Origin of the sequence: Actinopolymorpha sp. NPDC004070 (assembly GCF_040610475.1) — a bacterium.
Taxonomy (GTDB): Bacteria; Actinomycetota; Actinomycetes; order Propionibacteriales; family Actinopolymorphaceae; genus Actinopolymorpha.
On record NZ_JBEXMJ010000024.1, the window covers coordinates 1 to 47312 of the forward strand.

General features: G+C 71.0%; 37 protein-coding genes and 1 tRNA gene. 20 read left to right on the forward strand and 18 right to left on the reverse strand.

Translation table 11 applies throughout. The features are described from left to right. Window positions 1–303 precede the first annotated feature (303 nt). Window positions 304–900 (forward strand): chloramphenicol phosphotransferase CPT, encoded by a 597-nt coding sequence (gene cpt / locus ABZV93_RS28405; protein ID WP_354941952.1) that lies wholly within the window; start codon window positions 304–306, stop codon window positions 898–900. Here cpt and ABZV93_RS28410 read toward each other — a convergent pair. Beyond that, a complete protein-coding gene (locus ABZV93_RS28410; protein WP_354941954.1) occupies window positions 873–1523 on the reverse strand; it encodes a DNA methyltransferase in 651 nt (216 codons plus the stop codon). The two genes, cpt and ABZV93_RS28410, sit on opposite strands and share 28 nt — an antisense overlap. Window positions 1524–1636: 113 nt before the next feature. Here ABZV93_RS28410 and ABZV93_RS28415 point away from each other — a divergent pair, with 113 nt between their 5' ends. Next, window positions 1637–2476: an RNA methyltransferase gene (locus tag ABZV93_RS28415; protein WP_354941956.1), complete on the forward strand. Its 840-nt coding sequence runs from the start codon at window positions 1637–1639 to the stop codon at window positions 2474–2476. Between the two features lie 6 nt (window positions 2477–2482). Here the strand turns inward: ABZV93_RS28415 and ABZV93_RS28420 are convergent, their stop codons facing one another. From ABZV93_RS28420 to ABZV93_RS28430, 3 genes are all read right to left on the reverse strand, one after another. Next, a complete protein-coding gene (locus tag ABZV93_RS28420) occupies window positions 2483–3316 on the reverse strand; it encodes a hydrolase (RefSeq protein WP_354941958.1) in 834 nt (277 codons plus the stop codon). A gap of 71 nt (window positions 3317–3387) precedes the next feature. Further along, the gene (locus ABZV93_RS28425) at window positions 3388–4458 is read right to left on the reverse strand and encodes an acyl-CoA desaturase (protein ID WP_354941960.1); all 1071 of its coding nucleotides are present in this window, start codon (window positions 4456–4458) and stop codon (window positions 3388–3390) included. 136 nt (window positions 4459–4594) lie between these two features. Then, window positions 4595–5440 (reverse strand): (2Fe-2S)-binding protein, encoded by an 846-nt coding sequence (locus tag ABZV93_RS28430; protein WP_354941962.1) that lies wholly within the window; start codon window positions 5438–5440, stop codon window positions 4595–4597. Between the two features lie 101 nt (window positions 5441–5541). On the opposite strand from ABZV93_RS28430, the gene ABZV93_RS28435 reads away from it, so the two are divergent. Beyond that, window positions 5542–6630, forward strand: a complete 1089-nt coding sequence (locus ABZV93_RS28435; RefSeq protein ID WP_354941964.1) for a zinc-dependent alcohol dehydrogenase family protein — start codon at window positions 5542–5544, stop codon at window positions 6628–6630. A gap of 15 nt (window positions 6631–6645) precedes the next feature. On the opposite strand, the gene treY is transcribed toward ABZV93_RS28435, so the two are convergent. After that, on the reverse strand, window positions 6646–9156 hold the full coding sequence (treY, locus tag ABZV93_RS28440) for a malto-oligosyltrehalose synthase (protein WP_354941966.1): 2511 nt from the start codon (window positions 9154–9156) through the stop codon (window positions 6646–6648). Then, entirely contained in the window at window positions 9153–10988 is a 1836-nt protein-coding gene (treZ, locus tag ABZV93_RS28445) for a malto-oligosyltrehalose trehalohydrolase (RefSeq protein WP_354941968.1), read from the reverse strand. Before treZ ends, treY begins: the two co-directional genes overlap by 4 nt. Before the next feature lie 182 nt (window positions 10989–11170). Between treZ and ABZV93_RS28450 the strand changes: the two genes are divergently transcribed. Then, window positions 11171–12391: an FAD-dependent oxidoreductase gene (locus ABZV93_RS28450; protein WP_354941970.1), complete on the forward strand. Its 1221-nt coding sequence runs from the start codon at window positions 11171–11173 to the stop codon at window positions 12389–12391. Window positions 12392–12418: 27 nt separating this feature from the next. On the opposite strand, the gene ABZV93_RS28455 is transcribed toward ABZV93_RS28450, so the two are convergent. Together ABZV93_RS28455 and ABZV93_RS28460 are read right to left on the reverse strand one after the other, a co-directional pair. Continuing rightward, window positions 12419–13483: a ribonucleotide-diphosphate reductase subunit beta gene (locus ABZV93_RS28455; protein ID WP_354941972.1), complete on the reverse strand. Its 1065-nt coding sequence runs from the start codon at window positions 13481–13483 to the stop codon at window positions 12419–12421. 23 nt (window positions 13484–13506) lie between these two features. Further along, window positions 13507–16563: a ribonucleoside-diphosphate reductase subunit alpha gene (locus ABZV93_RS28460; protein ID WP_354941974.1), complete on the reverse strand. Its 3057-nt coding sequence runs from the start codon at window positions 16561–16563 to the stop codon at window positions 13507–13509. A gap of 457 nt (window positions 16564–17020) precedes the next feature. Between ABZV93_RS28460 and ABZV93_RS28465 the strand changes: the two genes are divergently transcribed. The 7 genes from ABZV93_RS28465 to ABZV93_RS28495 all read left to right on the forward strand — a co-directional run bounded on the left by ABZV93_RS28465 (window position 17021) and on the right by ABZV93_RS28495 (window position 29917). Further along, a complete protein-coding gene (locus ABZV93_RS28465) occupies window positions 17021–18727 on the forward strand; it encodes a hypothetical protein (RefSeq protein WP_354941976.1) in 1707 nt (568 codons plus the stop codon). 216 nt (window positions 18728–18943) lie between these two features. Then, the gene (locus tag ABZV93_RS28470; RefSeq protein ID WP_354941978.1) at window positions 18944–19675 is read left to right on the forward strand and encodes a GntR family transcriptional regulator; all 732 of its coding nucleotides are present in this window, start codon (window positions 18944–18946) and stop codon (window positions 19673–19675) included. Window positions 19676–19969: 294 nt separating this feature from the next. Continuing rightward, window positions 19970–21769 (forward strand): hypothetical protein, encoded by a 1800-nt coding sequence (locus tag ABZV93_RS28475; protein ID WP_354941980.1) that lies wholly within the window; start codon window positions 19970–19972, stop codon window positions 21767–21769. Window positions 21770–21887: 118 nt separating this feature from the next. Continuing rightward, the gene (locus ABZV93_RS28480) at window positions 21888–22784 is read left to right on the forward strand and encodes a carbohydrate ABC transporter permease (RefSeq protein ID WP_354941982.1); all 897 of its coding nucleotides are present in this window, start codon (window positions 21888–21890) and stop codon (window positions 22782–22784) included. A gap of 31 nt (window positions 22785–22815) precedes the next feature. Next, window positions 22816–23808: an ABC transporter permease subunit gene (locus tag ABZV93_RS28485; protein WP_354941984.1), complete on the forward strand. Its 993-nt coding sequence runs from the start codon at window positions 22816–22818 to the stop codon at window positions 23806–23808. Between the two features lie 172 nt (window positions 23809–23980). Further along, window positions 23981–25375 carry a glutamate decarboxylase gene (locus ABZV93_RS28490; RefSeq protein ID WP_354941986.1) on the forward strand — a complete coding sequence of 465 codons (1395 nt, stop codon included), beginning with the start codon at window positions 23981–23983 and terminating at the stop codon, window positions 25373–25375. Between the two features lie 9 nt (window positions 25376–25384). Then, window positions 25385–29917 (forward strand): cation-transporting P-type ATPase, encoded by a 4533-nt coding sequence (locus ABZV93_RS28495; RefSeq protein WP_354941988.1) that lies wholly within the window; start codon window positions 25385–25387, stop codon window positions 29915–29917. A gap of 22 nt (window positions 29918–29939) precedes the next feature. On the opposite strand, the gene ABZV93_RS28500 is transcribed toward ABZV93_RS28495, so the two are convergent. Next, a complete protein-coding gene (locus tag ABZV93_RS28500) occupies window positions 29940–30200 on the reverse strand; it encodes a hypothetical protein (RefSeq protein ID WP_354941990.1) in 261 nt (86 codons plus the stop codon). 31 nt (window positions 30201–30231) lie between these two features. On the opposite strand from ABZV93_RS28500, the gene ABZV93_RS28505 reads away from it, so the two are divergent. Further along, window positions 30232–30474, forward strand: coding sequence for a hypothetical protein (locus ABZV93_RS28505; protein WP_354941992.1), 243 nt, complete (start codon window positions 30232–30234; stop codon window positions 30472–30474). A 37-nt stretch (window positions 30475–30511) separates the two neighbouring features. On the opposite strand, the gene ABZV93_RS28510 is transcribed toward ABZV93_RS28505, so the two are convergent. The 4 genes from ABZV93_RS28510 to ABZV93_RS28525 all read right to left on the reverse strand — a co-directional run bounded on the left by ABZV93_RS28510 (window position 30512) and on the right by ABZV93_RS28525 (window position 36162). Next, on the reverse strand, window positions 30512–32575 hold the full coding sequence (locus ABZV93_RS28510) for an HNH endonuclease (protein WP_354941994.1): 2064 nt from the start codon (window positions 32573–32575) through the stop codon (window positions 30512–30514). Window positions 32576–32824: 249 nt separating this feature from the next. Then, window positions 32825–34168 carry a phosphopyruvate hydratase gene (gene eno, locus ABZV93_RS28515; protein ID WP_354941995.1) on the reverse strand — a complete coding sequence of 448 codons (1344 nt, stop codon included), beginning with the start codon at window positions 34166–34168 and terminating at the stop codon, window positions 32825–32827. A 132-nt stretch (window positions 34169–34300) separates the two neighbouring features. Continuing rightward, window positions 34301–34921, reverse strand: a complete 621-nt coding sequence (locus ABZV93_RS28520) for a hypothetical protein (RefSeq protein ID WP_354941997.1) — start codon at window positions 34919–34921, stop codon at window positions 34301–34303. A gap of 401 nt (window positions 34922–35322) precedes the next feature. Continuing rightward, window positions 35323–36162 carry a helix-turn-helix domain-containing protein gene (locus ABZV93_RS28525; RefSeq protein WP_354941999.1) on the reverse strand — a complete coding sequence of 280 codons (840 nt, stop codon included), beginning with the start codon at window positions 36160–36162 and terminating at the stop codon, window positions 35323–35325. Between the two features lie 115 nt (window positions 36163–36277). Here ABZV93_RS28525 and ABZV93_RS28530 point away from each other — a divergent pair, with 115 nt between their 5' ends. Then, a complete protein-coding gene (locus ABZV93_RS28530) occupies window positions 36278–36994 on the forward strand; it encodes an SDR family NAD(P)-dependent oxidoreductase (protein WP_354942001.1) in 717 nt (238 codons plus the stop codon). A gap of 47 nt (window positions 36995–37041) precedes the next feature. Here ABZV93_RS28530 and ABZV93_RS28535 read toward each other — a convergent pair. Continuing rightward, window positions 37042–37125 (reverse strand) — tRNA-Leu (locus tag ABZV93_RS28535). Window positions 37126–37237: 112 nt separating this feature from the next. Between ABZV93_RS28535 and ABZV93_RS28540 the strand changes: the two genes are divergently transcribed. Then, window positions 37238–38602 carry a M20/M25/M40 family metallo-hydrolase gene (locus ABZV93_RS28540; RefSeq protein ID WP_354942003.1) on the forward strand — a complete coding sequence of 455 codons (1365 nt, stop codon included), beginning with the start codon at window positions 37238–37240 and terminating at the stop codon, window positions 38600–38602. 77 nt (window positions 38603–38679) lie between these two features. Here the strand turns inward: ABZV93_RS28540 and ABZV93_RS28545 are convergent, their stop codons facing one another. Together ABZV93_RS28545 and ABZV93_RS28550 are read right to left on the reverse strand one after the other, a co-directional pair. Then, a complete protein-coding gene (locus ABZV93_RS28545) occupies window positions 38680–38889 on the reverse strand; it encodes a DUF5703 family protein (protein ID WP_092889989.1) in 210 nt (69 codons plus the stop codon). A gap of 79 nt (window positions 38890–38968) precedes the next feature. After that, window positions 38969–39940, reverse strand: coding sequence for an aldo/keto reductase (locus ABZV93_RS28550; protein ID WP_354942006.1), 972 nt, complete (start codon window positions 39938–39940; stop codon window positions 38969–38971). 207 nt (window positions 39941–40147) lie between these two features. Here ABZV93_RS28550 and ABZV93_RS28555 point away from each other — a divergent pair, with 207 nt between their 5' ends. Together ABZV93_RS28555 and ABZV93_RS28560 are read left to right on the forward strand one after the other, a co-directional pair. Next, window positions 40148–41248: an LLM class F420-dependent oxidoreductase gene (locus ABZV93_RS28555; RefSeq protein WP_354942008.1), complete on the forward strand. Its 1101-nt coding sequence runs from the start codon at window positions 40148–40150 to the stop codon at window positions 41246–41248. 6 nt (window positions 41249–41254) lie between these two features. Beyond that, entirely contained in the window at window positions 41255–42094 is an 840-nt protein-coding gene (locus ABZV93_RS28560) for an undecaprenyl-diphosphate phosphatase (protein WP_354942010.1), read from the forward strand. Between the two features lie 24 nt (window positions 42095–42118). Here ABZV93_RS28560 and ABZV93_RS28565 read toward each other — a convergent pair whose 3' ends face one another. Beyond that, the gene (locus ABZV93_RS28565; RefSeq protein WP_354942012.1) at window positions 42119–43096 is read right to left on the reverse strand and encodes a magnesium and cobalt transport protein CorA; all 978 of its coding nucleotides are present in this window, start codon (window positions 43094–43096) and stop codon (window positions 42119–42121) included. Between the two features lie 113 nt (window positions 43097–43209). Between ABZV93_RS28565 and ABZV93_RS28570 the strand changes: the two genes are divergently transcribed. Genes ABZV93_RS28570 through mshC form a run of 4 tightly spaced genes read left to right on the forward strand, consistent with a single transcriptional unit; the run spans window position 43210 to window position 46729 of the window. After that, the gene (locus ABZV93_RS28570) at window positions 43210–43998 is read left to right on the forward strand and encodes a histidine phosphatase family protein (protein WP_354942014.1); all 789 of its coding nucleotides are present in this window, start codon (window positions 43210–43212) and stop codon (window positions 43996–43998) included. A gap of 18 nt (window positions 43999–44016) precedes the next feature. Next, window positions 44017–44589, forward strand: a complete 573-nt coding sequence (locus tag ABZV93_RS28575; RefSeq protein ID WP_354942016.1) for a DUF3090 family protein — start codon at window positions 44017–44019, stop codon at window positions 44587–44589. 30 nt (window positions 44590–44619) lie between these two features. Beyond that, a complete protein-coding gene (locus tag ABZV93_RS28580) occupies window positions 44620–45474 on the forward strand; it encodes an SCO1664 family protein (RefSeq protein WP_354942018.1) in 855 nt (284 codons plus the stop codon). Window positions 45475–45502: 28 nt separating this feature from the next. Continuing rightward, the gene (gene mshC / locus ABZV93_RS28585; protein ID WP_354942020.1) at window positions 45503–46729 is read left to right on the forward strand and encodes a cysteine--1-D-myo-inosityl 2-amino-2-deoxy-alpha-D-glucopyranoside ligase; all 1227 of its coding nucleotides are present in this window, start codon (window positions 45503–45505) and stop codon (window positions 46727–46729) included. A 25-nt stretch (window positions 46730–46754) separates the two neighbouring features. Here mshC and ABZV93_RS28590 read toward each other — a convergent pair whose 3' ends face one another. Continuing rightward, window positions 46755–47216, reverse strand: a complete 462-nt coding sequence (locus ABZV93_RS28590; RefSeq protein ID WP_354942022.1) for an alpha/beta fold hydrolase — start codon at window positions 47214–47216, stop codon at window positions 46755–46757. Between the last annotated feature and the right edge of the window lie 96 nt (window positions 47217–47312).

A 47312-nucleotide genomic window follows, 5' to 3' on the forward strand; every position in this document is an offset into this window, starting at 1 on the left:
GCCCCCATCTGGGCGGCTTCCACCGAGGTGGTCGGGGTGGACAGGGCCTCGTCGAGTCCGGCGCGGATGGTGGCGATCGCAGCCCTCAACCGGGCGACGGCGCCATTGCCGCCTGCGCCGGGAAGCCCCTGCGTCGAATACATGTTCGAACTCTACAGGCTGCCACCGACAGCTCACCCGTTGTCCACAACGCGACCCCGAAAACACGCCGATCCGCCACCTGTGGACAAAAACCTGGCACGCGTTCACGCGCGCGCTAAAGGTCGGGAGGCACATCCACAGGAGTTGCCCTAGCATGCCGGGATGTCCTTCCAGGTCGTTGTCCTGAACGGCGGGTCGAGCACCGGCAAGTCGTCAATCGCAGCGTGCCTGCAGTCGATCCTGCCCACGCCGTGGCTGACCTTCGGAGCCGACACCCTGGTGGACGCGATGCCTCCGTCCCTGACGAACGCGGACGGCGGGATCGGGTTCGGAGCCGACGGGGAGGTCACCACCGGAGAGGTGTTCAGAGCACTCGACGGCGCGTGGAGCCTGGGGATCGCGGCGATGGTGCGTGCCGGCGCGCACGTGATCGTCGACGAGGTGTTCCTCGGCGGTGCGGCGTCCCAGGAACGCTGGCGTACCGCGCTGGACGGCCTTCCCGTGCTGTGGGTCGGCGTCCGCTGCGACCCCGACGTCGCTGCGGCCCGGGAGGCCGCCCGCGGTGACCGCATCGCCGGGATGGCCGCGTCCCAGGCGCTGCTCGTGCACGAGGGAGTGACCTACGACCTCGAGGTCGACACGTCCACGGACAGCGCGCTGGAGTGCGCCCGGGTCATCGCCGCAAGGGTCGCCGAGGCCGAAGCTGAAGCTGAAGCCGAGACCGGCGAGGCTCAGGACCGACGGAACACCAGGCAGTAGTCGTTGGTGTACCACTCCTCGGGGTCGTCCCAGTCCAGGACGACCTCCTGGTCGAACGCGAGCACGCGCGACAGAGCGGCACCCACGTCCCAGGCCAGCGGCGAGACGCCCGTGTCGGTGCGCAGGTTGGACACGTTGACCACCGCGCGCGACTCGGGTCCGCGCAGGAGCCGGCCGATCACCGCGTACACCTCGGTCAGCTCGTCGAGGTAGCGGCCGTAGTCGCCGTCGTCGGTGCGGTACCCGTTGAGCGGGTTCTCCGGGTGGTCCGACCTTGTCATGTACGGCGGGGAGGTCATGGTGAAGTCGACCGGCGGCAGGTCGAGCTCTCCGAGCGCCCGGGCATCCGCCTCGATGATCGCCGACGGGTCACGCAGGCGTTCTCGTACGTACGCGACCCGGCCCGGCAGGATCTCCAGCCCGACCGGCCGCCGGCCCAGCTTCTCCGCGACGACCAGAGTGGTCCCGAACCCGGCGAACGGGTCGAGAACGACATCGCCGGGCGAGGTGTACGCGGTGAGGAACGCCTCGACCAGTTCCTCGGAGAAGCGGTCGTCGTCGTCCTCGTCGGAGGCGCTGTCGGTCCGGCGAACCCTGGCGGACAGCGGCAGGACGGGCTGCATGCGCTCACATTCTCACAGCGCCGATCGCCCCTGCATCTCCTGCTGCCGTGTCCCGGTGCCCGCCGCGCAACCCGCCCGGGTCCGGCCCGCGCGGCCTGCGGCAGACTGAGGCCGTGTCGGCGATCGTACGGCTGGAGTCGGCCGAAGACCCTCGGCTGGGCGACTACGCCAACCTCAAGGACGTCACCCTGCGGCGGAGCCTGGAGGCAGAGCACGGCCTGTTCCTCGCCGAGGGGGCGAAGGTCATCCGCCGGGCGGTGGCCGCCGGCTATCCCGTCCGGTCGTTCCTGCTGAGCGAACGCTGGCTGGACGGCCTGACCGACCTCGTGTCCGCCGGCGGCGCCCCCTGCTACGTCCTGCCGCCGGACCGCCTGGAGGAGGTCACCGGCTTCGCCGTCCACCGCGGCGCGATCGCGTCCATGGAACGCCGCCCGCTGCCCTCGGTGGCCGAGGTGACCGCGCACGCGCGCCGGATCCTGGTGCTCGAGGACGTGGTGGACCACACCAACGTGGGGGCGATCTTTCGCGGTGCGGCGGCATTCGGAGTGGACGCGATCGTGCTCGCGCCGCGGTGCGCGGACCCGCTGTACCGCCGGTCGGTGAAGGTGTCGATGGGCACCGTCTTCAGCATCCCGTACGCCCGGATGACCAACTGGTACGACGGTCTGGAGGAGTTGCGTGCCGCCGGCTTCCGGCTGGTGGCGCTCACCCCGGCCGACGACGCCGTGGACCTCGACACCCTCGCGACGGGAGGCGGGAGCGGCGATGGGGCCGAGCGGCTGGCCCTGCTGCTCGGCACCGAGGGCGACGGGTTGTCGGCGCGGTGGCAGGGCCAGGCCGACGTGCGCGCCCGGATCCCGATCAGCGCGGCCGTCGACTCGCTCAACGTCGCGGCCGCCGCGGCGGTCGCCTGCTACGTGCTCACCAGGGACGTCCCGCCGCGGTCCGCGTGACCCGGCTCAGGTGTCGGCGTCGAAGTCGCCGCTGACCCAGCCGACGTACCGGTCGGCGGACCGGCGTACGGCACCCTTCGCGTCCTCCTCCACGACCGCGCCGAAGTTGCCGTACAGCCGCTCGAAGTCGTACGGCTCCACCCGCTCGACGATCCGGCGCACGGCAGCGGCGGACAACGGGATGGTGTTGGGGTAGCTGCGCATGAACGTCACCCACCGGCGGTCGGTGACCGGGGCGATCGTGTCACCGCTGAGCAGGATTCCCCGACCGCCCGCGCCGGCCGCCCAGATCACGACCGAGCTGCCCGGGAAGTGCCCGCCGGCCTGGACGAGCGTGACGCCGGGCAGCGGTTCGTGCGTGCCCGACCACAGGCGTACCACCTCGTCGGTACGTCCGAGCCAGCGCTGGTCGGCCTCGTTGACGTACACGGGTACGCCGCCGAACGCGTGACTCCACTCCACCTGCACGCCGAACATGTGCGGGTGGCTGGCGGCGATCGCTGCCACCCCGCCGAGCGCGGAGATGGCGTCCACCGCGTCCTGGTCGACGAAACCGGTGGGGTCCCACAACAGGTTGCCCGCCTCGGTCTGCACCAGCAGGGAGACCTGGCCGATGCCGACGGTCGGTTCCACGCTCACCCGGTGCAGACCCGGCTCGTGCGGGCCGACCGGCTCGACGTGGGTGCGGTGGCCCGCGGCCACCCGCTGCTTCGTGGTCGTCCACGTCTGCCCGCTCGGTGGGACGTACTGCCGCTCGTCGGTGCAGATCGGACAGGACGGCGGGGGCTCGGGGGTGTCGGCGTACTCCACCGAACAGGTGCCACAGATCCAGTGCGTCATGGGCTCCACCTTAGGAACGCGACCGGCCCGCGGCATCGGTCCGCGGGTCGTGCGTGTCTACGTCGCAGGTCCTACGACTGCCTCCGGCCGGCGCGCAACGGAGCGCCGACGCTGTGCAGGTGCCGCAGCGCCTGGGCGTAGGAGTCGACCAGGCCGGGCTCCTGGTAGGCGATGCCGCGTTCGGCGCAGTAGGCCCGCACGATCGGCTGTGCCCGGCGCAGGTGTGGCGACGGCATGCTCGGGAAGAGGTGGTGCTCGATCTGGTAGTTGAGCCCGCCGAGCGCCACGTCGACCAGGCGGCCGCCGCGGACGTTGCGGGAGGTGAGCACCTGCCGGCGCAGGAAGTCCTTCTGCTGTTCCGGGGTCGGTGCCGGCATCCCCTTGTGGTTCGGGGCGAACGTCGAACCGAGGTAGAGCCCGAAAACCGCCTGGTGCACCAGGCAGAACGCGAACGCGAGGCCGGGGGAAAGGGTGAGGAACAACGCTGCGACGTACGCCACGGTGTGGGCGGTGAGCAGGACCGCCTCCCACCGCCGGGTCCGCAGTCCGGGCCGGGCAAGAGCGCGCACGGCGGACACGTGCAGGTTGAAGCCCTCCAGGGTGAGCAGCGGGAAGAACCAGAACGTCTGCCGGCGGCCGATCATCCGGGTCACGCCGCGACTGGCCCGCGCCTGCTCGGCCGACCACACCAGGATGCCCGGCCCCACGTCCGGGTCGAGGTCCTCGTGGTTGGGGTTGGCGTGGTGGCGGGTGTGCTTGTCCATCCACCAGCCGTAGCTCATGCCGATGCCCAGGTTGCCCGCGATCAGGCCGGCGAACTCACTGGGGCGGCGGGTGCGAAAGATCTGCCGGTGCGCCAGGTCGTGTGCGACCAGGGCGACCTGGGCGAAGACGACGCCGAGGAACGCCGCAACCAGCAGTTGCGCCCAGGTGTCGCCCAGGAGACCGAACACCACCCAGGCACCGGCGTAGCAGGCGGTCACCACGGCGGTCCGGGCGGCGTAGTAACCGGGCCGCCGGGCGAAGAGCCCGGCCTCGCTCACCCGGCGGCGGAGCTCGGCGAACTCGCTGCCAGGATTGGGGTTTCGGCTCGCGCGGGCGGTGGCGGCGTCGTCTCGTTCGAAGGCGATGTCTGTGCTCACCTCGCCGAGTCTGTACGGCGGCACGGTCGAGGAGCAGCCCGTGCGCCCCCGGGTCTGCGGTGAGGCCAGCCCTACCCTGGGACGCGCCTGGGGGCCTGTCTGAGGGTCTGCCCCGGCCCTGACCCTGGACGCAGGGTCAGGGCCGGTGGGCGAGCGCGCAGTCGCCGCACAGCCCGCCGCCGGGTACGCGGTAGTAGAGGCAGCAGCTGCGGCGCCGGAACTCCGGCATCCCTGTGCCCGCGCCCGAAGACGTTACGAGGTTGAGGATTCCGGCGTCCGCAAGCGGAGGTTGACGCAGAGCCCCCTCGGTGAACCCGGACACCTCGTGGACGAGGCCGGGTCGTGCCCGGGCAAGGACACCGAGCGATCCCACGAGCGCGGACGCGGCGTTGCCCCACAGCAGCGCTTCGGGCAGCGAGACCTCGGCCTGCACGGCATCCACCAACGGTGTCAGGTGAGTATTGACGACCGTACGGACGACCAGTAGTGCAAGGCGGTCCGCGTCGGGTTCGTCCACCTGCGGGTGAAACTGCTGGTCCGGGTCGTGGTGCCGATCCGGATCGAGCAGGGCAACGCGTGCCGGGTCGGTGCGCCACGCCGCGGACGAGTCGTCGAGCCGCGCCCACGTCGAGCCGGGAGCGAGCACCGGCACCCGTCGATGCAGCAGCGCCACCGCGACCACCGGTGACCACAGGCGCGCCGCCATTCCCTGGAACAGGATCGAGGCGCCGACCCGGACCTCGGTGGTGCCGAGCCGGTCCGTCGTGTGCGTGATCGCCCCACCCAGTGCCGCGTGGCCGGCGTACAACTGCTCCAGCGACACCGGTGCGCAGCCACGGGAAGGCCCAGGCGGAAGGCCGCGGGGGAGGTCGGTGGCCACGGTGAAGTACGCCCCGACCGTGCCGGCGTCGGCCAGCAGGTCCTCTGTCTCCTCGCCGCCGATCAACGCGAGCCTCTCGTCGTACGTCTCACCGCGTACCACCTCATCATGCGCACCTCGTCGCGTACGCCCGATCCCGTACACCTCGGCACGATTCCATCAGGCCGGCGGTGCGATCCCGGCCGCCGGGGGAGAATCGGTCCATGACGGATCCGAGGTCCCCGGCCGCTCCCGGCGGCCTGCCCGCGACCATGCGGGCGTGGGTGGTCAGCGAGCCGGGCCGGCTGGAACCGGTCGAGCTGCCCGTCCCCGAGCCCGCGCCGGAGGAGTTGCTCGTGCGGGTACTTGCATGCGGGGTGTGCCGGACCGACCTGCACGTGCGCGACGGCGACCTGCCGCCGCACCGCTCGCCGGTGGTGCCCGGCCACGAGATCGTCGGGGAGGTGGTCGCGACCGGCGCCGAGGCGGCCGCGGCGGGCGCCGGCCCCGGGAATCTCGGTCCGCGCATCGCCGAGGTCGCCCGGATCGGAGGCCGGGTCGGCATTCCCTGGCTGCGCCACACCTGCGGGAAGTGCAGGTACTGCCTGCGCGGCCAGGAGAACCTCTGCCCCAACTCCCGTTACACCGGCTGGGACGCCGACGGCGGGTACGCGGAGTACGCCACCGTCCCGGCCGCCTACGCCTATCCGCTGCCGGGTGACCGGTTCGCCGCGTACGCCGAGCAGGAGCTCGCGCCGCTGCTGTGCGCAGGAATCATCGGCTACCGCGCCCTGCGCCGAGCCGACCTGCCCGCGGGCGGCCGGCTCGGCGTGTACGGCTTCGGCGGCTCGGCCCACCTCACCGCCCAGGTGGCCGAGGCGGAAGGGGCGAGGGTGCACGTCCTCACCCGGTCCGCGGCCGCCCGCGAACTCGCCCTCGAGCTCGGTGCCGCCTCCGCGCGAGACGCCTACGGCGCGCCACCGGAACTGCTCGACGCGGCCATCCTCTTCGCCCCCGTGGGCGATCTCGTCCCCACGGCGCTGAGTGCCCTCGACCGGGGCGGGACACTCAGCATCGCCGGGATCTACCTCACCGCCGTACCCTCCCTGGACTACGAGCGGCATCTGTTCCAGGAACGCACGGTCCGCAGCGTCACCGCCAACACCCGCGAGGACGGCCACGCGTTCCTCGCGGCCGCGGCCACGCACCGGCTGCGGATCGCCACCACCACCTACCCGCTGGACCGGGCCGACGAGGCACTGGACGACCTGGCTGCGGACCGGGTGAACGGCGTCGCCGTCCTGGTTCCCTGACCGGTCCCCGCGGACTCAGACCGCCGGCTCCTCCTCGCGTACGAGCAACGCCACCGGACGCTGCGCGAGCAGCTGGTCCAGCCGGACCTTCCCGCCCTCGACCCGCTGGCCGGTGAACTGGTCGGTCCAGGTGCCCGCGGGCAGGTCCACGGTGGCCGAACCCCAGCCGCCGGCCGCGGCGAGCCCCGCCGATAGCCGGGTCACCACGGTGGCGACCGCACCGCCGCGCAGGAACCCCAGCGCGTGCGGGCTGGTGGTCTCCAACGGCGTGTAGCTCGCCCGCGGACCGACGAACCGGTCCGGATGCGCGGCCCGGCACCGCAGCGTCACCGCGGTGACCAGCAGCTTCTCCGCGTCCAGGGACCCCTCGTCGGCTCCGGCCTCGGTCACGGGCACAGGCTCGCCCGCGTCCAGCCGGTCCAGCAGCCGGACCCGCTCGGTGAAGTCGACCGGGCGCCGGTTGTCCGGGTCCACCAACGTCAGCGAGCGCAGTTCGGTGCCCTGGTAGACGTCGGGCACCCCGGTGCAGGTGAGCTGGACGAGCTTCTGGCCGAGCACGTTGGCCCGGTCGTACGGCGCGATCGTGTCCACGAACGTGCGGACCAGGCGTTCGACCTTCTCGTCGGCCACCACCGCGCGGGTGAATCCGGTGACCGCCTCGTCGTACGCCTCGTTGGGCTCGGTCCAGGTGGTGTGCCGCTTGGCCTCGCGGGTGGCCTTGGTGACGAACTCCACCAGGCGGTCCGCCTCGATCGGCCAGGCGCCGACGAGGATCTGCCACAGGAGGTACTCCGTCGCCACGTCCAGCGGCTCGGGGCGGTAGCCCGCGGTCGCCTCGCGCAGCGCGGACACCGTGTGCTCCCAGACCGCGGGCAGCTCCGACAGCACCCCGAGCCGGGCGCGGACGTCCTCGGTGCGCTTGGTGTCGTGGGTGGACAGGGTCGTCATCGCGGACGGGTGCCGGGCGGTCGCCCCCGCGGCCCACTCGTGGAAGGTGTCCTCCGGGATCCCGAACCGGTCGGCCGGCGCACCCACCTCGCACAGCGAGACCAGCGGGAACCAGCGGTAGAACGCGGTGTCCTCGATGCCCTTGGCCATCACCGGCCCGGTGGTCTGCTGGAACCGTACGGAGAATTCGTTCTGCAGCTCCCGGGCGCCCACGCTCCGGTGGCTGCCGAGCGCTGCCCCCACGAGGAAGTCGATCTCCTCGGCCAGGTCGGGCGCGGCGCTGGTCGCCCGGGCCGCCGCGGCCCGCACCGTCTCCTCCGCCTCCGGTGCGAGTGGCTCGCCCGGGTGGACGTAGGCGCGGTAGACGTCGAAAGCCACCAGGAGTTCGCCCAGCGCGCGGGTCAGCCGCCGCCGGGTGAAGTCACGCAGGTTGATGTCGTGCTCGCCCATGGCCATCACGAGCTCGACCAGGCGCACCACCTCCGCGGCCAGCACCTGGTCGACGATGTAGCGCTTGGCCTCGTCCACGACCGGCTGGAGGGTCTCCGGCTCGCCGGTGAGGGAGGTCCACAGCCGCAGCAGCGGAGCGGCGCCGTCGGGGTCGACGAACAGCGACTGCACCCGCCACAGCGCGTCGTACCCGGTGGTGCCCGCGCACGGCCAGTCGGCGGGCAGCGGCTCCTCGGCCTCGAGGATCTTCTCCGCCGCCACCCAGGCGTCGCCGGTGGCCTCGGCCAGCCGGCGGAGGTAGCCGCGCGGGTCGGCCAGCCCGTCAGGGTGGTCGATGCGGTAGCCGTCGATCTTGCCCGCCCGGTGCAGCCTCACCAGCAGGTCGTGACTGGCGGCGAACACCGTCGGGTCCTCCACCCGGATCGCCGCGAGGGTGTCGATGTCGAAGAACCTGCGGTAGTTGAGCTCCTCGTCGGCGATCCGCCAGAACGCCAGCCGGTAGAACTGCTTGTCGAGGAGCTCGTCCAGCGGCAGGTGCTCGGTGCCCGGGCGGACGGGGAAAACGTGGTCGAAGTAGCGCAGGATCGGCGCGCCGTCGTGCTGGTCGAGCCGGATCTCACCGCGCTCCAGGCACGGGCCGATCCGGTCGCCGAGCACCGGCATCAGGATCGCTCCGTGCCCGGTGCCCGACTGCAGCGACCAGTCGACGTCGAACCAGCGGGCGTACGGCGAACTCGGCCCGTCGCGCAGCACCGCCCACAGTTTGGCGTTCAGGTGCAGGGGAGTCGGCACGGCCATGTGGTTGGGCACGACGTCGACGACGACACCAAGCCCGGCCTGGTGGGCCGCCTCCACCAGCCGGTCGAACGCCGGCTGTCCGCCGAGGTCGGCCGACAGCCGGGTGTGGTCCACCACGTCGTAGCCGTGGGTGGAGCCGGGGGTGGCCTGCAGGATCGGTGAGAGGTAGAGGTGGGTCACGCCGAGCCGGGCGAGGTACGGCACGACGGCCGCCGCCGCGTCGAAGTCGAAGTCCGGCTGGAGTTGCAGGCGGTATGTCGAGACGACGTTCGCGCGCGAGCGCCCGGGCGCGGGGGCGTACGGCTCGAGGTCGTGCTCGGCGGCGCTCAAGGCCGCAACCCGACGATCGCGAGGGAGTGGCCGGGCAGCTGGATCTGGGTCACGTCGTCCTTGTCCGCGGAGTTGGAGCTGGAGTTGGGGCTGGATTCTGCGTGGGGTTTCGAGCCGGGGACGGTGTGGGTGTCGTCGGGGTGCCAGGCGAGTACGACGCCGTCGCGCCCGACCGCCTCGTCCACCACGGCGCCGAGCGGCACCGTCGCCGGAGCGCCGGCGAGGTTGGCGACCACGCCGAGGTCGCCGCGGCGGATCATCACCCAGCGCGCGTCCTCGTCGTAGGTCACCTCGACACGGTACAGGCGGGGGTCGGCGAGGCCGGGCAGCTCACGGCGCAGGCGGATCAGGGTGGTGTACCAGTCCAGCAGCCGGGCGCCGGCCTCCTTCTCCTGCTCGTTCCAGTCCAGCCGGGAGGCGAGGAATGTCCCCTCGTCCTGCGGGTCGGGCACGTCCTCGGGGTCCCAGCCGTGGTCGGCGAACTCGTTGCGGCGGCCGTTGCGGACGGCCTCGGCGAGGTCGGGATCCTCGAAGTCGGTGAAGTACTGCCACGGCGTACGGGCGCCCCACTCCTCGCCCATGAACAGCATCGGGGTGTACGGCGAGGTCAGCAGCAGCCCGGCGGCCACGGCGAGCTGGTCGTCGGTGAGGGTGGCCGACAGCCGGTCACCGGCTGCCCGGTTGCCGATCTGGTCGTGATTTTGCAGTGCGGCGACAAACCGCCAGCCGGCCGTGTGCTCGACGTCGACCGGCCGGCCGTGCACCCGGCCGCGGAACGACGACCAGGTGCCGTCGTGGAAGAACGCCCGGGTCATGGTCTTGGCCAGGCACGGCAGGCTGCCGAAGTCGCCGTAGTAGCCGTCGCGTTCGCCGGTGAGCAGCGCGTGCAGGGCGTGGTGGACGTCGTCGTCCCACTGGGCGTGGACGCCGAGACCACCGCTCTCGCGCGGCGTCACCGTGCGCGCGTCGTTGCGGTCGCTCTCGGCGATCAGCCACAGCGGCCGGCCGAGGCTCGCGGCGGCCGCGTCCACCTCGTGCGACAACTCCTCCAGGATCGGGACGGCGCGCTCGTCGTGCAGGGCGTGCACGGCGTCCAGGCGCAGGGCGTCCACGTGGAAGTCGCGGAACCAGCCGAGCGCGTTGTCGACGATGAAGGCGCGCACCTCGTCCGAGCCGGGGTCGTCGAGGTTGACCGCCATTCCCCACGGGGTGGCGTACTTGTCGGTGAAGTACGGCCCGAACTCGCTGAGGTAGTTGTGGGCCGGGCCGAGGTGGTTGTAGACCACGTCCAGGCAGACCCCGATGCCGCGCGCGTGGCAGGCGTCGACGAACGTCTTCAGCCCGTCGGGTCCGCCGTAGGCCTGGTGCACGGCGTACAACCCGACCCCGTCGTAGCCCCAGCCGTGCTGCCCGGGAAAGGCGGCGAGCGGCAGCAGTTCGACCAACGTCACACCGAGGGCCGCGAGGTGGTCCAGCCGGCCGACGGCCGCCTCGAGCGTGCCTTCCGGGGTGAACGTGCCGACGTGGAGCTCATAGATCACGCCGCCGGGCAGCGGCGTGCCCCGCCATCCCTGGTCGGTCCAGGCGAAGAGGTCGTGGTCGTAGACCGCGCTCGGGCCGGGCACGCCGTCGGGCTGCCAGCGCGATCGGGGGTCGGGCCGGGACTCGCCGCCGTCGAGGCGGAAGGAGTATGGCGTTCCGTGCGTGGCCTGGTCGACCCGTGCCCGCCACCAGCCGTCACCGGCCGGTGTCATCGGGCCGGCCGAACCGTCGACCTCCACCTGGACCTGCTCACGGGCCAGTGGGGCCCAGACCTCGAACGTCGTCGCCATGCCTCGCATTGTGCAGGGTGCGCCGAGTAGTCGCACACGCGCAGTGGTGCCGGTGGTCCGGGGTCGGACCGCCATGAGATTGGGCGGTCGCCCAATCTCGGGTCTATGGTGGTGGCAGGGCTTCGTCGGCCCGCAGTTGGGGGAGACGAGCCGGGCGACGAGCCGGTGAGGAGCGCGGTGTGATGCGTGTGGTGATCTGCGGTGCCGGAATAGCGGGGCTGACCCTGGCCCACCGGCTGGCGGCGGCGGACTGGGAGGTGCTGCTCGTCGAGCAGGCGCCCGGCCCACGACAGCAGGGTTACATGATCGACTTCTTCGGGCCGGGGTACGACGTGGCCGAGCGGATGGGCCTGCTTCCCCGGCTGCGCGAGCTCGGCTACGTCGTCGAGGAGGCCGCGTGGCTGGACGGCGACGGGCGGGTGCGGGCCCGGCTGGAGTACGCCCGGGTGGAGCGGGCGACCGGTGGACGGGTGATGAGCCTGATGCGCCCCGACCTCGAGCGCGCCCTGCGCGAACACCTGCCCGCCACGGTCGAGGTGCGCTACGCGACGAGCGTCCGCGCCGTCGACGACGGGGCCGACGGCGTCCGGGTCGGGCTCACCGACGGCTCGCGGGTCGACGCCGACCTGCTGGCCGGTGCCGACGGCATCCACTCCGTGGTGCGCCGGCTGGTCTTCGGGGCCGAGGAGCGGTTCGTTCGTTGTCTCGGCTTCCACACCGCCGCGTGGGTCTTCCACGACCCGGACGTGCGGGCGAAGGTGGGCCCGAGGTTCTGCCTCACCGACAGCACGGGCCGCCAGCTCGGGCTGTACGCGCTGCGGGACGGCAAGGTGGCGGTGTTCGCGGTGCACCGGTCACCGGACCCCGCCCTGCCGGCGGACCCGCGTGCCGCGCTGCGGGCGGAGTACGGATCCCTGGGCTGGGTCGCGCCGCGCGTGCTGGAGCAGGCCCCCGAACCCGCACATATCTACTACGACCAGGTGGCCCAGACGGTGCTGCCGCGATGGAGCCGAGGCCGCGTGGCACTCGTCGGCGACGCCTGCGGTGCGGTCTCGCTGCTCGCCGGCCAGGGCGCGTCCCTGGGCATGGCCGGTGCGTACGTGCTCGCCGACAACCTCGGCGCCGCGCGGACCGTGGCGGCCGGGCTGGCGGCGTACGAACGGGCATGGCGACCGCTGACGGAGGACAAACAGCGGTCCGCGCGCAGACTCGCGCGGTGGTTCCTGCCCAGGACGCGGGCCGAGTTGGTGGTACGCCGGGCCGGACTGCGGCTTCTGGCCCTGCCGGGCACAGACCGGCTCCTCGCCGGAACGCTCACCGGCAAGCCGGCGCCCGTGCCGTCCGCCGCGGTGCCCTACGACCTGGGCGCCGGCGAGGCGGCCGGCGCCCAGGCGGGGTCGTGACCGGAGCAGAACTCCGCGTCCCACCTCTCAGTCCCAGGTGAGCGCTCCGCCACTTTGGTACTCGATCACCCGGGTCTCGAAGAAGTTCTTCTCCTTCTTCAGATCCATCATCTCCGACATCCACGGGAAAGGGTTCTCGGTCTCGGGAAAGACCGGTGTCAACCCGATCTGGACACACCGCCGGTTGGTGACGAACCGCATGTACTTCTCACACAGGCCCGCGTTCAGCCCCAGCATGCCGTGCGGCAGCGTGTCGCGTCCGTAGGCGACCTCGAGCTCACAGGCCTGGGCCAGCATCCCGCGGATCTCCTCCTGGAACGCCGGCGTCCACAGGTGGGGGTTCTCGATCTTGATCTGGTTGATCGCGTCGATGCCGAAGTTCAGGTGGATCGACTCGTCCCGCAGGATGTACTGGTACTGCTCGGCGATACCGACCATCTTGTTGCGCCGGCCGAGGGACAGGATCTGCGCGAAGCCGGTGTAGAACCACATCCCCTCGAAGACGACGTAGAACGCTACCAGGTCGCGCAGGAACGCCTGGTCGCGCTCGGGTGTGCCGGTACGAAACGACGGATCCTCGAGGTGCCGGGTGTATTCCAGCGCCCAGGTCGCCTTGTCGGTGATCGAGGGCACCTCGCGGTACATGTTGAACAGCTCGCCCTCGTCCAGGCCGAGGCTCTCGCAGACGTACTCGAACGTGTGCGTGTGCACGGCCTCCTCGAACGCCTGGCGCAGGAGGTACTGCCGGCACTCGGGGTTGGTGAGATGCCGGTAGACCGCGAGGACGATGTTGTTGGCGACCAGCGACTCCGACGTGGCGAAGAAGCCGAGGTTGCGTCTGATCATCAGCCGCTCGTCGGCGGTCAGCCCGTCCGGTGACTTCCACAGGGCGATGTCGGCCTGCATGGACACCTCGGTGGGCATCCAGTGGTTGTTGCAGCCGGCGAGGTACTTCTCCCACGCCCATCGGTACTTCAGGGGCAACAGCTGGTTGACATCCGCGCGCGCGTTGATCATCGCCTTGTCGTCCACGCTGACGCGGGCCGCGTGCCGGTCGATGTCTCCCAGGCCGGTCGGATCATTGTCGTTCATGGTTCTCCACCCCTCGGGCGCGCTCACTGGCAGGCTTCGCAGTCGGGATCGCTGATCACACAGAACGCGGTGTCCGACGGCGGTGGCATCGTGATGCCGGCCGGTGCGAGGTTGGGCATCGGGGCGACGACCGGCACGACGGCCGTGGCCGCCGCTCCCGGCCCGCCGGTCACGCCGGCGCCCGCCGGCTGGCCCACGCCGGTCGGTGACACCGCGTTCAGCTTCCCGTCCGTGCCGCGAAGGGTGCTCTTCTCCACGTGCGTGGCGCTCTGGGACCGCAGGTAGTACGTCGTCTTCAGCCCGCGGCGCCAGGCCAGGCGGTACAACGCGTCCAGTTGCAGGCCGCTCGGTGAGGCGACGTAGAGGTTCAGCGCCTGGGCCTGGTCCAGCCACTTCTGCCGTCGGGCGGCGGCCTCCACCAACATTGCCGGATCGACCTCGAACGCCGTGGCGTACAGGGCCTTCAGGTCCGCCGGCACCCGGTCGATCGGGGCGACGCTTCCGTCGTAGTACTTCAGGTCGCTCACCATCACCTCGTCCCACAGCCCGCGGGCCTTGAGGTCACGGACGAGGTGGGGGTTGATCGCGGTGAAGTCGCCGGACATGTTCGACTTGACGAACAGGTTGCGGTACAGCGGTTCGATCGACTGCCCGACCCCGCAGATGTTGGAGATCGTCGCCGTCGGCGCGATCGCCATCACGTTGGAGTTGCGCATGCCGATGGTGCGGACCTGGCGGCGCAGGCTGTCCCAGTCCAGCCGGCTGGAGCGGTCCAGGTCGAGCTTCCCGTCGCGGGCCTGGGCCAGCAGGGCCAGAGAGTCGATCGGCAGAATCCCCCTGCTCCACAGCGATCCCGGGAACGACTCGTAGGTCCCGCGCTCGGCCGCGAGGTCGCTGGAGGCGGCGATGGCCTCGTAGCTGAAGATCTCCGTCGTGGTGTCGGCGAACTCCACCGCCGCGTCGGAGGCGATCGGGATCCGCAACGTGAACAACGCGTCCTGCACACCCATCAGGCCGAGACCGATCGGGCGGTGCCGCCGGTTGGAGACACCGGCCTGCGGGATCGTGTAGAAGTTCACGTCGATCACGTTGTCCAGCATGCGCACCGCGGCGCGCACCGTCCGCGCCAGGTGCTCGTGGTCGATGCCGTTCGCGTCGACGTGGTTGGCCAGGTTGACCGAGCCGAGGTTGCACACCGCCACCTCGGCCGTGGAGGTGTTCAGGGTGATCTCGGTGCACAGGTTGGACGAGTGCACCACGCCCGCGTGCTGCTGTGGTGAGCGCAGGTTGCACGGGTCCTTGAACGTGATCCACGGGTGCCCGGTCTCGAACAGCATGGTCAGCATCCGGCGCCACAGCTCCACCGCCCGCAGCCGGCGGAACACCCGGATCTCGCCGCGGTCCGCGCGGGCCTCGTACTCGGCGTAGCGTTCGGCGAACGCCCGCCCGTACAGGTCGTGCAGGTCCGGCACCTCGTCGGGGGAGAACAGCGTCCACTGGGCGTCGGCCTCGACCCGTTGCAGGAACAGGTCCGGTATCCAGTTGGCGGTGTTCATGTCGTGGGTGCGCCGGCGTTCGTCACCGGTGTTCTTGCGCAGGTCGAGGAACTCCTCGATGTCGATGTGCCACGTCTCGAGGTAGGCGCAGGCGGCACCCTTGCGCTTCCCGCCCTGGTTGACCGCGACCGCGGTGTCGTTGGCGATCTTCAGGAACGGCACCACACCCTGGGACTGGCCGTTGGTGCCCTTGATGTAGGCGCCCATGCCGCGCACCGGCGTCCAGTCGTTGCCCAGCCCGCCGGCGTACTTCGACAGCATCGCGTTGTTCCGGATGCCGGTGAAGATGCCCTCGAGGTCGTCCGACACCGTGGTGAGGAAGCACGACGACAGCTGGGCCCGGGTCGTCCCCGCGTTGAACAGCGTCGGCGTGGAGCACATGAAGTCGAACGACGACAGCATCTCGTAGAACTCGATCGCCCGTCGCTCCCGGTCGTCCTCACGCAGCGCCAGCCCCATCGCCACCCGCATGAAGAACGCCTGCGGCAGCTCGAACCGCGTACCCTCGCTGTGCAGGAAGTACCGGTCGTAGAGCGTCTGCAGCCCGAGGAACTGGAACGCCGGGTCCCGGTCGGGCCGCAGCGCGGCGCCCAGCCGGTCCAGGTCGAACCCCCCGAGCTCGGGGTCGAGGAGCTCCAGCCGCACCGCGCGCTCCACGTAGTCACGGAAGTACGCCGGATAGCGCGGGACCATCTCCTCCTGGCTCGCCTCGTCGGGCCCGCCGCTCAGGAACGACAGTGCCTCCCGGCGCAGCTTGTCCAGCAGCAGCCGCCCGCTGACGAGGGAGTACTCCGGGTCGGTTTCCACGAAGGTGCGGGCGGCCATCACCAGGGCGAGCTCGAGTTCGTGCTGGCTCATCCCGTCGTAGAGGTTGCGCGACACCTCCGTGAGCACCGACTCGGCAGAGGTGGCCGGCAGCCCGTCGCAGGCCTCCTCGACGATGCGGGTGAGCCGTACGTCGTCCAGCGGGTGGAGTTCGCCGTCGGTGCCCTTGACGTGCATGGTGACCTCGGCGGGTTCCGACTCGACGACGGGTTCGCGCTCCAGCCGGGCGCGAGTGTGCTCCTCGCGGTAGAGGACGTACGCCCGGGCGACGCGGTGGTTGCCCGACCGCATCAGGGCGAGCTCCACCTGGTCCTGGATGTCCTCGATGTGGAAGATCCGGCCCAGGTCCGGATGACGGGTCAGGGAGGCGACCACCTGCCGGGTGAGCAGGTCGACGGTCTCGTGGACGCGGGAGGACGCACCGGCGTCGGGCCCCTCGACCGCGAGGAACGCCTTCGCCATGGCCACCGCGATCTTCGCCGGGTCGAACGGCGAGATGCTGCCGTCGCGGCGGACCACCTGGCGTTCGTCGGTGTCCGGAGCAGGCGGCGGCGGTGGTGTGCCCGCCGGCAGGGAGCCGATCGCGGAATCGGCGACGCTGTCGTACGGGGTGTGCGTGTCGTGCGTGGGGTCGGTGGCGGATCGGGTCAGGCCGGATCCGGCGGCTCCGTTGGCTTCGGTGCCGAAGTGGGTGGACACGGGCTCTCTCCTCGCGAGCGGAATGACGTCAGCCTCCGGCCGCGAAAGGCGAGCGGGATCGACCGGCACCGGTGGTTCGGTGTCGGGTCGACCCAGGCCTCAGGCAGGTCACGCGGGGGGCGTCGGGCTCACTGCGCCCGTACCCGCACTGCATGACCATTTACCCTCGCGGCCGTCGGATCGGCGTACGCCCGGGTGAGGGCGCGCACCGACGGCAGGGCAGGAGCTTCGCCGGCAGCCGCGGGGTAGCGTCGCGCGTCACGCATCCGCCGCGATCACCAGCACCGCGAGACTACATGTTGTGGTCCAAGATTCGCTGCAACCCAACATCCGGTGTGTCGCCGCATTGAGGAGTGCGACGTTCCCGGCGTCCGACATGGGACGAACGCTGTCGCCCCGAACCGATGATCATTACTGTGCGAGCACCCGACGGAGGCGACGAAGGGAACCGCTCGCGATGACCGAGGAACGGTCCGGGATCTCCCGGCGGCAGGCGATGAGCCGGATGGCATGGGCCGGTGCCGGTGTGCTCGGCATGGGTGCGGTCGACCTGGCCCGGCCCCGCGCCGCACGGGCCGCCACCGGACCAAGGAGCCTGTTCCCGAAGGGCGCGCGGCCGACCCGGTTGCACGCCGTCGCCGAGGGGGCCCTGAGCCCGCCCGAACGCGTGCTGGTCGCGACCTTGCAGGGTCAGCTGGCGCGCCGGCGGCCGGGCTCAGGATCTGGCACCGGGTCCGGCTCGGGGTCGGGCTCGGGCTCGGGCTCGGGCTCGGGCTCGGGCTCGGAGGGGATCTACGTCAACGTGCCCGGTGTCGGCTATCCGGTGTGGCTGGCCGACCTCGCCGATCGCTACGACGTGGACGTGGTCGAGGCGGCCGGCGCATGGGAGCTCGTCGACCGCTTCGCCCGGGTGGGGACGGCCGGCCCACGGCCGCTGAATCGCTACGTCGTCTACCGCGACGGCGACGGTTCGGTCAACGTCGCCACCAGCCTCGCCGGACTGATTGGTGCCGTCGCGGTGGAGGAGAGCCTGGAGGCGACGGCTCGCGACCACGGGATGCGCCGGGTCCTCGACGTCCGCGGCCGGGACGACCGCTGGGTGAGGAGGACGTTCTGGGACCGCCTGCGGCACGACATCGCGGTCGAGCAGAAGCCGGACTTCGCCAACCAGCTGCGCGACTACGCCACCATGGCCGGCGCGTACATGTTCTTCGACGGCAACTCCGACTTCCGCGCCGAGGTCGTCGCCGGCCTGGACCCGGACGCCGCCGTGCTCGGCTGGGGCGACGCGTCCGCGGGGGAGGACGCGTTCGTCTCGGTCTCCTCCCGTGCCGGTGTGCGGACGATCGCCGCCGACCACGCGCGCAACCTCGCACCACTGTCCGGGATCACGCTGGACACCGTGCGTCAACACCCGCTTGACGACGTGCCGGCTCCGCCGCAGGGCACCCACCACGTGGCGTTCCTCGTCACCGACGGCGACAACGTGCAGTGGCTGCTCGGCGACTTCCAGAGCGACCGGCGGTGGTACGGCAGCCCGTCGCGTGGCGCGCTCGACCTCGGCTGGGCCGTCGCGCCCGGGCTGGTCGACCTCGCACCGTCGGTCCTCCGGTGGTACTACGACAACGCGGCCGACGGCTCCCACCGCGACCGGTTCGTGGTCGGCCCCTCCGGCGGCGGCTATCTCTACCCCAGCAGGTATCCGAGGGCCGACCTCGACCTGCACACCGAACGGCTGGCCGGCCAGATGCGCCGCGCCGACCTCGGCGTCGTGCAGATCCTCGACTTCGAGTCGATGGACGACACGTCGCTGTGGTCGAGCTACCTGCGGCACGACCAGATCGAGGGACTGGTGTACCTCGAGTACTCCCGGTACGACGCCGGCCGCGGCCGGGTGGTGTGGGTGAACGACAAGCCGGTGGTGGCACCACGCGCCATGTTGTGGCAGGGCCTGTCCGGTGCCGACGAGGCCGGTGTGGCCGCGACGGTGAACAACGCCGGCCGCGATCCCGGCAGCGTCGACGCGTACTCGTTGGTGATCTGGCACGCGTGGAGCAAGAGTGTGGACGACGTGCGGTCGGTCGTCAACATGTTGGCGCCACATGTGCGCGTGGTGACGCCGGACGTACTTGTACGGATGATGGCCTCGAACGTTCATCGTTGAAACGCCCGGCCGGACGCCTCCTGTCCGGGAGGAGGCGTCCGAAAACGGAAGCACGCGGGCCAATTGTTAAGCGGGGATTGCGCGATCGTGTCGGCTATAGGATCGTGTATCCACGATCGAGGGCTCTCCTCGAACGCGCACGTTCCTTCTCCACTTCTCGGCCCTCGCAGGGCCAACCTGTAGTTCTCGTTGCTCCTTACCTGAAAAGAGCGCGGCATGGGCGCACGTGCACGGGTTTCACTGGGTGGGCGAGGTGGCAACGTCGTGCTGCCCAGGCGGCAGAACCTCGCCGAGGGCGTCTACGAAGCGCTCAAGGAAATGATCATGGACGGCGTCTTCAGCCAGGGCGCGCGGATCAACATCGACGAGGCGGCACGGGCACTGGAGGTCTCCCAGTCACCGGTGCGTGAGGCACTGGTCCGGCTGGAGTCGGAGGGGCTGGTCATCAAGGAGCCCTTCCGGGGCTACTCGACCGCACCCCTGCTGAGCAAGGCGGAGTTCGAGGACCTCTTCGAGTTCCGGTTCGTAGTGGAGCCGTGGGCGGCCACCCGCGCCGCCGCCGCGATCGACGACGAGAAGGCCGCGCTCCTCACCAAGGAGCTGGCCTCGATTCCCAGTGCGCCGGAGGGAACGTCCTACCAGGACTACCAACGGATGGCGGCGCACGACCACCGGCTGCACGACCTGATCCAGCAGCTCGGCGGCAACGTCCGGATGCGGGCGGCGTTCACCAGGACGCACTGCCATCTGCACATCATCCGGCTCAACTACGGGGCCGGAATGGGGTCGGCCGCACTGCGCGAGCACCGCGTCCTGGTCGACGCCATCGCCGGCGGTGACACCGATGCCGCCGAGGCCGCCATGCGGGCTCACCTGGAGGCATCCCGGGCCCGGCTCGCACCGCTGTACGACGGAAGTTCGGACCGTCCGAGGCTGGGAGGCGACTGAGATGCGCAGGCTTCCCAGGTCGTCGGTACGACGAAGACTCAGGGCGTCACCACACCACCGCGACTGAGTCCAGCAATCGCTTTCCCAGATCGTTTCTCCTTACAGCTCATGCTGTTTGTTGCCACGGGGATGTTCCATCCTTGCCGAACTCGTGGACGCCGCTCGCAGGCGCTCACGTCTTCGGTGTACGCGCCGGTGGTCCGGACCGCTCCGGTCGCCGCAACCAGCTCCAGCCGGCCCACCCCTCGGGGAGGGCAGAAGTTCATCGTTCCTGGGTGCAGAGGAGTAAGTGCAATGGCAGCAGATGAAAAGCTCGAGGCGAGCCTGACGGTGAGGCCGGAACGCGGTCCGGGCTCGTCCCGACGGCAGTTCGTCACCCGGGCGGTCGGCGTGGGGTTGTCGGCGGCAGCCGCGGGCCCGGTGCTCGCCGCGTGCAGCAGCGGCGGCGACAAGTCCAAGGACGCCGTCGCGAAGGACCCGTTGGCCGCCAAGGGCGGACCGAAGACCACGCCGATCTCCGACGTCATCTACCCAGAGGGCTATGTCGGCCCGCGGGCGTCGAAGAAGGCCGTGCTGGTCAAGGAGAAGGTGACCCTGCGCGTCGTCGTGCCGCAGAACGTCTCCGTCGGCAACTGGGCCAAGAACGACTTCACCAAGTGGTACGAGAAGACCACCAACGTGGCCATCAAGTGGCAGGTGGTGGCCGGCGGGGACGACGCGATGACCAAGGTCAACGCGATGATCGCCTCCGGGGACATTCCCGACGTGTTCATGAACATCAACTTCACCAACGCCCAGCAGCTGCTCTACGGCTCGCAGGGGCTGTTCGTCCCGCTGAACAAGCTGATCGACGAGTACACCGTCGAGACCAAGCGGATCTTCAAGGACTACCCGGACGCCAAGAACCTCCTCACCTCCACCGACGGCAACATCTACTCGATGCCGTACGTCAACGACTGCTTCCACTGCAACTGCGGCAACCAGCGGATGTGGATCTACAAGCCGTGGCTCGACAAGCTCGGCATGGACATGCCGACGACGCTGGAGGAGTTCGAGGCGGTCCTGAAGGCGTTCAAGGACAAGGACCCCAACGGCAACGGCAAGCGCGACGAGGTGCCGTTGATGTCCAGCAAGGACGACGCGCTGGACACCTACTTCATGAGTGCGTTCATGTACAACCCGGGTGAGCCCTGGCTGGTGCTGAACAACGGCAAGGTCGACGTGACCTTCAACAAGCCGCAGTGGCGCGAGGGTCTGCGCTACATGAACAAGCTGTACAAGCAGGGCCTGCTCGCGCGGCAGTCGTTCACCCAGGACGGCGACCAGCTGCGCCGCGTCGGGGACCACAAGGGCGACCCGATCCTCGGGGCGACCAGAACGTGGTACTGGGGCAGCTTCGCGACGCTGAACGACGACGACCCCAAGGCGCGCTGGCGCGACTACGTGGCCGTTCCCGTCCCGAAGGGACCGGACGGCAAGGCGTACCCGACGTGGAACTACTACGGCGCGGTCACCGGTGGCGCGTTCGTCGTCACCAAGGCGTGCAAGAACCCCGCCGTCGCGGTGCAGTGGGCCGACGGGCAGTACGAGCTGGAGGCCATCATGCGGGCCTACAGCGGCGACCTCGACAAGGGCTGGCGCTGGGCGAAGAAGGGCGAGGTCGGCATCAACGGCAAGCAGGCCGTGTGGACCACGCTCGGCACCTGGCCGCCGCCGGACGGGCAGTGGTGGGGCCAGCTGGGCCTGGGTTACCGCTCCAACGACTACCGTCTCGGCGAGGTGGCCGACCCGAAGAACCCGACGTTCGAGAAGCCGCTGTACGAGGAGAGCAAGCAGGCCTACTACGCGGACAGGGTCGACAAGTCGGTCCAGCTTCCGCCGCTGTACCTCGACGAGGAACAGGCCGCGCAGACGGGCGAGCTGAGCCTCACCCTCTCCAACTACGTCAAGCAGTCCCTGTCGAAGTTCGTACTCGGTCAGTGGAACGTCGACGACGACGCCGCGTGGAAGAACTACACCTCGACACTCGAGCGAATGGGGACCCCGCAGTACGTCGACATCAACCAGAAGGCGTACGAGGCGAAGTACAAGTAGGCCGCGCTTCGGCCCGACCCGGAACTCGGTGCGGGCGGGTCGCCGGTGTGCCCCCGGTGACCCGCCCGCTCCGACCGGCCCACGAACGACCGGTCTTCGAACGAGGAGGAGAGTGAGCATGGCGGTGACGGCACTGAAGGAGACCCGGTCCGACCGGATCTTCAACGTCTGCAACATCGCCGTCCTGGGGTTGTTCCTTGTGGCCGTGCTGTACCCGCTGGTGTACATCCTCAGCGCGTCGTTCAGCTCGGCCCAGGCGATCAGCTCCGGGCAGGTGTGGTTGTGGCCGGTGGACTTCAACCTCGAGGGATACAAGGCGATCTTCGAGTACAAGTCGATCGTCACCGGTTTCCTCAACTCGGTCTTCTACGCGGTGGTCGGCACGCTGATCAACGTGACCATGACGCTGCTGGCGGCCTACCCGTTGTCGCGGCGGGATCTCTACGGCCGCAACGGCTTCATGTTCCTGTTCGTGTTCACCATGCTGTTCAGCGGCGGCATGATCCCGACCTACCTCGTCGTGCACCAGCTGGGACTGCTCAACACCCGCTGGGCGCTGATCCTGCCGACCGCGATGGCGGTGTGGAACATGATCATCACCCGGACCTACTACCAGGTGACGATTCCGCACGAGCTACTGGAGGCGGCCCGCATCGACGGGTGCGACGACTTCAAGTTCTTCACCCGGATCGTGCTGCCGCTGTCCAAGCCGATCATCGCGGTCAACGCGCTCCTCTACGCGGTGGGGCACTGGAACCAGTTCTTCAACGCCCTCATCTACCTCACCGACGAGTCGTTGTTCCCGCTGCAGCTGGTGTTGCGCGAGATCCTGGTCAAGAACTCCATCGATCCGTCCCAGATCCAGGACGCCGCGGAGCTGATGCGGGTCCAGGAGCTGCGGGACCTGCTGAAGTACTCGTTGATCGTGATCGCCAGCGTCCCGCCGCTGCTGGCGTATCCGTTCGTCCAGCGGCACTTCGTCAAGGGCGTCATGATCGGCTCGCTCAAGGGCTGAGCGGTCTCCAGCAAACGGACGGGAGTACGACGTGACTGACACACTTACCGACCGCCGGGAGATCGCGGAGTCCGGACCGGGCGGGCCGAGGCGGATCGACCGGCGGTCGCGCTGGGGGATGACCGCCCGGCGGATCGGGCACGGCTGGCAGCTCTACCTGATGCTGTTGCTGCCGGTCGTCTACATCATCATCTTCCAGTACTGGCCGATGTACGGCGTGCAGATCGCCTTCCGCAACTACAACGTCGTCCAGGGCATCACCGGCAGCCCGTGGGTCGGGTTCGACAACTTCACCCGCTTCATCGAGTCCTACCAGTTCTGGCCGGTGATCCGGAACACCATCGTCCTGCAGGCCTACGAGCTGGTGGCGACGTTCCCGTTGCCGATCGTGCTGGCGCTCGCCCTCAACTACGTGCGGGTCCGGTGGTTCCAGCGCACGGTGCAGATGGTGACGTACGCACCGCACTTCATCTCCACCGTGGTGATCGTGGGCATGCTGTTCGTGCTGCTGGACCCGCGGATCGGCATGGTCAACAACCTGCTCGGGCTGTTCGGGATCTCACCGACCGACTTCATGGGCGACCCCGGCCTGTTCAGGCACATCTACGTCTGGTCGGGGGTGTGGCAGAGCCTCGGCTTCTCCGCGATCATCTACCTCGCTGCGCTGGCCGGCATCGACCCCGAGCTGCACGAGGCCGCGATCGTGGACGGTGCGACGAAGCTCAAGCGCATCTGGCACATCGACCTGCCCGGCATCGCGCCGATCGCGGTGATCCTGCTGATCCTCAACATCGGCTCGATCCTGAGCATCGGGTTCGAGAAGGTGCTGCTGATGCAGAACAACCTCAACCTGTCCACCTCCGAGGTGATCGACACCTACGTCTACAAGGTCGGCCTGGCCTCCGACGTGCCGCTGTTCTCCTACGCGGCGGCGATCGGGCTGTTCCGTTCGGTGGTCGGACTGGTGCTCTTGATCGCCGCCAACCAGCTCGCCCGCAGGTTCGCGAAGTCCAGCCTGTGGTGAGCCGCGCCGGCGGGTAGGTGAGCCCGGCGGTCGCCCGACGTTGCGGCCACACCGGCCGGAGGTCCCGTACGGGCGGACGTTGTGCCCCCGCCAGGGTGGCCACGAGGTGGTCACCCTGGCCGGAAGTCCACGCTCCGGCGTGAAGGAGTGGCCGGCTGGGCATGAGGATGGCATGCGCTATCGCCGTACCTCGCGCCGGTTGCCGGACGAGGTGGCCGTCAACCCTCTCTTTGCACGACTGGGTGAGCGGCGGGTGCCGCGCTACTCCCTCGGCACCGACGAGATGCTGCCGGAGACCGCGTACCAGCTGATCCACGACGAGATCATGCTGGACGGAAACACCCGGCAGAACCTCGCGACGTTCGTGACCACCTGGATGGAGCGCGAGGCCGGCGAGCTCTACGCCGAGGCGGCGGACAAGAACCTCGTCGACAAGGACGAGTACCCCATCACCGCGGAGATCGAGAACCGCTGCGTCCACATCATCGCCAACCTCTGGCACGCTCCGGACAGCCACGCGGCGCTGGGCACCTCCACCGTGGGATCGTCGGAGGCGTCCATGCTGGGTGGGCTGGCGCTCAAGCGGCGCTGGCAGCGGGCCCGCAGTGCCGAGGGCAAGCCGGCCGACCGGCCGAACATCGTGTTCAGTTCGGCCGTGCAGGTGGTGTGGGAGAAGTTCGCCAACTACTGGGAGGTGGAGCCGAGGTACGTACCGGTCACCGCCGACCGGCCGAGCCTCACCCCCGAGGGCGTGCTCGACGCCGTGGACGAGAACACCATCGGCGTGGTGGCCATCCTCGGGGTCACCTACACCGGGGCGTACGAACCGGTGGCCGACATCGCGGCCGCGCTCGACGACCTGCACGAACGCACCGGGCACGACGTGCCCGTGCACGTGGACGCCGCCTCCGGCGGGTTCGTGGCGCCGTTCCTGCATCCCACGCTGCGGTGGGACTTCCGGCTCAACCGGGTGCACTCCATCAACGCCTCCGGCCACAAGTACGGCCTGGTCTATCCCGGCGTGGGCTGGGCGGTGTGGCGGACGAAGGAGTTCGTGCCGGAGGAGCTGGTGTTCAAGGTGGCCTACCTGGGCGGGGAGGAGAGCACCTTCAACCTGAACTTCTCCCGGCCAGGCTCGCAGGTGCTGCTGCAGTACTACAACTTCCTGCGACTGGGCCGGCGCGGTTTCACCCGGGTGCAGGAGGCCAGCCGCGACGTCGCCGGGATCATCGCACACGGGATCGCCGCGATGAAGGCGTTCGACGTGATGTCGCCGGGTACGGACCTGCCGGTGGTGTGCTGGCGGCTGACCGACGGCCACACCGGCAACTGGGACCTGTACGACCTGTCCAACCGGCTGCGCTCCCGCGGCTGGATGGTGCCCGCGTACCCGCTGCCGAAGGACTGCGAGGACGTGGTGGTGATGCGGGTCGTCGTACGCAACGGCCTGTCCGCCGACCTCGCCAGTCGGTTGCTGGACGACATCGCCGACGCGGTGGAGTTCCTGGACCGCCTGCCCGAGCGGCTGCCGTCCGAGGGCCGGTCGACGTCCTCCTTCCACCACTGAGCGCAGGCGATGTCCCTGCCCGTGTCTCTGCGGACGTCCCTGCCTGTGGTCGGCCGGCTGGTGTCCGGAACCCTGTCGCCCGGATCCTGGCCGCGCCGGGGCCGGACCACCCGCAGATGGTGGGCGGGCAACGGCCGGGCGCATGTCGAGGTACGCGGGGTCGAGCGGCCCGGCAGTGGGCACCTGGCCGAGGAGTTCGAGCACGCGGTGCGGGCGTTGCCCGGCGTACACCGGGCTTGGGTGAACGCGGTGCTGGGCCGGGTCGTCGTGGAGTACGACAGGAACGACGACGCTGACGGTGACGGCGCGCAGCCCGAGGTGCAGGCCGAGGTCCTGGCCGAGGTCATGGACGCTCTCGCCACCGTGGAGCGACGGCACCGGCTGGCCGGCGAACCGTTCCCGCAGCGCCCGGACCATCCCGGCGACGTGGAGCCACGCCAGTGGCAGCTGCTCGCGTTCGGCGCGGACGTCGCCGCGCTCGGCTTCAGCGTCGCCGGCCGGGCGCTGCGGATCGCCCGGCTGCCCGCGGAGGTGCCCACCTTCGTCAGCCTGATCGACTCCACGCCGCGACTGCGCCGAGAGTGGGAACGCCTTCTGGGCCGGGCCGCCGCCGACCTCACGCTGGCCGCCGGGAACGCGATCGCGCAGGGTCTCGCCCAGGGGCCCCTCGGACTGCTCGTCGACGCCGCCCAACGGCTCGCCCTGGCCGACGAGGCCGGACGGCGCCGGCAGGTGTGGGCCGGTCGCGAGGCGGAGCTGAGCGCGGCCGACGACGGGCAGCGGACGCCGCCGTTGTCGTTGCCGCCGCGGCCGGGCCCGCTGCCACCGGGGCCGGTGGAACGACTGGCCGACGTTGCCGGGCTGGCATCTGTGGTGGGTGCCGGCGCGACCATGCTGGCCACCCGGGACCCGCGGCGCACGATCGCCCTGGTCGGCGCGGGCATTCCCAAGGCGGGGCACGTGGCCCGGGAGGCGTTCGCCACCGGTGTCAACCGGGCGTTGGCAGCGCGGGGGACGCTGTGCCTGGACCCGGAGGCGTTGCGCCGGCTGGACCGGGTGGACACGGTGGTGCTGGACGCGGCGATCCTGCGTACCGAAGGGTTCGTCCTCGGCCCGCTGACGGTGTGCGCTTCGGACCCGGTCGAGTCCGGCGACGGGCACCATCCCGACGGCACCGGTCCGGCTGCCGAGGCCCGGCTGCGGTTGCGTGCCGAGACCCTGTTCGACCCCGCCCTGCCGAAGTCCGTGCACCGGCGGGGCGAGTGGATGCTCGCCCCGCTGACCGAGCTGGCCCACCGGCCGGGTTCGGTTCCGGCGGTGGCACGGGCGGCGGCGCGCCGGCTGGCCGGCCAGGGTGCGGTGGCGCTGGGGCTGGCGCGAGCGGGGGAGCTGGTCGCGGTGCTGGCGGCGGAGCCGGAGTTCGCGCCGCTGGCCGACGCCCTGGCGGCGGCCGCCGGCGGCGCGGGTGAGGTGATGATCGCCGGGCGGGGGAGCGGCGTGGCCGATCGGCTCGATGTCGAGAAGGTCCTGCCGGCGGGGAACCGGCTGCCCGGCGCGGTCCGCGCGCTGCAGGCCGAGGGCCGGGTGGTGGCACTGGTGTCGGCCGGGCCCGGCGCGGCGCTCGCGACCGCCGACTGTGGCATCGGCGTACCGCTGCCCGGGCACCGGCCGCCGTGGGGCGCCCACCTGCTGAGCGGACCGGGGCTGTCGGACGCCTGTCTGCTGCTCGACGCGGCGGCCGCGGCGAAAACGGTGTCCCGGCGCGGTGCGGCGCTGGCCGGGTACGGCTCGGTCACCGGCGCCCTGCTCGCCGCGCTCGGGCCCGCCCGCGGTGCCACCGAACGCGCCCTGATCGGCGTCAACGTGGCCGCGGCGGCGGGCTTCGTCTCCGGCACGTGGTCCGCCGCCGCGCTGGCCCACCGGCCCGAGCCGGTACGCACCGACCGGAACCACTGGCACGCACTGGACGCCACGGCCGCACTGCGGCGCCTGCGCAGCACACCTCGTGGGCTCACCGAGCACGAGGCCGCCGCCCGGCTCCCGGCCACGTCGGCGGACGGCGACGAGCACCCCGCGAACCTCCTCGGTGCCAGCCTGGGGGAGCTGGCGAACCCGCTCACCCCGACTCTCGCGGCCGGGGCCGGGGTCGCCGCCGCCAGCGGTTCGGTGTCCGACGCGGCGCTGATCGGCGTGGCGATGGGGGTGAACGCCGTCATCGGCGGCATGCAGCGGGTGGGTGCCGACCGGGCGGCACGCCGGTTGGCCGACACCAGCGCGGCCCGGGTGCGGGTGCGGCGCGACGGCCACGAGGTGGAGGTGCTCGCCGACCAGTTGGTGCCCGGCGACGTTGTGGTCCTGCGTGCCGGTGACGCCGTACCCGCCGACGCGCGCATCCTCACCGAACGCGCGCTGGAGACCGACGAGTCCAGCCTCACCGGTGAGTCGCAGCTGGTCGGCAAGACGGCCGAGCCGTGCGCCGCCGCGGACGTCGCCGATCGCTCCAGCATGGTGTACGACGGGACGGTGGTGGCCGCCGGTCGTACGTCCGCGGTGGTCGTCGCGACCGGCGCGGAGACCGAGGTCGGCCGGGGAACCCGCGCGATGGCTGCCCACCGGCCGAGCGGCGGTGGAGTGCAGGAACGCCTGAACCGCCTTGTGCGGTTGACCGTTCCGGTGTCGCTGGGCAGCGGCGTCGCGCTCGTCGGTGTGGGCCTGCTGCGCGGGCGCAGGCCGCGCGACACCCTCGGCACGGCGGTGAGCCTGGCGGTGGCGTCCGTACCGGAAGGGCTTCCGGTGGTGGCGACGGTGGCGCAACTGGCGTCCGCGCGCCGGTTGTCCGCCCGGAACGCGCTGGTGCGCAACCCGCCGACGGTGGAGACGCTCGGCCGGGTGACGACCCTGCTGATGGACAAGACGGGAACGCTCACCGAGGGGCGGATCCGGCTGCGGCGGGTCTCCGACGGCATCGACGAGGAGGCCCTGGACGAACTCAGCGACCACGGGGCCCTGGTGCTCGCGGCCGGGTTGCGGGCCAGCCCCGAGCACGTCGTGGGTGAGGTGCCGGCGCACCCGACCGACCGGGCGGTGGTGGACGCCGCGCTGGAGGTGGGCGTACGCGCGGACACCGGCGCGCCCGGCTGGAGTCTCGTCGACGACGTGCCGTTCGAGTCCGGTCGCGGCTACCACGCCGCACTCGGCGCCACCGACCACGGACAGCGGCTGGTGGTGAAGGGCGCACCGGAGATCGTGATGCCGAAGTGCCGGCGCTGGCGCCGTGGGGCCGACGTACGTCCGCTGGACGAGGCCGAGCGTGCGAAGGTCGAGGCGGAGGTACATCGCCTTGCGGGACAGGGATTCCGGGTACTCGCGGTCGCCGAGCGGGCCGCGTCCGGACGTCGTGACCTCACCGAGGATCGGGTGGAACGCCTCGACCTGCTGGGTTTTCTGGCGCTCGCCGACCAGGTGCGGCCCACGTCCGCGCAGGCGGTGGCGTTGCTGCGCCGGGCCGGGGTCGGTGTGGTGATGCTCACCGGCGACCACCCCACCACGGCGGGTTCGATCGCGGCGGAGCTCGGCATCCTCGACGGCGGCCGCGTACTCACCGGCACCGACCTGGACAGCCATGACGACGCCTCGCTGGCGGCCGTCCTGCCGGAGGTGTCGGTGGTGGCCCGGGTGACGCCGGCGCAGAAGGTACGCGTGGTCCGGACGCTGCAGTCGATCGGCCGTACGGTCGCCATGGCCGGTGACGGCTCGAACGACGCGCCGGCGATCCGCCTTGCCGACGTGGGGATCGCGCTCGGCCGGCACGGCACCACCGCGGCCAGGGAGGCGGCCGACCTGGTGGTCACCGACGACCGGCTGGAAACCATCACCGACGCGATCGTCGAGGGCCGCGCGATGTGGGCGTCGGTACGGGACGCCATCGCGGTCCTGGTGGGCGGCAACCTGGGGGAGACGGCGTTCACCCTCGGGGCCGGGCTGCTCTCACCGAGCGGGTCCCCGCTGAACGCCCGGCAGCTGCTGTTGGTCAACCTCTTCACCGACGTACTGCCCGCGCTGGCACTGGCGATCCGGCCGCCTGCCCACCTCACCCCGGAAGCGTTGCTGCGCGAGGGTCCCGACGCCTCGCTCGGACGCCGGCTGGCCCGCGACGTTGCGATCCGGGCGGGCGCCACCGCGGCCGCTGCATCGGCCGGATGGGTGGTCGGGAGGGCGACGGGTACGCAGGGCCGAGCAGGAACGATCGCGTTGGTGGCGATGGTCGGTGCCCAGCTCGGGCAGTCCGTGGTGACCGGTTGGCGAAGCCCGCTGGTCGTGGGTGCCGGGGCGGTGTCCTGGCTCGGCCTGGCCGCCGTGGTGCAGGTGCCGGGGCTCAGCCACTTCTTCGGCTGCCGGCCACTCGGCCCGGTCGGCTGGGCCACCGCGCTCGGCGCCGCGGGTGCCGGGACGGCGCTTGGAACCGGACTGGAAGGAATGACCGAGATGGCCGTTCGCCGGTTTTCGGGTGGATTCGCCGACCCGCTCACCCAGCCTGGGTGAGGCCACGGGAAGCCGGCGCTGCCTACGGTGTGCAGAACCCGTACGCGACGGAGGTGGAAACCGTGACCGCTGCGCCGACGACAGCCGGCACCGCACCGAGCACCCGGGCCGCCCGGAAGACCGCTGCGAGGAAGGCGCCCGCCCGAAAGTCCGCCGCGAGGAAGGCGCCCGCCCGAAAGTCGGCCGCGAACAAGACCTCGACCAGGACCGCGGCCAGGAAGACCACCGCCAAGCGGCCCGTCGCGAAGAAGTCTGCCGCGAACGCTTCTGCGAAGGCGCTCACGCCTGCCCGTCGTACGCCCCGCTTCAACCGGATGAGCGCGGCCGAACACGCCATCCACAAGCACACGGTGCGGATGACGTTGCCGGTCTTCGGTCCGGTCACGCTGCCGGCGACCGAGAAGCTCGCGTTCTACGCCGGGCTGGCCACCGTCGCCGCGCTCGGCATCGTGGAGTGGCCGGTGGTGGCGGTGATCTCGGTGGGACACCTGTTGGCCGAGAACCAGGGCAATCAGTTGGTGCGCGACTTCGGGAAGGCGTTGGAGGAAGCGGTCTGAACTGCTTCCCCTCAAGGGATTCAGGTACGTCAGGGTGTCAGAACGGCGGCAGATCGTCGTTGACCGACCGCGCTCCGGCGGTGGCCGTTGCGGGCTCGGTTGGTGTCACCGGGTCGGTGAGGGAGGGCGCCCGGCTGCTGTAGCTGCGGCCGAAGGGGTCGGTGAGGGTGTGTTCGCCGGGCCCGGTCTGCTTCAGTTTCCAGTCGCGTTCTGTTTTGGCCTTGTGGTGGCGTGGGCACAGCGGTGCGATGTTGTCCACGCCGGTTTCCCCGCCGTCCCGGTATTCGGTGTTGTGGTCCAGGTGACACGTCGCCGCCGGTCTGCGGCAGGTGGTCCATACGCACCGCTGGTCGCGGGCAGCCACCAACTCGGCTTGGAGTCCGCGCAGGAACCTCGCCGGTATCGGATGCAAATGAAGAAGGCGTCCGGTGACGGGGTGGGTGATTCCGACGCTGAACCTGGCTTCGGGGTTGGTGAGGTTGTTCGCCACCAGTCTCGCGGCGACCTCGGTGATGACGGGTCCGAACCCGCCGAGCTCCCCGGGCCGGGTGGACAGTCCCATCAGGGTGGTCAGCGGCACGTTCAGCTGGATCTTGGCGCGCGTTCGGATCGGCCCCCAGCTCGGCTGCGAGGAAGACCAGGCCGGCGGTGCGGCTGGCGGTGTGGAGTCGTCTCCCTGTAGATCAGGCTGATCCGGTGGGTCGGCCGTCTCATCCGTTGGCCGGTTCTGCCGCGGGATCTGACCCGCAGCAGAAGGCCCGGTCACCGAAGCCGCACTCTCACCGGTTGCGCCGCTTCCGGCAACGTTCTCCCCGGCCAAGTTCTCCCCGGCCAAGTTTTCCCCGGCCACGTCACACTCCGTCGCGCTCTCCCCGGCCGAGCCGCGGTCGGCGGCGTGGTGAGCGGCGGTGTCGTGGACCGGAACACCGTGCTTCGCGGCCGCCCCGCACACGCTGCAGCTGGGGACCGGTGCCGGGGAGCAGTCGCCACACTCACACCAGCTGTCGTGCAGGTCGTGGTCGGAGAACCGGTGAACGGCACAGTGTGGTTCCTGGTCGCAGTAGGCGTCCTGGTCGCAGTGCGCGTCCTCGGTCGATTCCTTAGCGGCCGTTTGCTGCTCGGCGTTGCCCGGCTCGGCGTTGCCCGGCTCGGACCGCTCCGGCTGCGCCGCCTGGTCCTGCGCCGCGTGGTCCTGCGCCGCCTGGTCAACCGCGGTCTGGTCAACCGGGGTCTGGTCCAGGTCGCTCTGGCCGTGCGTTTGGTCAGCTTGGCTGGGTGCGGAGCAGTCGGTGATGTCGGCGGTGCCGGCGAGCAGGGAGTAGGCCACGTCCGCACGCAACTGGCCCAGCTTGCGGGGGTCGCCGCTGGACTTGACCGCGCGGGCGATGGCGTCGATGTAGCCGTACGCCTCCGCGGCCTGGTCCGCGGACAGTCCGCGGACGGCGAGGTCGGCGACACCGTCGACGGCAGGCCAGATCGCGACATTGCGCCCCGACCTTGCAGCCCGGTGACGTTTGGCGGCAGCGTCGGGGTCGGCCTTGACCACCTCCGCCTCCACCTTCGCCCGCAACAACCCACCACGAAGCTCCAGCACCTTGGGGAAGATCGCGTCCTCGATCCCGCCCCACAGATGCGGTTTGGCGTCGGTGACCCGGTCCACGATGATGCGGACCTCAGCCAACTCCAACCGCCCCGACGCCAACGCCTGCCGCACCCGGGGCAGGCGGGGAAGGGTGATGGCCAGCGTCAGATACCAGTCGGCGTGATAGCCAGACCATCCCAGCAGAGCCTCCAGAACGACCTGGGTCATCGAGTCCAACCCGACACTGCGTTCGGCCGGCTCCTCAGGCATACCGGGGGCGGTGTGGGCCAACTCGTTCACATCGGACAGGCACTCAGCCTCAAGCCAGCCGATCAGCCTCCGGCGCGCCCTGACCAGCTCCTCCAGCTCGAACCCGTTACACAAAGCCCGGTCCACCGAGGCGACCAGCACAGCAAGCCGCGGCCCCGCCGGCATGTCCGCCAACCCAGCAGGCAGCACCCGGCGACGACCCGGGCCCCCACCCGAGTCGTCGCCGAAGAACCCACTGCCGTCGCTCATGCGTTCGATTTTACCGAACAAGATCGACTGATGTGCGCGGGAAACCCCTTACCCACAAGAAGAATCGATGTCTCTTCAACTTGCCTGGCGCCGACAACCCCCGAAGAGAGGTACGTCCGGACATTCCCAGTCGGCTTCTGGTCGGCCCTCGCACGTCCCGCACACGGGGACCAGCCGACGGCCACCGAGCGGAGGAGTACGAGCCAGGTCACATGTCAAGGCGGTATTGACGGCTCGACGCGCACGCAGTCAGGTGCGGACCTCGGACACCGATGTCGAACGGCCGAAGACCTCCGGGCCGGCGAGCGCGGCCTTCCGCCCCAGGTCGTGCTCGAGTTCGAGCAGGCGGTTCCACTTCGCGGTGCGTTCGGACCGCATCGTCGAACCCACCTTGATCTGTCCCGCGCGCCAGCCGACGGCGAGGTCGGCCAGCCAGGTGTCCTCGGTGTCACCGGAACGGGCACTGACGACGGTTCCCAGACCAGCGCGCTGTGCTTCGCGTACGACATGTTCGGCGCGGGTGAGGGTGCCGGCCTGGTTGGGCTTGACCAGAACGGCGTTCGCGCTCCGGCGATCGATTCCTTCCCGGACGCGTTCGACGTGCGTCGCGAACAGGTCGTCACCGAGCAGTTGACAGTGGTCGGGGAGCACCTTCACCGCCTCGGCCCAGCCGGACCAGTCGTCCTCGTGCAGGACGTCCTCCAGCGAGACGATCGGGTACCGTTCGCACCAACCGGCCAGCCGGGCGAGCCAGTCGGCGCGGTCGAGCTCGCGGTCCTCACACCGCAGGTGGTAGCGCCCCTCCGCCGTACCGAACTGGCTGGCGGCGAGGTCGACGGCGACCGCGGCGTCGACTCCCGACCGCAGGCCGGCGGCCTCGATGCCTTCGCACACCACGCCGACGGCGGCCTCGTTGTCCGACATGGGTGCGGACAGCCCGCCCTCGTCGGCGACCAGGGCCGGCGACAGGCCACGCCGCTGGAGGACCGCCGCGGTCGCGGCGCGTACGCGGGCCACGATCTCCAGCGCGTGTGCGAAGCTTTCCGCACCGACCGGGACGGCCAGCACGTCCTGGATGTCCACCGCGCCGGCCGCGTGCGCCCCACCGGAGAAGATGTTCGCCATCGGCATCGGCAGCAGCGTCCGGCCGGTCGCGGCGCCTCCGGGCTCGGCGGCCGCCAGCACATGCCACAGCGGCCTGCCCAGTGCCTGGGCGCCGGCCAGTCCCGAGGCCAGCGACACGGCCAGGACGGCGTTCGCCCCGGTGCGGGCGAGGTCGGGCGTACCGTCGACCTCCTCCAGCCGGGCGTCCACCAGGGCACGGTCCGTGGCGTCGAGGCCCGCGACAGCGGGACCGAGCTCGCCGGTGAGCGCGGAGATCGCCGAGCGCACGCCCCAGCCGTCGTAGCGTTCGCCGCCGTCGCGGCGTTCGACCGCCTCGTGCGCGCCGGTCGACGCGCCGGACGGCACGATCGCGCGGCCGACCGCGCCGCCGCCGAGCTGGACGCGACACGCGACGGTGGGCCGGCCCCTGGAGTCCAGGGCCTCCCAGGCCACGACGCTGGCGATGGCCGAGGCATGGCGTGCTTTCACGGGGGTGTCCTCTCGTGCGTCGACCTGACAGGTGACGACCCGAGGTCTGGGCTGCCGCGCTCCGCCACGTCGAGGAGAGTACGTACCCTAGCCAGGTTCGCCGGAGATCGCTCGCACCCCTGGCCAGGACGGTCAGGTGTTCGCCTGGCAGGCGGCGTGGGCGAGCAGTTTGACGTCGTAGCCGCGCAGGTTGTGCGGTTGCAGGAGAGGGTCCTTCCCGCTGGCGATGTCGTAAGTAGCGACCGCGGCGACCTTGGTCTCCGCCGGAAGGTTGTCGGCGATGCACGGAATTGCCATCACGACGACACGAGCCGGCGCGTGCGGCTTTCCCACGTGGTAGGAGGGCAGATCGTCCAACAGCGACGCGTGGTAGGTCCAGGCGACGGTCTTCGAGCCGCCCGCCGACGTGGCGCCCGGGCTCATGTCCGGCTTGTAATTCTCACTGTAGATCTGGTGATAGGTGTCCCCGTCGATGGCCCCCTGCCCTGGCGGAATCCACATCGCGAAGCCCAGGTTGACGGCACAGTCAGCCTGGGCGGTGAACGTCTGGCTCTTCGGGTCGAAGGGTTGCAGCTTCGCCTGCTCAGGCGTCCGGTACGACTTCGAACAGGTTGGAGCCGACGCCGCATGGCGGCCGTGAACTCCTGCACGGTGATCCAGAACGGCACCGGTCGGCAGGCTTTCGTACGGCGTGACGAAACTATCAGAGACGAACTGTCGCTCCGCTCTCTCACCGGACAGCCATCCGGCCAACGTGGACCGCCCGCCGAGTGGCTGCTTCGCAACCAGCGACCCACCAGGACCATCCTCGAATGACCGTGGAGGTCACCGAGCGTGCCGGCAGTGAGAAGGAGTGCGGCCAGGGCGACCGTGTAGCTGTCAACCACCCATTGCATTCCCGCCACATCGCTGTGCAGCTGGGCGCCGAGCGTAGGCAAGGCGACGTTGACAACGGTGACGTCGAGGAGCACGAGGAACATCCCGACGCACATGGTGGCGAGAACGAGCCCCGGATGTGCCGGCGAGGAGCGGCGGGAGTCGCCGCCGGTCCTCTCGGAGCTGTTGGTGCCGGGCGTACGGGCGCGGGTGGACTTCGCCATCCGGACAGGACCCCACGAGAAAAACTTCGGCACCCGTCGAAGCGTGGGCGTCACTTATCCGGTGAGCGCCTGCGTACCGAGCACCGTGAGCAGCGCGAGGCGTTCGGCGTCCTCGGTGTCCGGCTCGGCCGTGTAGACCATGACGCGCAGGTCGGCGCCGGCCACAGTGAGCACGTCGCAGTCCAGTGTCACTGGACCTACCCGCGGATGGTCGATGGTCTTGCGAGCGGCCTCGTGGTGACCGACCGCGCCGGCGGCCCACAGCTCGGAGAATCGGTCGCTGTTCGCCCGAAGCTCCGCCACCAGCCGCCGGAGGTGCTGGTCGGACGGGTAGCGGGCGGTCGCCGTACGCAGGTCGGCGACCAGCGCGGCCTCCAACCCGCTCCGCGACTGGCTCGTGTGCCGGACCCGGGTGTCCTCGCCGAGGAAGTGGCGCCAGACGCCGTTGCGCTGGTTGCCGTGCAAGTGCGATGGATCCCCCATCAACGCCGCGTACGGCGGATTCGCGACGAGCAGCGTCCAGGATGCGTCATACACCGCGACGGGTGTCCCGGTCAGCCTGTCCAGCAGGCGCTGGACACTCGGGGTGACGTACGCGGGGACCGCGTCCGGGCCGGGCGGTGCTAGACCGGCCAGTTGGAACAGGTGTGCCCGCTCGCCCCGTGCCAGCCGCAATGCCCTGGCCAGGGCCTCGACCACCTGCGCCGACGGGTTGTCGGCACGACCCTGCTCGAGGCGGGTGACGTAGTCGACGGAGATTCCGGCGAGCAGGGCCAGCTCCTCGCGGCGCAACCCGGCCGCACGGCGGTTCCGCCCCGTGGGCAGCCCGACGGCCGCCGGAGGGACCCGGTCGCGCCAGCGGCGCACCGCTTCGCCGAACTCGCGACCCGCCATGCTCCCCAGTGTGCACCTCCGCGTAGGTCGGACCCCGGGGGCGGACCTGGTACCAGCAGTCCCAGGAAGACCGGACGGCTGGCTGGTGCCGCGGCGGGTCGGCAACCTGGAGGACATGACGACAACGACGAGAACGCTGATCACCGGAGCGAACAAGGGTCTGGGCTTCGAGACCGCACGGCAACTGCTCGCGGCGGGCCACCGCGTCTACGTGGGCAGCCGGGACGCGGAGCGCGGGCGTCAGGCCGCCGAGCGACTGGGCGCGCGAATGGTGCTCCTCGACGTCACCGACGACGCGTCCGTCGCGGCGGCGGCGAAGGTCATCGAGGACGACGGGGGACTGGACGTACTCGTCAACAACGCCGGTATCGAGGGACGGCTCCCCGACGGGGGAGTCGTCGGTGCCGCGGACACCACCGCCGACACGATGCGGTCACTGTTCGAGACCAACGTCTTCGGAACGGTACGCGTCATCCACGCGTTCCTGCCGTTGCTGGCTCGGTCCGCCGCACCGGTGATGGTCAACGTCAGCAGCGGCCTGGGCTCACTGAGCCGAGTCGCCGAACCCGCCATGCCGGGGTACGCGTACCCCGGCATCGCCTATCCCGCGTCCAAGACCGCGGTCAACATGATCACCGTGCAGTACGCCAAGGCGTTCCCGCGGATGCGGATCAACGCGGTCGAGCCCGGCTACACCAAGACCGACCTGAACCACCGCACGGGTACGCAGAGCGTCGAGGAGGGTGCGGAGATCATCGTCCGCATGGCACAGCTCGGTCCGGACGGCCCCAGCGGTGGCTACTTCGACGTCCACGGACGTCTACCCTGGTGAAGATCTTCGCGTGCGATGTGCACGTCGGATGTGCTGGATGATCTGTGTGTCCGAGGGGGGACTCGAACCCCCAAGCCCTTGCGGGCACTAGCACCTCAAGCTAGCGCGTCTACCTATTCCGCCACCCGGACGCGGCGCAGGTCGATGTGCCCCTGCGCGCGGCTCACTGTAGCAAACCGCCCGGGTCGGTCGCTCCGCCGCACCCGGGCTGCAAAATCGGGCGAATACCGGCAGGATGAGGGGATGAGCGACGACGCCCAGCAGCCGACGTCCGCACCCGGTGCCGCCGACCGCCGGTCGGCCCCGGACGCCGAGGTCGTGGAGATCTGTCGTGACCTGATCAGGATCGACACGTGCAACTACGGCGATGGTCGCGACGGGCCGGGTGAGCGGGACGCCGCCGAGTTCGTCGCCGGGCTGCTGTCGGAGGCCGGGCTGGAGCCCCAGGTGTTCGAGCCCGAGCCCCGTCGCACCTCGGTGGTGGCCCGCTGGGAGGGCGCCGACCCCGACGCCGAGCCGCTGCTGGTGCACGGTCACCTCGACGTCGTACCCGCGGTGGCCGCCGACTGGAGCGTCGACCCGTTCGCCGGGGAGATCAAGGACGGGTGCCTCTGGGGGCGCGGCGCGGTCGACATGAAGGACTTCGACGCGATGGTGCTGTCGGTGCTCCGGGCCCGGGCACGCGACGGCCGGCCGCCCCGCCGTCCGGTCGTGCTGGCGTTCACCGCCGACGAGGAGGCCGGCAGCCGCAAGGGCGCCCACTGGCTGGTCGAGAAGCACCCCGACCTGCTGGAAGGGTGCACCGAGGCCATCGGCGAGGTCGGCGGGTTCTCCCTGACCGTACGCGACGACCTGCGCCTCTACCCCGTGCAGACCGCGGAGAAGGGCATGGCCTGGCTGCGGCTGCGGGCCAGGGGCAGGGCCGGGCACGGGTCGGTGCGCAACGACGACAACTCCGTGACCGAACTCGCCGCCGCGGTCGCCCGGATCGGCGCCCACAAGTGGCCGGTCCGGCTCACCCCCAGCGTCCGGGCCTTCCTGGCCGAGGTGTCCGAGGCGCTCGGGGTCGACCTGAACGCCGACGACCCGAGCGACGTCGAGGCGACGCTGACCCGCCTGGGCACGGTGTCCCGGGCGATCGGTGCCACCCTGAGCAACACCGCCAACCCCACGATGCTGGACGCCGGATACAAGGCGAACGTCATCCCCGGCGAGGCCACCGCGACCATCGACGGGCGGTTCGTGCCGGGCGGTGAGGAGGAGTTCCTGGCCACCATCGACGAGCTGATCGGCGACAAGGTGACCCGGGAGATTCTTAACTACGACGTCGCGACGGAGACGGAGTTCGCTGGGCAGTTGGTCGAGGCGATGAAGTCGTCGCTCGTGGCCGAGGACCCGCAGGGCCGCGCCGTTCCGTACCTCATGTTCGGCGGCACCGACGGCAAGGCCTGGACCCGGCTCGGCATCCAGTGCTTCGGGTTCGCGCCGCTGAAGCTGCCGCCGGACCTGGACTTCGTGGGGATGTTCCACGGGATCGACGAACGCGTGCCGACCGACGCGCTGGAGTTCGGCGCCCGGGTGGTCGACCGTTTCCTCGACCAGGCCTGACCGGGTCGGCGGGCGCCTGCCGGGCGGCTGGAGCCACCCGGCAGGCTTGGTCGGGCTCTCGTCGGGTTCGGTCGGGTTCAGGCCGTGAGGGCGCCGGGCAGTGGCCCGGTCTTGGTGACGCGAATGATCTTGCGCCGGAGGGTGACGGTGCGCCGGCCGTCGGGATAGACCCGGACCCGGGCGAGTTCCCAGCCGCCGTACTCGGCCCGCTCCACAAGAAACTGCCGCACCACTCTGCGGGACAGAGTGCGCGGCAGCGTCAGCTGATGCGTTTCGTACTCCGCCATCCGACCATCGTCCCACGCGGCGGTAGGGGTGTGACACACGACGGGCCGAACGTCCAAGTTTCGGCAGGTGAGGCCCGACTCAGCGGCGTTCAGGGTAGCCGAGCGGCAGGGCGGACACGTCGTCCAGTGCGGCGCTGATCTCCGGCGGCAGTTCGATGTCGTCCACCGTGAGCGAGCCGCGCAGCTGGGCGGCCGTGCGGGCGCCGACGACCGGCGCGGTGACGCCCGGCCGGTCACGTACCCAGGCCAGGGCGACCTCCAGCGGCGACAGGCCGAGCCCCTCGGCGGCCCGGCACACCGCGTCAACGATGCGGTAGCTGCGCTTGTCGAGGTAGACCCCGACGAACCGCTCGAAGTGCGGTGACGCGGCCCGGGAGTCCGCCGGGGTGCCGGCGCGGTACTTGCCGGTGAGCACGCCGCGGCCGAGCGGGGACCAGGGGAGTACGCCGAGCCCGAGCGCCTCCGCGGCCGGGAGCACCTCGCGTTCGATCCCGCGCTGCAGCAGGGAGTACTCCACCTGCGTCGAGGCGAGGGTCGCCCGCCCGGGCCAGGCCTGCTGGTAGGTCGCGGCGTGCGCGGTCTGCCAGCCGGTGTAGTTGGAGATGCCGACGTACCTCGCCCGGCCGCTGCTGACCGCGAAGTCGAGCGCGGACAGGGTTTCCTCCAGGGGTACGGCCGGGCTCCAGGTGTGCAACTGCCACAGGTCGACGGTGTCCACGCCGAGCCGGCGCAGCGATCCGTCCAGTTCGGCCAGCAGGGTCCGGCGGGAGACGTCGACCACCCGGTGGCCGCCGCGCCGGGAAACCCCGCCCTTGGTGGCCAGCACGAGGTTCTCGCGGGGGACGACCTCGCCGAGCAGCCGGCCGAGGACGCGTTCGCTGTCGCCGTCGGCGTACCCCGCGGCGGTGTCGACCAGGGTGCCGCCCGCGTTGACGAAGGCGGTGAGCTGCTCGCGCGCCTCGTGCTCGTCGGTGTCACGGCCCCACGTCATCGTGCCCAGCGCCAGCCGGGAGACCCGCAGGCCGGTCCGGCCGAGGTGACGCTGCTGCATCGACGAATCCCCCCATCCTGTGCCGCCCGCCCGCGGGAGGCCGAGCTACCGAGCGCCGCGAGCTGGTGGCACAGACCCTAGGGCATGCCGGGCCGACACGGACGTGCCTGCCGTCCCGTACCCCGGAATCGGCCAGTAAGCTCGCCGCGGCCGTCGGTCCGCGACGGTGAGACGGACCGGCAGCGAACGTACGAAGGGTGACAGCGCGTGCGACTGGGACTCACCCTGAGCGCCTGGGACACCGGCGACCTCGCCGACACGGTCCCGCTGGCGGTCGAGGCGGATCGGCTCGGCTACTCCGTGTGCTGGGCACCGGAGGCGTACGGCACGGACGCCGCCACCCTCCTCGCGACCGTGGCGGCCCGCACCGAGCGGATCGACATCGGCTCCGGCGTCTTCCAGATCCCGGCCCGGGCACCGGCGATGACCGCGATGACGGCCGCCACCCTGGACGCGCTGTCCGGCGGGCGGTTCCGCCTCGGACTCGGCGTGTCCGGTCCGCAGGTGTCGGAGGGGTGGTACGGCGTACGTTTCGACCATCCGCTGGCCCGCACCCGCGACTACGTCCAGGTGGTCCGGCAGGTGCTGCGCCGGGAGCGGCTGGAGTACGCCGGGCGGCACCTCACGCTTCCGCTGCCCGACGGGCCGGGCAAGCCGCTGCGGCTGTCCGTACGCCCGCTGCGCTCCGACCTGCCCGTCTACCTCGCCGCCGTCGGCCCGCGCAACCTCGCGCTCGCCGGTGAGATCGCCGACGGCTGGCTGGGGGTCTTCGTGGCGCCGGAGTTCGTGCCGGACTCCCTCGCCCACCTGCGCGCGGGCCGGGCTCGCGCGGACCGGCCCGGCAGCTCCGAGGACCTGTCCGGTGCCGAGAACCTGTCCGGTTCCGAGAACCTGTCCGGGTTCGACGTGGTGGCCTGCGCGCCGGTGGTGACCGGTGACGACGTCGAGGCGTGCGCGATGCCGGTCCGCGGATACGCCGCGCTGTACCTCGGCGGGATGGGCAGTCGTACGCAGAACTTCTACAACGCGCTGGCCGTCCGGATGGGATATGCCGAGCAGGCCGCGCGGGTACAGGACCTGTACCTCGCCCGGCAGCATCGGGACGCCGCCGCGGCCGTGCCCTTCGAGTTCGTCGACAGCACCTCGCTGCTGGGCCCGGCCGACCGGATCGCCGGACGGCTGCGTGCCTACGCAGACGCCGGCGTCACCACCGTGGCCGTCTCGCCGTTCGGCGCCACGGTCGAGGACCGGATCGCGACACTGCACACGACGGCGGAGGCGTTCGCCGCCGCCGGGGTAGGGGAGTAGGTAGGCGTGGAACACACAGTCGGCTGGTTCGGGGCCCTGGTCTTCGGGATCCTGCAGGGGCTCACCGAGTTCCTCCCCATCTCCTCCAGCGCCCACCTGCGGATCGCGGGCGGGCTGGTACCCGGCTGGGGCGACCCCGGTGCGGCGTTCACCGCCGTCATCCAGCTCGGCACCGAGACCGCCGTGGTGGTCTACTTCCGCCGGGAGATCTGGGCGATCATCCGCACCTGGACGCTGTCGTTGTTCCGGCCCCAGCTGCGCCGCGAGCCCGACGCCCGGATGGGCTGGTACATCATCGTCGGCACGCTGCCGATCGCCGTTCTCGGCTACCTCTTCCAGGGCACCATCGAGACCTCGCTCCGCTCGCTGGTGTTCGCCGGCGTGACGCTGATCGTCTTCGGCGTCGTACTCGGGCTCGCCGACGCCATCGCCGTCAACCGCAAGCCGCTGACCCGGCTGCGGATGCCGGAGGCGCTGGCGTTCGGGTTCGCCCAGGCGCTGGCGCTGATCCCCGGTGTCTCGCGTTCGGGTGGGACGATCACGGCCGGCCTGCTGATGGGCTACACCCGGGAGGCGGCCGCGAAGTACTCCTTCCTGCTGGCGATCCCGGCGGTCTTCGCCTCCGGGCTGCTGGAGATCCTCGACATCGGCGGCGACAAGGCACCCGCCTGGGGGCCGACGATCCTGGCCACGATCGTGAGCTTCGTGGTCGGTTACATCGTGATCGTCTACTTCATGCGCTACATCTCCCAGCACAACTTCATGCCGTTCGTGATCTACCGCGCGGCACTGGGTGCGCTGGTGCTGTTGCTGCTGGCGTTCGGGGTGCTGCAGCCGTACGTCTGACCGCTGCGGCCGTACGTCCGACAGCTACAGCCAGCCGGCCCGGCGGAGCCGGAGGTACAGCAGCACGCAGATCACGGCCATCAGCCCCAGGACGGCGTAGTAGCCCCACCACCAGTGGAGCTCGGGCATGTGCTCGAAGTTCATGCCGTAGATCCCGGCCAGCAGCGTCGGCACGGCCGCGATGGCGACCCACGCGGAAATCCGCCGCGCGTCGTCGTTCTGCTGGACGCCGACCCTCGCGAGGTGGGCGCTGAGTACGGAGCTGAGCAGGTCGTCCTGCGACTCCACCTGGTCCGAGAGCCGCAGCACGTGGTCGGCGACGTCGCGGAAGAACGCCGTCTCCTCCTCGCCGACGCCTGCGACCCGGCCGCGCACGAGCGGGTCGAGCTCGGCGCCGAGGGGGCGGACCGCGCGGCGGAACCCGATCACGTGCGCCTTCAGCCGGTAGATGGACTCCGCGGCCTCGCCGACGCGCTCGTTGGAGAACACCGACTGCTCCACGTCGTCCACCGCGTCCTCGAGCAGGGCGGCCACCTCGCCGTAGCGGTCGACCACGTGGTCGCAGATCGCGTAGAGCACCCCGGCGGGGCCGTGGCCGAGCAGTCCGGCCCGCTCCTCGAGGTCGTGCCGGGCGTGCTGGAGGTCGATGTTCGGTCCGTGCCGTACGGTCACCACGAACCGCGGGCCGACGAAGATGTTCAGCTCACCCACCCGAAGCGGCGCCCGCCGGTCGGGCCAGGTGAGCGTCTTCAGCACCACGAAGGAAACCTCGCCGTACGCCTCCAGCTTCGGCCGCTGGTGGGCCTTGAACGCGTCCTCCACCGCGAGGGGGTGCAGCCCGAACGCCGCGGCGGCCTCGTTGAGCTCGTCCTCGCCGGGCTCGTGCAGTCCCAGCCAGCAGAAGGTGTCGTCGCGCGACCGCAGGGCGGCGACGGCGCCGCCGATGTCGGATGGGCTGTCCACCCGACGGCCGTCCCGGTAGATACCGCAGTCCACGATCATCGCCGCCTATTGTGACGCCTGCCCCTGGTACTCGCTGTTCGCCCACGCCAGGTGCTACGCGTGGTAGCTGCCCGGCGCCGCGACGGTTGCCGACGGCTCGTAGGCTCGACGCCATGGCGACCCTCTTCCTCGTCCGGCACGGACGCACCAAGGCCAACGCCGACGGCATCCTCGCGGGCTGGACGCCGGGACTGGGCCTGGACGAGGTGGGCCGGGGCCAGGCCGACAAGCTCGGCACCCGGATGGCCGGCATCCCCGTCACCGGCATCGTCACCAGCCCGCTCGACCGCTGCCAGCAGACGGCGGGAGTGGTGAGCGCCACCGACGGCAGGCCCACCCCGGTGGTCGACGCCCGGTTGGGTGAGGTGCGGTACGGCGACTGGGAGGGGCGCGAGCTGAAGAAGCTCGCCAAGGAGCCGCTGTGGAAGGTCGTCCAGCAGCATCCGAGCGGGGTGCACTTCCCCGGTGACGGCGCGGAGTCGCTGCGGGCGATGGCCGATCGGGCGGTGGGCGCGATCCGGGAGTGGGACGCCCGGATCGAGGCCGAGCACGGTCCGGACGCCATCTGGGTGGCGGTCAGCCACGGCGACGTCATCAAGGCGATCCTGGCCGACGCGCTGAGCCTGCACCTGGACCAGTTCCAGCGGATCGTGGTCGACCCGTGCTCGGTGTCGGTGATCCGCTACACCCCGCTGCGCTCGTTCGTGGTGCGTTCCAACGACTCCGGCGGCGACCTGGCCGCGCTGGTTCCGCCTGCCCGCAAGCGCCGGCGCAGCAGGCGTGGCACCGCCGACAGCGACGCCGCGGTCGGTGGTGGCGCGGGCTCGGCGACCCCCGCCGGCTCCTCTGCCGGACCCGGACGCGGCGGTACGGCCCGGCCGTCCAGCGAGTCGTCAGCCTGACCGCGTAGGGTCTGAGGAATGGCCCGTGTCGTTCACCACCACGAAGCTCCGGAACGCTTCGTCGCTGGCACGGTCGGACAACCCGGCCAGCGCAGCTTCTTCCTGCAGGCCCGCTCGGCGGACCTGCTCACCACCGTCTCGTTGGAAAAGGAACAGGTCACCGTCCTCGCCGAGCGCGTCGACGCGATGCTCGACGAGGTGCTGCGCCTGTCCGGCGGGGACGCCGTGATTCCGGCGGTGGCGCCCGCGGAGCTCTCCGACGACGAACCCCTCGACCAGCCCATCGTGGAGGAGTTCCGGGTCGGCACCCTGCGCCTCGCGTGGGACACCGAGCAGGAACGCGTGGTGATCGAGGCGTACGAAGTCACCGACGAGGAGGCCGACCCGCCTCCGCCGGTGGACGAGGAGCCCGACGCCGAGGGGCCCGAGACGCTGGTCGTCCGGATCACCGGCGCGCAGGCCCGGGCGTTCGTCGCCCGCGCCATGGCCGTGGTGTCCCAGGGGCGCCCGCCCTGCCCGTTCTGCGGCAACCCCCTCGACCCGGACGGGCACCTGTGCCCGCGGCTCAACGGCTACCGACGTTCGGCCTGACCGGTGGAGCGCACACGGGGAGCGGGCGACGTGAACACTCCCGACGACGTGACCCCGGACGGGGCCGTCCCGGAGGGCGCCGCCCAGGAAATCCCCGAGGACTCCGTCGACGTGCTCGAGCTGTTGCGCGAGGGGCGGCTGAACGTCGAGGGCCGGCTGGTGCAGGCGTCGAACGCGACGTTCTACTGCTCGATCGAGCTCGCGGGTGCCACCGCGGCCGGCGTCTACAAGCCGGTCCGCGGTGAACGCCCGCTCTGGGACTTCCCGCACGGCAGCCTGGCCAGGCGGGAGGCGGCGACCTACCTGCTGTCGGTCGCGTCCGGCTGGGACCTCGTGCCGCCGACCGTGCTGCGCGACGGGCCGTTCGGCGAGGGCATGGTCCAGCTGTGGATCGACCACGATCCCGAGGACGGCCTGATCGACGTCGTTCCCCGCCGGCAGGTCCCGCCGGGATGGCTGACCGTGCTGGACGCGTACGACGGCGACGGCGACGAGGTCAGCTTGGTGCACGCCGACGACGAACGGCTGCGCCGGCTCGCGGTCTTCGACACGGTGGTCAACAACGCCGACCGCAAGGGCGGCCACGTCCTCCTCGGAGACGACGGCCGGCTGCGGGGCGTCGACCACGGGCTGTGTTTCCATGAGGACGACAAGCTGCGCACGGTGCTGTGGGGCTGGGCCGGTCAGGCGTTGCCCGACGACTACGTCGAGGTGCTCGAACGCCTCGACAGCGACCTCGACGCCCGCGTCGGCGAGGCGCTGGCGATGCTGATCGAGCCGGCCGAGATCGTGGCGCTGCGCCTGCGCCTGACCGGGCTGCTGGCCGCCCGGACCTTCCGCGAGCCCGGTGAGGGCTGGCCGTCGGTGCCCTGGCCGGTGTTCTGACGATGTTGGACCGCTAGGCTCGAACACCATGAAGGCTTGGTCGGCTCCCGAGGTTCCCCAGCTTCCCGGACCCGGGCAGGTGCCCATGGTCCACGACCAGGCCAGCGGCGGCCGCCGGCTGAGCGCTCGCGGACCGGACGCCCGCCTGTACGTCTGCGGCATCACGCCCTACGACGCCACGCACATCGGCCACTCGGCCACCTACGTGGCGTTCGACCTGCTGGGCCGGGCCTGGCGCGACGCCGGGCTCTCGGTCCACTACGTCCAGAACGTCACCGATGTCGACGACCCGCTGCTGGAGCGTGCCGACCAGACGGGGGAGCCGTGGCAGGCGCTGGCGCAGCGGCAGACCGACCTGTTCTGCGAGGACATGGCCGCCCTGCGGGTGCTCCCGCCGGAGGAGTTCGTCGGTGCGGTGGAGGCCATCCCGTACATCGTCGAGGCGATCGAGGTGCTGCGCGGGCGCGGCGGCGCGTACGACGTCGACGGTGACATCTACTTCCCGGTCACGGCCGACCCGGCGTTCGGCCAGGTGTCCCGGCTGTCGGCCGCGGACATGCGTGCGCTGTTCGCCGAGCGCGGCGGTGACCCCGACCGGCCCGGCAAGCGCGACCCGCTGGACTCCCTGATGTGGCGGCACGAACGTCCGGGCGAGCCGGCCTGGGACACCGCCGTCGGCCGCGGCCGGCCGGGGTGGCACGTCGAGTGCGCCGCGATCGCGCTGAAGTACCTCGGCATGGGCTTCGACGTGCAGGGCGGCGGCTCGGACCTGATCTTCCCCCACCACGAGATGTGTGCCTCGGCCGCGCAGGTGCTCACCGGCGAGGCGCCGTTCGCGCACTCCTACGTCTACCAGGGGATGGTCGCCCTGGACGGCGAGAAGATGTCGAAGTCCAAGGGCAACCTCGTCTTCTCCTCCCGGCTGCGCGGCGACGGCGTCGACCCCAACGCGATCCGGCTGGCGGTGCTCGCCCACCACTACCGCGACGACTGGGAGTGGACGCCCGCCGGCCTGGCCGCGGCGACCAACCGGCTCAGCCGCTGGCGTACCGCCGCGCTCCGGCCGGGCGGCGCCGACGCCGCGAAGGTGGTGCAGGGCGTGCGCGAGGCGCTGGCCGCCGACCTGGACGCCCCTGCCGCGCTGGCCGTGGTGGACGCCTGGGCCGACGAGACCCTGGCCGGCGGCGGCACCGACGAGGTCGCGCCGGCACTGGTCCGCGACGTGTGCGACGCCCTGCTCGGCGTACTGCTCTGACGCAGTCTGGTCAGCGAGCCGGAAGTCAGCGGGCAAGGAAGTCGGCGAGTACGCCGGTGAGCCTGCCCGGTGCGTCCTCCTGCACCAGGTGACCGGCGCCCTCGAACACCTCCGTGCGGGCGCCCGGGATCGCCGCGCCCAGCCGGTGCGCGTGCTCGACCGGCAGCCACTGGTCCTGCGCACCCCAGCCGACCAGCACGGGCAGGTCGAGTTCGGCGTACCGGTCCTCGATCTCCGCGGTGAACCGCTGGTCGCCCTGGGCGAGCTGCCGGTAGAACGCCGCCTGGCCGGGTTCACCGAGCCACGGCTCGACCACGGCGTCCAGCATCTCCGGAGCGAGCGGGCGCGCGGTACATGTCGACACGTAGCTGCGGACCAGCGCCTCGTGCTGGGCATCGGGCAACTGCGCGAACACCTCGCCGTGGCGACCGAGCAGGCGGAAGATCGCGCTGCCCCACGGGCGCAGCGCGACGGCGTCCAGCAGCACCTGTCAACGCTTCGCGAAAACTGACCCCGCGCGGGTTCGGGAAAGTTGACCCCCTGGCGGTTGGTTCAGCGGCGGTTGGTGCGGTTCTCTTTGGCG

What these genes read in the sequence shown, in the direction of transcription:
- cpt (WP_354941952.1), top strand. Translation starts at nt 304, where the DNA reads ATGTCCTTCCAGGTCGTTGTCCTGAACGGCGGGTCGAGCACCGGCAAG.
- ABZV93_RS28410 (WP_354941954.1), bottom strand. Translation starts at nt 1,523, where the DNA reads ATGCAGCCCGTCCTGCCGCTGTCCGCCAGGGTTCGCCGGACCGACAGC.
- ABZV93_RS28420 (WP_354941958.1), bottom strand. Translation starts at nt 3,316, where the DNA reads ATGACGCACTGGATCTGTGGCACCTGTTCGGTGGAGTACGCCGACACC.
- ABZV93_RS28435 (WP_354941964.1), top strand. Translation starts at nt 5,542, where the DNA reads ATGACGGATCCGAGGTCCCCGGCCGCTCCCGGCGGCCTGCCCGCGACC.
- treZ (WP_354941968.1), bottom strand. Translation starts at nt 10,988, where the DNA reads ATGGCGACGACGTTCGAGGTCTGGGCCCCACTGGCCCGTGAGCAGGTC.
- ABZV93_RS28450 (WP_354941970.1), top strand. Translation starts at nt 11,171, where the DNA reads ATGCGTGTGGTGATCTGCGGTGCCGGAATAGCGGGGCTGACCCTGGCC.
- ABZV93_RS28455 (WP_354941972.1), bottom strand. Translation starts at nt 13,483, where the DNA reads ATGAACGACAATGATCCGACCGGCCTGGGAGACATCGACCGGCACGCG.
- ABZV93_RS28465 (WP_354941976.1), top strand. Translation starts at nt 17,021, where the DNA reads ATGACCGAGGAACGGTCCGGGATCTCCCGGCGGCAGGCGATGAGCCGG.
- ABZV93_RS28470 (WP_354941978.1), top strand. Translation starts at nt 18,944, where the DNA reads ATGGGCGCACGTGCACGGGTTTCACTGGGTGGGCGAGGTGGCAACGTC.
- ABZV93_RS28475 (WP_354941980.1), top strand. Translation starts at nt 19,970, where the DNA reads ATGGCAGCAGATGAAAAGCTCGAGGCGAGCCTGACGGTGAGGCCGGAA.
- ABZV93_RS28480 (WP_354941982.1), top strand. Translation starts at nt 21,888, where the DNA reads ATGGCGGTGACGGCACTGAAGGAGACCCGGTCCGACCGGATCTTCAAC.
- ABZV93_RS28490 (WP_354941986.1), top strand. Translation starts at nt 23,981, where the DNA reads ATGCGCTATCGCCGTACCTCGCGCCGGTTGCCGGACGAGGTGGCCGTC.
- ABZV93_RS28495 (WP_354941988.1), top strand. Translation starts at nt 25,385, where the DNA reads ATGTCCCTGCCCGTGTCTCTGCGGACGTCCCTGCCTGTGGTCGGCCGG.
- ABZV93_RS28505 (WP_354941992.1), top strand. Translation starts at nt 30,232, where the DNA reads ATGAGCGCGGCCGAACACGCCATCCACAAGCACACGGTGCGGATGACG.
- ABZV93_RS28510 (WP_354941994.1), bottom strand. Translation starts at nt 32,575, where the DNA reads ATGAGCGACGGCAGTGGGTTCTTCGGCGACGACTCGGGTGGGGGCCCG.
- ABZV93_RS28525 (WP_354941999.1), bottom strand. Translation starts at nt 36,162, where the DNA reads ATGGCGGGTCGCGAGTTCGGCGAAGCGGTGCGCCGCTGGCGCGACCGG.
- ABZV93_RS28530 (WP_354942001.1), top strand. Translation starts at nt 36,278, where the DNA reads ATGACGACAACGACGAGAACGCTGATCACCGGAGCGAACAAGGGTCTG.
- ABZV93_RS28540 (WP_354942003.1), top strand. Translation starts at nt 37,238, where the DNA reads ATGAGCGACGACGCCCAGCAGCCGACGTCCGCACCCGGTGCCGCCGAC.
- ABZV93_RS28545 (WP_092889989.1), bottom strand. Translation starts at nt 38,889, where the DNA reads ATGGCGGAGTACGAAACGCATCAGCTGACGCTGCCGCGCACTCTGTCC.
- ABZV93_RS28550 (WP_354942006.1), bottom strand. Translation starts at nt 39,940, where the DNA reads ATGCAGCAGCGTCACCTCGGCCGGACCGGCCTGCGGGTCTCCCGGCTG.
- ABZV93_RS28565 (WP_354942012.1), bottom strand. Translation starts at nt 43,096, where the DNA reads ATGATCGTGGACTGCGGTATCTACCGGGACGGCCGTCGGGTGGACAGC.
- ABZV93_RS28570 (WP_354942014.1), top strand. Translation starts at nt 43,210, where the DNA reads ATGGCGACCCTCTTCCTCGTCCGGCACGGACGCACCAAGGCCAACGCC.
- ABZV93_RS28575 (WP_354942016.1), top strand. Translation starts at nt 44,017, where the DNA reads ATGGCCCGTGTCGTTCACCACCACGAAGCTCCGGAACGCTTCGTCGCT.
- mshC (WP_354942020.1), top strand. Translation starts at nt 45,503, where the DNA reads ATGAAGGCTTGGTCGGCTCCCGAGGTTCCCCAGCTTCCCGGACCCGGG.